At 61.0% G+C, this 56,673-nt stretch carries 49 protein-coding genes, 1 tRNA gene, 2 pseudogenes and 1 other annotated feature (1 of these 53 running past the window's edge); of the genes and pseudogenes, 19 read left to right on the forward strand and 33 right to left on the reverse strand.

All coding sequences use genetic code 11. From position 1 onward, the window contains the following. Window position 1: 1 nt before the first annotated feature. Window positions 2-76: transfer RNA gene (locus BN1124_RS05395), tRNA-Gly, on the forward strand. 148 nt (window positions 77-224) lie between these two features. Here the strand turns inward: BN1124_RS05395 and arcA are convergent. Then, window positions 225-944, reverse strand: a complete 720-nt coding sequence (arcA, locus tag BN1124_RS05400; RefSeq protein WP_033130442.1) for a two-component system response regulator ArcA — start codon at window positions 942-944, stop codon at window positions 225-227. Window positions 945-1,533: 589 nt separating this feature from the next. Here arcA and BN1124_RS05405 point away from each other — a divergent pair. Beyond that, window positions 1,534-2,013 carry a putative 4-hydroxy-4-methyl-2-oxoglutarate aldolase gene (locus tag BN1124_RS05405; protein WP_042640857.1) on the forward strand — a complete coding sequence of 160 codons (480 nt, stop codon included), beginning with the start codon at window positions 1,534-1,536 and terminating at the stop codon, window positions 2,011-2,013. Between the two features lie 4 nt (window positions 2,014-2,017). On the opposite strand, the gene BN1124_RS05410 is transcribed toward BN1124_RS05405, so the two are convergent. Then, complete coding sequence (locus BN1124_RS05410; RefSeq protein ID WP_042639868.1) at window positions 2,018-2,494, reverse strand: hypothetical protein; 477 nt, start codon at window positions 2,492-2,494, stop codon at window positions 2,018-2,020. Window positions 2,495-2,660: 166 nt separating this feature from the next. On the opposite strand from BN1124_RS05410, the gene BN1124_RS05415 reads away from it, so the two are divergent. Beyond that, on the forward strand, window positions 2,661-3,050 hold the full coding sequence (locus tag BN1124_RS05415; protein ID WP_042639870.1) for an META domain-containing protein: 390 nt from the start codon (window positions 2,661-2,663) through the stop codon (window positions 3,048-3,050). Window positions 3,051-3,150: 100 nt separating this feature from the next. On the opposite strand, the gene aceK is transcribed toward BN1124_RS05415, so the two are convergent. After that, window positions 3,151-4,878 (reverse strand): bifunctional isocitrate dehydrogenase kinase/phosphatase, encoded by a 1,728-nt coding sequence (gene aceK, locus BN1124_RS05420; protein WP_042639872.1) that lies wholly within the window; start codon window positions 4,876-4,878, stop codon window positions 3,151-3,153. 196 nt (window positions 4,879-5,074) lie between these two features. On the opposite strand from aceK, the gene BN1124_RS05425 reads away from it, so the two are divergent. The 5 genes from BN1124_RS05425 (at window position 5,075) to BN1124_RS05445 (ending at window position 11,298) form a co-directional block, all read left to right on the forward strand. Next, window positions 5,075-5,767 (forward strand): tRNA/rRNA methyltransferase, encoded by a 693-nt coding sequence (locus BN1124_RS05425; protein WP_042639874.1) that lies wholly within the window; start codon window positions 5,075-5,077, stop codon window positions 5,765-5,767. Window positions 5,768-5,835: 68 nt separating this feature from the next. Continuing rightward, window positions 5,836-5,969 (forward strand) — a sequence feature (Thr leader region). A 58-nt stretch (window positions 5,970-6,027) separates the two neighbouring features. Continuing rightward, window positions 6,028-8,487 carry a bifunctional aspartate kinase/homoserine dehydrogenase I gene (gene thrA, locus BN1124_RS05430; protein ID WP_042639876.1) on the forward strand — a complete coding sequence of 820 codons (2,460 nt, stop codon included), beginning with the start codon at window positions 6,028-6,030 and terminating at the stop codon, window positions 8,485-8,487. 2 nt (window positions 8,488-8,489) lie between these two features. Further along, window positions 8,490-9,464, forward strand: coding sequence for a homoserine kinase (gene thrB, locus BN1124_RS05435; protein ID WP_042639878.1), 975 nt, complete (start codon window positions 8,490-8,492; stop codon window positions 9,462-9,464). Further along, on the forward strand, window positions 9,461-10,735 hold the full coding sequence (gene thrC / locus BN1124_RS05440; protein ID WP_042639880.1) for a threonine synthase: 1,275 nt from the start codon (window positions 9,461-9,463) through the stop codon (window positions 10,733-10,735). Before thrB ends, thrC begins: the two co-directional genes overlap by 4 nt. Window positions 10,736-10,863: 128 nt before the next feature. Beyond that, window positions 10,864-11,298 carry a YybH family protein gene (locus BN1124_RS05445; RefSeq protein WP_042639882.1) on the forward strand — a complete coding sequence of 145 codons (435 nt, stop codon included), beginning with the start codon at window positions 10,864-10,866 and terminating at the stop codon, window positions 11,296-11,298. 168 nt (window positions 11,299-11,466) lie between these two features. Here BN1124_RS05445 and BN1124_RS20670 read toward each other — a convergent pair whose 3' ends face one another. Beyond that, a complete protein-coding gene (locus BN1124_RS20670; protein WP_082041429.1) occupies window positions 11,467-11,979 on the reverse strand; it encodes a TIR domain-containing protein in 513 nt (170 codons plus the stop codon). 38 nt (window positions 11,980-12,017) lie between these two features. Next, entirely contained in the window at window positions 12,018-12,854 is an 837-nt protein-coding gene (locus BN1124_RS20675; RefSeq protein ID WP_082041430.1) for a macro domain-containing protein, read from the reverse strand. Window positions 12,855-13,547: 693 nt separating this feature from the next. Between BN1124_RS20675 and BN1124_RS05455 the strand changes: the two genes are divergently transcribed. Then, window positions 13,548-13,934, forward strand: coding sequence for a hypothetical protein (locus BN1124_RS05455; RefSeq protein ID WP_042639885.1), 387 nt, complete (start codon window positions 13,548-13,550; stop codon window positions 13,932-13,934). A gap of 186 nt (window positions 13,935-14,120) precedes the next feature. On the opposite strand, the gene BN1124_RS05460 is transcribed toward BN1124_RS05455, so the two are convergent. Then, entirely contained in the window at window positions 14,121-14,537 is a 417-nt protein-coding gene (locus BN1124_RS05460; protein WP_042639888.1) for a DUF1398 domain-containing protein, read from the reverse strand. Window positions 14,538-14,715: 178 nt separating this feature from the next. Here BN1124_RS05460 and BN1124_RS05465 point away from each other — a divergent pair. From BN1124_RS05465 to BN1124_RS05475, 3 genes and pseudogenes are all read left to right on the forward strand, one after another. After that, window positions 14,716-15,180 (forward strand): annotated as a pseudogene (locus BN1124_RS05465) (GNAT family N-acetyltransferase). 281 nt (window positions 15,181-15,461) lie between these two features. Then, on the forward strand, window positions 15,462-16,757 hold the full coding sequence (locus tag BN1124_RS05470; RefSeq protein ID WP_042639890.1) for a methyl-accepting chemotaxis protein: 1,296 nt from the start codon (window positions 15,462-15,464) through the stop codon (window positions 16,755-16,757). Between the two features lie 159 nt (window positions 16,758-16,916). Then, a complete protein-coding gene (locus BN1124_RS05475; protein WP_042639892.1) occupies window positions 16,917-17,474 on the forward strand; it encodes a DUF3332 domain-containing protein in 558 nt (185 codons plus the stop codon). 72 nt (window positions 17,475-17,546) lie between these two features. On the opposite strand, the gene BN1124_RS05480 is transcribed toward BN1124_RS05475, so the two are convergent. From BN1124_RS05480 to mobA, 3 genes and pseudogenes are all read right to left on the reverse strand, one after another. Then, a complete protein-coding gene (locus BN1124_RS05480) occupies window positions 17,547-18,620 on the reverse strand; it encodes an FUSC family protein (RefSeq protein ID WP_042639894.1) in 1,074 nt (357 codons plus the stop codon). Between the two features lie 343 nt (window positions 18,621-18,963). Next, window positions 18,964-19,479, reverse strand: a pseudogene (gene mobB / locus BN1124_RS21790) (molybdopterin-guanine dinucleotide biosynthesis protein B); the annotation flags it as partial. Beyond that, entirely contained in the window at window positions 19,476-20,123 is a 648-nt protein-coding gene (mobA, locus tag BN1124_RS05490) for a molybdenum cofactor guanylyltransferase MobA (RefSeq protein WP_042639897.1), read from the reverse strand. The gene mobA and the pseudogene mobB, both read right to left, overlap by 4 nt. 270 nt (window positions 20,124-20,393) lie before the next feature. Here mobA and BN1124_RS05495 point away from each other — a divergent pair, with 270 nt between their 5' ends. Continuing rightward, a complete protein-coding gene (locus BN1124_RS05495; protein WP_042639898.1) occupies window positions 20,394-22,103 on the forward strand; it encodes an NAD-dependent malic enzyme in 1,710 nt (569 codons plus the stop codon). A gap of 85 nt (window positions 22,104-22,188) precedes the next feature. Here the strand turns inward: BN1124_RS05495 and BN1124_RS05500 are convergent, their stop codons facing one another. Further along, window positions 22,189-23,373 carry a hypothetical protein gene (locus tag BN1124_RS05500; RefSeq protein ID WP_231553601.1) on the reverse strand — a complete coding sequence of 395 codons (1,185 nt, stop codon included), beginning with the start codon at window positions 23,371-23,373 and terminating at the stop codon, window positions 22,189-22,191. 308 nt (window positions 23,374-23,681) lie between these two features. Between BN1124_RS05500 and BN1124_RS05505 the strand changes: the two genes are divergently transcribed. The 3 genes from BN1124_RS05505 to BN1124_RS05515 all read left to right on the forward strand — a co-directional run bounded on the left by BN1124_RS05505 (window position 23,682) and on the right by BN1124_RS05515 (window position 26,491). Beyond that, a complete protein-coding gene (locus BN1124_RS05505; RefSeq protein WP_042639900.1) occupies window positions 23,682-24,920 on the forward strand; it encodes a uracil-xanthine permease family protein in 1,239 nt (412 codons plus the stop codon). A gap of 158 nt (window positions 24,921-25,078) precedes the next feature. Next, window positions 25,079-25,816 (forward strand): dienelactone hydrolase family protein, encoded by a 738-nt coding sequence (locus BN1124_RS05510; protein ID WP_042639902.1) that lies wholly within the window; start codon window positions 25,079-25,081, stop codon window positions 25,814-25,816. A 99-nt stretch (window positions 25,817-25,915) separates the two neighbouring features. Continuing rightward, entirely contained in the window at window positions 25,916-26,491 is a 576-nt protein-coding gene (locus tag BN1124_RS05515) for a lipid-binding SYLF domain-containing protein (protein WP_042639904.1), read from the forward strand. Window positions 26,492-26,581: 90 nt separating this feature from the next. On the opposite strand, the gene pgl is transcribed toward BN1124_RS05515, so the two are convergent. The 18 genes from pgl to BN1124_RS05600 all read right to left on the reverse strand — a co-directional run bounded on the left by pgl (window position 26,582) and on the right by BN1124_RS05600 (window position 47,517). Continuing rightward, window positions 26,582-27,595 (reverse strand): 6-phosphogluconolactonase, encoded by a 1,014-nt coding sequence (gene pgl / locus BN1124_RS05520; RefSeq protein WP_042639905.1) that lies wholly within the window; start codon window positions 27,593-27,595, stop codon window positions 26,582-26,584. A gap of 150 nt (window positions 27,596-27,745) precedes the next feature. Continuing rightward, window positions 27,746-28,357: a LysE family translocator gene (locus BN1124_RS05525; RefSeq protein WP_042639907.1), complete on the reverse strand. Its 612-nt coding sequence runs from the start codon at window positions 28,355-28,357 to the stop codon at window positions 27,746-27,748. A gap of 127 nt (window positions 28,358-28,484) precedes the next feature. Then, entirely contained in the window at window positions 28,485-31,799 is a 3,315-nt protein-coding gene (gene mscK, locus BN1124_RS05530; protein ID WP_042639909.1) for a mechanosensitive channel MscK, read from the reverse strand. Window positions 31,800-31,947: 148 nt separating this feature from the next. Next, window positions 31,948-33,360 carry a pyruvate kinase PykF gene (gene pykF / locus BN1124_RS05535; RefSeq protein WP_042639912.1) on the reverse strand — a complete coding sequence of 471 codons (1,413 nt, stop codon included), beginning with the start codon at window positions 33,358-33,360 and terminating at the stop codon, window positions 31,948-31,950. 414 nt (window positions 33,361-33,774) lie between these two features. Continuing rightward, window positions 33,775-34,905 carry a ribosomal protein uL16 3-hydroxylase gene (locus BN1124_RS05540; protein WP_042639914.1) on the reverse strand — a complete coding sequence of 377 codons (1,131 nt, stop codon included), beginning with the start codon at window positions 34,903-34,905 and terminating at the stop codon, window positions 33,775-33,777. Between the two features lie 174 nt (window positions 34,906-35,079). Next, entirely contained in the window at window positions 35,080-36,450 is a 1,371-nt protein-coding gene (gene purB, locus BN1124_RS05545) for an adenylosuccinate lyase (RefSeq protein ID WP_042639916.1), read from the reverse strand. Window positions 36,451-36,486: 36 nt separating this feature from the next. Then, entirely contained in the window at window positions 36,487-37,095 is a 609-nt protein-coding gene (gene hflD / locus BN1124_RS05550; protein ID WP_033130329.1) for a high frequency lysogenization protein HflD, read from the reverse strand. A 97-nt stretch (window positions 37,096-37,192) separates the two neighbouring features. Next, complete coding sequence (gene mnmA / locus BN1124_RS05555; RefSeq protein WP_042639918.1) at window positions 37,193-38,299, reverse strand: tRNA 2-thiouridine(34) synthase MnmA; 1,107 nt, start codon at window positions 38,297-38,299, stop codon at window positions 37,193-37,195. Between the two features lie 158 nt (window positions 38,300-38,457). After that, the gene (locus tag BN1124_RS05560) at window positions 38,458-38,925 is read right to left on the reverse strand and encodes an NUDIX hydrolase (RefSeq protein WP_042639920.1); all 468 of its coding nucleotides are present in this window, start codon (window positions 38,923-38,925) and stop codon (window positions 38,458-38,460) included. Window positions 38,926-38,951: 26 nt separating this feature from the next. Further along, on the reverse strand, window positions 38,952-39,917 hold the full coding sequence (locus BN1124_RS05565) for a pseudouridine synthase (RefSeq protein ID WP_042639922.1): 966 nt from the start codon (window positions 39,915-39,917) through the stop codon (window positions 38,952-38,954). A gap of 104 nt (window positions 39,918-40,021) precedes the next feature. Beyond that, window positions 40,022-40,789: a PTS sugar transporter subunit IIA gene (locus BN1124_RS05570; RefSeq protein WP_042639923.1), complete on the reverse strand. Its 768-nt coding sequence runs from the start codon at window positions 40,787-40,789 to the stop codon at window positions 40,022-40,024. Continuing rightward, window positions 40,790-41,095: a PTS fructose transporter subunit IIB gene (locus BN1124_RS05575; protein ID WP_042639925.1), complete on the reverse strand. Its 306-nt coding sequence runs from the start codon at window positions 41,093-41,095 to the stop codon at window positions 40,790-40,792. It lies immediately after the preceding gene. A gap of 210 nt (window positions 41,096-41,305) precedes the next feature. Next, entirely contained in the window at window positions 41,306-42,712 is a 1,407-nt protein-coding gene (gene uhpT, locus BN1124_RS05580; protein ID WP_042639927.1) for a hexose-6-phosphate:phosphate antiporter, read from the reverse strand. 435 nt (window positions 42,713-43,147) lie between these two features. Then, the gene (locus tag BN1124_RS05585; RefSeq protein WP_042639930.1) at window positions 43,148-45,052 is read right to left on the reverse strand and encodes a fructose-specific PTS transporter subunit EIIC; all 1,905 of its coding nucleotides are present in this window, start codon (window positions 45,050-45,052) and stop codon (window positions 43,148-43,150) included. 623 nt (window positions 45,053-45,675) lie between these two features. Continuing rightward, window positions 45,676-45,966 (reverse strand): GNAT family N-acetyltransferase, encoded by a 291-nt coding sequence (locus BN1124_RS21640; RefSeq protein WP_231553602.1) that lies wholly within the window; start codon window positions 45,964-45,966, stop codon window positions 45,676-45,678. A gap of 90 nt (window positions 45,967-46,056) precedes the next feature. Continuing rightward, on the reverse strand, window positions 46,057-46,323 hold the full coding sequence (locus BN1124_RS20680; protein WP_082041434.1) for a hypothetical protein: 267 nt from the start codon (window positions 46,321-46,323) through the stop codon (window positions 46,057-46,059). A gap of 278 nt (window positions 46,324-46,601) precedes the next feature. Beyond that, complete coding sequence (locus BN1124_RS05595; RefSeq protein ID WP_042639932.1) at window positions 46,602-46,865, reverse strand: hypothetical protein; 264 nt, start codon at window positions 46,863-46,865, stop codon at window positions 46,602-46,604. 208 nt (window positions 46,866-47,073) lie between these two features. Continuing rightward, window positions 47,074-47,517, reverse strand: a complete 444-nt coding sequence (locus BN1124_RS05600) for a CopD family protein (RefSeq protein WP_042640861.1) — start codon at window positions 47,515-47,517, stop codon at window positions 47,074-47,076. A 522-nt stretch (window positions 47,518-48,039) separates the two neighbouring features. Between BN1124_RS05600 and BN1124_RS05605 the strand changes: the two genes are divergently transcribed. After that, the gene (locus BN1124_RS05605; RefSeq protein WP_042639934.1) at window positions 48,040-50,355 is read left to right on the forward strand and encodes an Ig-like domain-containing protein; all 2,316 of its coding nucleotides are present in this window, start codon (window positions 48,040-48,042) and stop codon (window positions 50,353-50,355) included. Window positions 50,356-50,437: 82 nt separating this feature from the next. Here BN1124_RS05605 and BN1124_RS05610 read toward each other — a convergent pair whose 3' ends face one another. The 3 genes from BN1124_RS05610 to BN1124_RS05620 form a co-directional block, all read right to left on the reverse strand. Next, a complete protein-coding gene (locus BN1124_RS05610; RefSeq protein ID WP_042639935.1) occupies window positions 50,438-51,235 on the reverse strand; it encodes a hypothetical protein in 798 nt (265 codons plus the stop codon). Between the two features lie 107 nt (window positions 51,236-51,342). Next, window positions 51,343-51,633 (reverse strand): hypothetical protein, encoded by a 291-nt coding sequence (locus BN1124_RS05615; protein ID WP_042639936.1) that lies wholly within the window; start codon window positions 51,631-51,633, stop codon window positions 51,343-51,345. Between the two features lie 291 nt (window positions 51,634-51,924). After that, a complete protein-coding gene (locus tag BN1124_RS05620) occupies window positions 51,925-53,817 on the reverse strand; it encodes a PTS fructose transporter subunit EIIC (RefSeq protein WP_042639937.1) in 1,893 nt (630 codons plus the stop codon). A 556-nt stretch (window positions 53,818-54,373) separates the two neighbouring features. Between BN1124_RS05620 and BN1124_RS21510 the strand changes: the two genes are divergently transcribed. After that, complete coding sequence (locus tag BN1124_RS21510; protein WP_197066167.1) at window positions 54,374-54,523, forward strand: hypothetical protein; 150 nt, start codon at window positions 54,374-54,376, stop codon at window positions 54,521-54,523. 134 nt (window positions 54,524-54,657) lie between these two features. On the opposite strand, the gene BN1124_RS05625 is transcribed toward BN1124_RS21510, so the two are convergent. Next, window positions 54,658-55,206, reverse strand: a complete 549-nt coding sequence (locus tag BN1124_RS05625) for a YgjV family protein (RefSeq protein WP_231553603.1) — start codon at window positions 55,204-55,206, stop codon at window positions 54,658-54,660. A 458-nt stretch (window positions 55,207-55,664) separates the two neighbouring features. On the opposite strand from BN1124_RS05625, the gene BN1124_RS05630 reads away from it, so the two are divergent. After that, a complete protein-coding gene (locus BN1124_RS05630; protein ID WP_042639938.1) occupies window positions 55,665-56,189 on the forward strand; it encodes a phospholipase D family nuclease in 525 nt (174 codons plus the stop codon). Between the two features lie 112 nt (window positions 56,190-56,301). On the opposite strand, the gene manA is transcribed toward BN1124_RS05630, so the two are convergent. Then, on the reverse strand, window positions 56,302-56,673 hold the final stretch of the coding sequence (manA, locus tag BN1124_RS05635) for a mannose-6-phosphate isomerase, class I (protein WP_042639940.1). It continues 840 nt past the right edge of the window; 372 of the gene's 1,212 nt are visible here — the last part of the coding sequence; its start codon lies beyond the right edge, outside the window; its stop codon occupies window positions 56,302-56,304.

A 56,673-nucleotide genomic window follows, 5' to 3' on the forward strand; every position in this document is an offset into this window, starting at 1 on the left:
TGCGGGCATCGTATAATGGCTATTACCTCAGCCTTCCAAGCTGATGATGCGGGTTCGATTCCCGCTGCCCGCTCCAGATTTCATGTAAAAAGCCCACTCAATCGAGTGGGTTTTTTGTTTTCCGGCTCATCGGGTGGTGCCAGCTTCGCTTGTCTCGAACGCCGGAAACAGAAGAGGCGCCAACGGCGCCTCTTCTTACCACACAGGGATCTGACGAGCAGTGATTATTCCTGCTCCAGCTCGCCGCAGAAGCGGTAGCCTTCGCCATGGATAGTGGCGATGATCTCGGGGGTGTCACCCACGCTCTCGAAGTGCTTGCGGATGCGGCGGATGGTGACATCCACGGTGCGATCGTGAGGCTTGAGCTCACGGCCGGTCATCTTCTTGAGCAGCTCGGCACGGGTCTGGATCTGGCCCGGATTTTCGCAGAAGTGCAGCATGGCACGGAACTCGGAGCGCGGCAGCTTGAACATGTCGCCTGCCGGGCTGACCAGGGCGCGGCTGTTGATGTCCAGTGCCCAGCCGTTGAACAGGTAACGTTCGACCAGCTTCTTCTCTTCGCCACCGGCCGTCACGTTCATGGTGCGGCTCAGCAGGTTGCGGGCACGGATGGTCAGCTCACGGGGGTTGAACGGCTTGGTGATGTAATCATCGGCGCCGATCTCCAGACCCAGGATCTTGTCCACTTCGTTGTCACGACCGGTCAGGAACATCAGGGCGATGTTGTCATCTTCACGCAGCTCGCGTGCCAGCAGCAGGCCATTCTTGCCCGGCAGGTTGATGTCCATGATCACCAGATTGATGGTGTGAGTGGTCAGGGCCTGGTGCATCTCGTCGCCATTGTTGGCTTCAAGCACTATGTAGCCTTCGGCCTCGAAGATACTTTTGAGCGTATTGCGAGTGACCAGTTCGTCTTCGACGATCAGAATGTGCGGTGTTTGCATTGAGTATTCCCAGATTCTTATCAGTTAATTTTCGAAATTTTAACACTCTTTGGCGTTATCCGACCGGTCCTGAAAATTTATTACGTCATCCTGGATATGAAAATCAGGTCGAATCATCGCGAATGTGGTATCAGCGTTGGCAAACATCCCTGTGCCATGCATAGGCACTCATCAAGTCTGAGCGAGCAAAGCCTGAAAAGTCATCCATTACAAAAGTTGCTGCATTTTATCAGTTAACAGGCGCATAACAACACTCTTTGCCGTCAGATAGCAACTTTTTAACTCAGGTTTGATATAAGTCAATCCCTGAGTTCACTGCATGATACTTGGGCTGGCCCGCATTTTCGCCCCTATGAAATGTAATGGGATGTAACATGTGGTTGACATGGATTTGTGGGAAAACTACAGAAAACTGTGTCTTATTGCCCCTCGGCACCATCATCCAGGCCTGCCTGTGCCGTGGTCACGACCCCAAAATGCAGCCCATGTCCGAGCTCAGGACCTCAGCTCTGCCTCTCTCTGGATTGTCAGCATGACGGCTTGATGAAAGAATGAGCGGACTCACTCATTCCATGGAAGGATGCTGAACATGCTGGATTTACTGCCCGATCTTTGCGATGAACACGGCGATGCCCTGCAGGTGGCCGAGCCCCTGTTTCACGACTATGGCGGCAAGCCGCTGTTTTATGGCCAGGCGGTCACCCTCTCCTGTTTTGAAGACAACAGCCTGGTGCGCGAGCTGGTGACCCGTCCCGGTCAGGGCAAGGTGATGGTGATCGACGGCGGTGGTTCCCTGCGTCGTGCCTTGCTCGGGGATCAGCTGGCCATCAAGGCGGCGGAGCAGGGCTGGGAGGGGATCCTCATCTACGGCGCGGTGCGGGATGTGGGCACCCTGGCGACCATGGCATTGGGGGTCAAGGCGCTGGCGGCCTGTCCGGTCAAGACCGAGAAGCTGGGGCGGGGCGAGCTGGATGCCGTGGTCTCTTTCGCCGGGGTGACCATAGCGCCGGGCGACTATGTCTACGCCGATCTCAATGGTGTGCTGGTGAGCGGGGCCCGGCTCATCTGATGGCTCAGAAGTTGAAGCCCACTCCCAGGGTGAGGAACTGCTCAGTGCTGAAGGCGCTGACGCCGTAGTTGGCGGTGAGGGCGAGCTGGGGGGTCAGCAGCAGGCTGCTGTTGAGTTCCACCAGGGTGCTGGGTTTGCTCGTTTCCAGTTGCTTGAGCTGGCTGCCGATGTTGAGGGAGGGGGAGAGCTGATAGCGCACCCCTGAGCTGATATTGAAGCCGGCGGAATCACTGTTGGGGCCTACGGCGGGCCCAGCTTCCATATAGAGGCTGACATTATCCTCGACCGGGTATTGATAGCCGGTGTTGATGAGCCAGATGTCGAAGTTGTCGTTGTGGTGGGTCTGGGTGCCGAGCAGTACGCCCGAATAGCTCTTCACGTAGAGCTGGCTCTCTGATTCGGTCTGGAGAAAGCTCCAATCAGATGCCTGGGCCGAAAACGCGAGGCTTGATGTGAGCAACATGATGAGAGATTTGACCATTCGTTTCCCCTCCCTGGGTCCGAACAGGATCACAAGCATGGCACATGCCAGTGGGGAGTAAAGGCAACCTCGATCACAATAAAAGAGTTTTAATCGGCGCCACGCTCGTGGTACACAGGCCCCTCATTCCGCGTCTTCACGCTTTTTTCCATCGGGAGATGAACGCATGAACAAGAAACTGACCCTGCTGGCCGCACTGGCCCTGGGAGGCTGCGCCATGGCAACGGGTTCCAATATGGCAGAGTTGCAGGCATCGAACTGGCAACTGCAAGGGGCGAGCGGCGACGCCTTCACCCTGCAGGTCGCCGGTGACAAGGTGGCCGGTAAGGGCGGCTGCAACCGCTACTTTGGCGCCATCACCCAGCAAGGTGAGGGTGTCTTGGTGCTGGGCCCGCTGGGGGCGACCCGCATGATGTGCATGGGGGATCTAGCCGGTAAGGAGATGAGCTATCTGCAGACTCTGGAGAAGGTCGCGACCTTCCAGATCAAGGGCCAGCAACTGGTGCTGAGCGATGCCAACAAAGCGGCGCTGCTCACCTTCGATGCCGTGAAATAATCGGCACTGCCGTCAGCGTCTGTCGCAACCGGACGCCGGCATCGAAGCGAAAAAGGGACGCCGTGGCGTCCCTTTTTGATGGGTATTTGGATGAGATGACTCAACCTCCCCGCTGATAGCGAAAGCGCTTCTTGCGCCGGTAGGGATAAACATCCTCGAACACCCCCTCCTTGATGTTGCTCTGCAGCATCTTCCAGTAGTTGGCATCGAACAACTCCCTGTGCACCTGCATCATGATTGCCCGCACCTGGGGCTTTTGCAGCAGGAAGGTGGCGAACTCCTCGGGGAAGATGTCGTTCGGGGCCACCGAATACCAGGGCTCGGCGCTCCACTCGTCTTCGGGGTAGCGCGGCGGCGGGATCTGGCGGAAGTTGCACTCCGTCATGTAGCAGATCTCGTCGTAGTCGTAGAACACCACCCGGCCGTGGCGGGTGACGCCGAAGTTCTTGAACAGCATGTCGCCGGGGAAGATGTTGGCCGCCGCCAGCTGCTTGATGGCGTTGCCGTACTCCTCCAGGGCGAGCCGGGTCTGCTGCTCGTCCGCCCTGTCCAGGTAGAGGTTGAGCGGGATCATCTTGCGCTCGGTGTAGAGGTGCTTGATCACCAGCTTGTCGGCGGTGATGGTGAGCGCCGAGGGGGCCACCGCTTTGAGCTCGGTCAGCAGCTCCGGCGAGATGCGGTCCAGAGGAAACTCGAAGTTGGTGAACTCCTGGGTATCGGCCATGCGACCCACCCTATCGTGCTGTTTCACCAGCCGGTATTTCGCCTTCACCTGCTCGTGGCTCACGTCCTTTGGCGGCGTGAACTCGTCCTTGATCACCTTGAACACCACGTCGTAAGAGGGGAGGGTGAACACGCTCATCACCATCCCCTTGATACCGGGGGCGATGACGAACTGCTCCCGGCTCGACATCAGATGCTGCTGATAGTGGCGATAGAGCTCGGTCTTGCCGTGTTTCTGGCAGCCGATGGCGTTGTAGATCTCGTAGTCGGGCTTGCGGGGCATGATCTGGCGCAGGAACAGCACATAGAGAGCCGGCACCGGGGCATAGACCATGAAGTAGGCGCGGGCGAAGCCGAATACGATGGAGGCGAGCTCGGGCTCGAAAATGACGGTGTCCACATAGATGTGCTGGCCCGTGCTCAGCAGCGGCAGTATGAAGGGGTGCACCTCCCCCTTCACCCGGATGAGCCCCACCAGATAGGCGCCCTTGTTGCGGTAGAACACCTCCTTCAGGAGCTCGATGGCGAAGGGCTCGTCGTGCAAGATACTCGGCCCGTTCTCCGCAAGATGGCGGTGGATGTCGACTATATCCCGCTGTTTGTCCTCATAGGGCAGGGTGAAGCTGTAATCCCCCAGCAGCTTGCTCAGAGTCTGGGGCAACTGGGTGAGGCTGGTGCGATAGACCCGCAACAGGCCACTCAGGTCAGGGTGTTCCCCGCGACTGCAAAAGGGGTGTATGTAGAGGTTCTCGTCGCGGATGTTGCGATGGCGGAAGATGCGGCGATAGACGGAGTTGAAGAAGGATTCCGCCACCTCGAAGTTGTCACAGCGGGGCAGCAGATCGCTGAAGGCGCCTTTCACCTGCTTGAGCAGGGCCTGACTCGGTAACTGCTCCCCCATCATCTGCTTGATGAGCGCCGTGGTGGCGCCCACATGGTGGTCGTAGAGGCGAATGCGCTCGCGCCCCGCGAGCTGCACCCCCAGCCAGTCGCTGTTCTCGAAGCGGCTCTTGCTGCCCTGGGTGATTTCGAGAAAGCGGCTGTAAAACGACTCGAAGCGCTGCAAGATCGTCTCGGCGACGGCCTGCTCTAATGGCTGCTGCATCTCTCTCTTCCTTGTGAACTGTCGGGCCGATAGCGTCTTGGTTTGTCTGCAATTTGTTCACTCTTCTGGCCACTATGGCAACATTCAAACATCCGTTCAAGTGGCAATTCATGGGCAGAAACGGTAGATTGCGCCCCTGTTTTGCCGACGGTTCCCCGCTGTTTGCGCCGTCGGCCCTGCCCAATGAGGAAACCCAATGAAACTCTATTTTGTGCTGGTGGCGCCGGCCCGGGCGGCCAACGTGGGCGCGGCCGCCCGCGCCATGAAAACCATGGGCTTCGATGCCATGCGTCTGGTGGCGAGCCGGGTACACGAAGAGGAGGAGGCGAGCTGGGTGGCTCACGGGGCGCAGGAGATCCTGGCCGAGGCACAAGCCTTCGATACCCTGGAAGAGGCCCTCGCCGACATGGATCTGGTGGTCGCCACCACGGCGCGCCAGCGCGGTCGTTATCAGCACTACCTCACCCCGGCGGAGATCCGAGATCAGATCCGCGCCAAACCGTCCCTGGGCAAGGTCGCCATCGTCTTCGGCTGCGAGGAGTCGGGCCTCTCCAACGAACAGCTCGCCCAGGTGGATCTCATCAGCTATTTGCCCCTCAAGGTGAGCTATCCCTCCCTGAACCTGGGTCAGGCGATCATGCTGTATGCCTACGAGATGAGCCCCTTGCTGGACGAGGCCGAGGTCGTAGCAGAAAATTTTGATAACACCGGACAGGTTCGGGTGCTGAAATCAAAAACAGCAGAAATTCTCGGTGAACTCGGAGTTTCGCAGGATGAAAAACTGCATCAGTGGGTGATGGACCGAGTACCCATGCTGCCGCAGCGGGATCTGAATATGCTGCATCTGCTCTGTAAAGACCTCGCTCGCAAGTTCGGCAAAGAGGTTTAGGTTGACAGCCTTGCTGTCGGCGCGGTATTGCTAAAAGCCAGCTTCGTTCAAGAGTGTTCGTCATGCAGTCATTCATCAACGTCATCACCACCACCATTATTACCGGTACCACCACAGGTGGCACTGGGGCCGGTTGATGCGCTGACGAACAAGCACAGAAATCAAAAAAGGCCCGTACCCACCCAGTACGGGCCTTTTTGTTGGATGATTTTCAGAACCATATTCGGGCAGATTTTTAAGGATCACAGGGAGAGAAAGCGATGAGAGTGTTGAAGTTTGGCGGGTCGTCACTGGCCGATGCAGAGCGTTTCTTACGGGTAGCCGATATCGCGGTGAACACCCACGGCCAATCTCAGGTAGCCCTGGTGCTGTCGGCCCCGGCCAAGGTGACCAACCATCTGGTGGCCCTGGTTGAGCAGACCAGTCGCGGCATGGATGCAAGCAGCACATTGTTCGAAATCAACGGCATCTTCTCTCGCCTGCTGGCGGGGCTGAAGGCCGCCTATCCGGCGCTGGATGACAAGGCGCTGCTGGCGCGCCTGACCAGTGAACTGGATCAGGTGGAGCGGCTGATGCAGGGCATCCGGCTGCTCGGGCTCTGCCCGGACAACGTGCAGGCCCGTATCCTGAGCCGCGGCGAGAATCTCTCCATCGCCTTCATGCACGAGCTGCTGCGGGTGCGTGGTCTCGAGCTGGATCTCATCGTGCCGGAGCAGTTGCTGGCCACCGACGGCGGCTATCTGGAAGCCCACGTCGACATCGAGGCCTCCCGCCTGCGCTTCGCCGCCAAGGGACTGCGCAGCGATTGCCTCTACCTGATGCCGGGCTTCACCGGTGGCAGCGACAAGGGTGAGACCGTGCTGCTGGGCCGCAACGGCTCCGACTACAGTGCCGCCGTGCTGGCCGCCTGCGTCGATGCCGAGTGCTGCGAGATCTGGACCGACGTGGAGGGTTGCTACAACTGCGACCCGCGCCTGGTGCCGGACGCCTACCTGCTGAAAACTCTCTCCTACAAGGAGGCGATGGAGCTTTCCTACTTCGGCGCCAAGGTGCTGCACCCGAAAACCATCGCCCCCGTGGCCCAGTTCCACATTCCCTGCCTCATCAAGAACAGCTTCAACCCGCAGGGGCCGGGGACGCTTATCGGCGTCGAGCAGGGGGACGATGACCTCAAAGTGAAGGCCATCTCGGATCTCTCCGGCATGTGCATGTTCAACGTCTCCGGCCCCGGCATGAAGGGCATGGTGGGCATGGCGGGCCGGATCTTCTCCGCTGTTTCCCGCGCCGGGGTCAGCATAGTGCTGATTACCCAGTCATCAAGCGAGTACAGCGTCAGCTTCTGTATCCACAGCTACGACAGCGACAAGACCCGCAAGGTGCTGGAGCGCGAGTTCGAGCTGGAATTCAAGAACCAGCTGCTGGATCCGCTCGAGATCATGACCGATCTCGCCATCATCTCCCTCATCGGCGACGGCATGCGCACCAGCAAGGGGATGGCGGCCCGCTTCTTCACCTCCCTGGCCCAGGCCTCCATCAACATCGTCGCCATCGCCCAAGGCTCGAGCGAGCGATCTATCTCCGCCGTGGTGCGGGATCGCAAGGTGGCCGAGGCCATCAAGGCCTGCCACCAGAACTTCTTCGGCAGCCAGCAGTTTATCGACTTGTTCGTGGTCGGTGTCGGTGGCGTCGGCGCGGCCCTGGTGGATCAGATCGCCCGCCAGCAACCCGTGCTGGCCGAGCAGGGCACAGGACTGCGGGTGGTCGGCATCGCCAACAGCCGTCAGATGGCGGTCAACAAGGATGGGCTGAACCTCGCCAACTGGCGCGAGCAGCTGGTGGAAGCCCGTGACAGCTTCAGCCTGGAGGCGGTGAAAAAAGCGGTGGAAGAGAGCCACCTCATCAACCCGGTGATCGTCGATTGCACCTCCTCCGAGGCCGTCGCCGTCCAGTATGCGGACTTCCTGGCCGCCGGTTTCCACGTGGTGACCCCGAACAAGAAGGCGAACACCGGATCGCTGGATTACTACAAGGCGCTGCGCCGCACCGCCCGCCAGACCCGTCGCAAGTTCCTGTACGAGACCAACGTCGGTGCCGGTCTGCCGGTCATCGAGAACCTGCAGAACCTCATCAAGGCCGGCGACAAGCTGCGCGCCTTCGACGGTGTGCTGTCCGGCTCGCTCTCCTTTATCTTCGGCAAGCTGGACGAGGGCATGGCCTTCTCCGAGGCCACCGGGATCGCCCGTGGCAACGGCTTCACCGAGCCGGATCCCCGCGACGATTTGAACGGCATGGACGTGGCCCGCAAGCTGCTGATCCTGGCGCGCGAGGCCGGCATGGCGCTGGAGCTGTCCGATGTGGAAGTCGAGCAGGCACTGCCGCCGGGCTTCGATGTCAGCGGCGACGTGGAAGCCTTTATGGCCCGCCTGCCCGAGGCTGACGGCTGGTTCCGCGACCAGTTCGCGCTGGCCCAGAGCGAGGGCAAGGTGCTGCGCTACGTGGGCTCCATCGAGGGGGGCAAGTGCAAGGTCGCCATCAAGGCGGTCGGTGCCGATGAACCGCTGTTCAAGGTCAAAGACGGAGAGAACGCGCTCGCCTTCTTCTCCACCTATTACCAGCCTATCCCCCTGGTGCTGCGCGGCTATGGCGCCGGTACCGAGGTGACCGCCGCCGGTGTCTTCGCCGACGTGCTGCGCACCCAGAACTGGAAGCAGGAGCTATAAGCATGAGTTCAGACATGTACGGCAGCGTAGTGGCCTATGCCCCGGCCTCCAGCGCCAACCTGAGCGTGGGATTCGATGTGTTGGGGGCGGCCCTCGCCCCCGTGGATGGCTCCCTCTTGGGGGATCGCGTCCAGGTCAAAGCGGCAGAAGTTTCCTTCGCGCTCTCTTCCGTGGGCCGCTATGCCCACAAGCTGCCGGATGATCCCAAGAAGAACATCCTCTACGACTGCTGGGTAGGCTACGGCGAGGCGCTGGAGAAGCGCGGCCTGAAGCTGAGACCGCTTGAGATGGTGTTGGAGAAGAACCTGCCGGTGGGCTCGGGTCTGGGATCCAGCGCCTGCAGCGTGGTGGCGGCACTGGAGGGGCTCAACGCCTTCCACGATAATCCGCTTAACGAACACGATATGCTGCTGCTGATGGGGGAGATGGAAGGACGAATCTCTGGCTCAGTGCACTACGACAACGTGGCCCCCTGCTATCTCGGCGGCATGCAGCTGATCGTGGAGGAGGCGGGTGTCATCAGCCAGGGCATTCCGGTGTTCGAGCAATGGTATTGGGTGGTCTGCTACCCGGGCACCGTCGTCTCCACCGCCGCCGCCCGCGCCATACTGCCGGCCCAGTATCGCCGCCAGGACTGCCTCACCTACGGCCGTCGGCTGGCGGCCTTCGTGCACGCCAGCTACAGCCAGCAGGAAGGGCTGGCGGCGAGCGTGCTCAAAGACGTGATCGCCGAGCCCTATCGCGCGGCCCTGATCGAGGGTTTCAACGAGGTGCGGGCCCAGGCGGCCCAGAACGGGGCGCTCGCCACCGGCATCTCGGGCTCTGGCCCCAGCGTATTCGTGGTGATGAAGGATCTGGCCCAGGCCGAGCGCATGAAGGATTGGATGGACGCACATTTCGTGCAGAACGAAGATGGATTTGCCCGGGTCTGTAAATTGGACATGGCCGGGGCACGGGTAACAGGAAGCGAGCTATGAATCTTTACAATATCAAGGACAAGAGTGAACAGGTCAGCTTCGCCCAGGCGGTGCGTCAGGGTCTGGGTCGCGAGCAGGGGCTCTTCTTCCCCGAGAAACTCGAGCCGCTGGCCGACGTGGACGCCCTGCTGGCGCTGCCGCTGGCCGAGCGTTCCGCTCGCATCATCAGCCACCTGCTGGGAGATGAAGTACCTGCCGCTAAAGTGAGCGAGCTGATTGACGCCGCCTTCACCTTCCCGGCGCCTCTGGTCAAATTGAAAGACGGCACCTATGCCCTGGAGCTGTTCCACGGCCCGACCCTGGCGTTCAAGGACTTCGGCGGCCGCTTTATGGCCCAGTGCCTGGCCGCGTTCAGGACCAACGACAAGATCACCATCTTGACCGCCACCTCCGGCGACACCGGCGCCGCCGTGGCCCACGCCTTCTACGGGCTGGAGGGGATCGAAGTGGTCATCCTCTATCCCAAGGGCAAGATCAGCCCCTTGCAGGAGGCGCTGTTCTGCACCCTCGGCGGCAACATCCGCACCATCGCCATCGACGGCGACTTCGATGCCTGTCAGGCGCTGGTGAAGGATGCGTTCGATGACGAGGTGCTGAAGAAAGTCATCGGCCTGAACTCCGCCAATTCCATCAACATCAGCCGCTTGCTGGCCCAGGTCTGCTACTACTTCGAGGCGCTGGCCCAGCTGCCACGATCCGAGCGCCATAAAGCGGTCATCAGCGTTCCGTCCGGCAACTTCGGCAACCTGACCGCGGGCCTCATCGCCAAGGCGCTGGGGCTGCCGGTGAAGCGCTTTATCGCCGCCACCAACGCCAACGACACTGTGCCGCGCTACCTCAAATCCGGCCAGTGGGAGCCGCACCAGACGGTCGCGACCCTCTCCAACGCCATGGACGTGAGCCGCCCCAACAACTGGCCTAGGGTAGAGGAGCTGTGCCGCCGCAATGGCTGGGCGCTGGAGACCCTGGGCTCCGGCATGCGTGACGACGCCCAGACCCGCGATGCGTTGCAGCGCCTGCACCAGCTGGATTACCTGTGCGAGCCCCACGGCGCCATCGCCTGGGATCTGCTGGGTGAGCAGCTCGCTGAGGACGAAGTAGGGGTTTTCCTCTGCACCGCCCATCCCGCCAAGTTCAAGGAGTCGGTGGACGCGATCCTGGGGCTGGACGTGCCGCTGCCGGGGCCCCTGGCCAAGCATGCCGCCCTGCCGCTCTTGTCCCACAACCTGCCGGCGGAGTTCGCCCCCCTACGGGCCTTCCTGCTCGGTTAAGCAACCTCAAACATCCCCCGACCTCGGGGGATGTTTGTTTTCAGCCTCCGGCGGGGAAACCGCCTTGGATTAAGAACCTACTCACGGCCTCGCAGTAAGAGTGTGAACCGCTTCTAAGGAGCACAGTTATGAGCCAGCATCCGCTACGCCAGCTTATCGAGACCTGCGACGCCGCCATCTCCCGGCGCGACTTCGATGGCCTGATGGCCTTCTATGCCGAGGACGCCGCCCTGGTGGTCAAACCCGGCATGGTGGTGCGCGGCATCCCCGCTATCCGCCGCGCCTTCACGGCTATATCCGATTATTTTCAGGGCCAGCTCGAGGTCACTCAGGGCGCCATGGAGGTGATCGAAGGGGCCGACAATGCATTGGTGATCATGGAGACCCGGCTGCGATATCCCGACGGTGAGGGTGGCTGGATCGACGAGAATCGGCGTGCTACCTATGTGTTTCGACAGGAAGGAAATGAACAGTGGCGTTGCACCATAGATAACTCCTATGGGACGACATTGCTGGCTCTCACCCTGGATTCCTGTTTGGTTGGAAGGGGAGCTAAGTTGTGAGCCAGCCGAGTAATGGCTGGCTCAGAAAGGTGGGTGTTCCAGATTTTCTTCCATGTTCAGGATGGGCTTGAAATTGATACCGAAGAAAGTGCAGTCTAAAGTAGCATAAATAAAGACACCGGTTTGATGCCGGTGTCTAGTGATAACTAGATTGTACTGACTTCATAATTAATCAATGGCTGATTTTACAGCCTTATAATCCCAATAGTAAGTCCCATCTTCGTAGTAACACATAGCTACATGTTTCCCAATATTTTTCACTGCGTCTGGGCACTTAGATTTATCAACTGTGGCTGCATTGTAAAGTACCACAATATTCAGTCCATCTTTGATTGCTTTATCACATTCGTACTCAATATAACTACGGTGATCTACTGAGTACCCTCTAGCACAACTGCCTGTGTAACTATTGTAACTATCACAATACTGGCAGCGACCACTTCTTGCACTCTTGGTATTTTTCCCAACAATTAACACAAATGTTTTTGATGAGTTGAATCGAGTAGCAAGAGACGATTTTATGCTGCAATTCAAACTACCATCTCTAGCTTGTGTTAATTCGTGGGCATCAGTGAAAGATAAACTCCAATATTTATTATCGTTCCAAGCGTGCAACTTTTGGATTGCATCTTGATCTCCATCCCACTCGCCAGCAATGTATGTTTTTGTTCGATAAACCATAACTTATTACTCCTTTTATTACATATTCAAGAAAACAATCACAATCCATTTCTTGCAGACTGCAGGTCAAACAAGTTAATTTTGTCAATTTTATCTTTATGAATAACTATTGTTAATTTTGCAGGGTAATTAAAGCGAGTTTCGCTAATTCTGAATGTCCATAACATGATTTTTAATAAGTCTTCGTCAGTAATGTCTCTATGCTCTTTTATTCGTGTTATACCAGAGCCGAAAATCGGGACAGATATACTTCGCTGTGCATAAACTCGATTAACTCTATCCCAAAAATTAATTAAAAAACCAAGGTATTCAGGCATTGTTAAGCGAGCTTCATTATGTTTATTGAATTTAGAGAATGCCGTTAATAAATAATCTTCATAGACACAAAGCGTTCCTAGTTCATACTTTTGCTTCTTTCCGGATAACCGTCCTTCATTCAGCTCGCCAATATCATCTTGATCGAAATGATATTGTGAAATATGGTCATCAATTTGTGCCACAGAACAAGACATATGCTGTGTTATAAAAATTCCGTTGAGGCTACGATGAGCAATTATTTTGTCATCTACCTGAGTGTCAAAGTATTCATTGAAGGCAATTATCTTGAGCCCATCTTCAGAAAAGATGTCACCAACTTTAATAGTCACAGTGCTTCCTTCGACAGATAGGTCGATCGACTGAAGTTTATTTGCCTTAATCCATATAACAATATAGACGACCAGTAAAGTCGCAATGCAGACAAGGCCTGATGGGGTTTTTATTTTTGCCGGAATATCCCAAAACAAAACTACAGCGGCAATGAAAGCAGTAATTCCAGATGCATACTTATAAAATTCTTCTTTTATCTTCCTGTCGAAAAAATTTACCTTTGACACGCCTTTTACTCCCACTCGGATAAATTATTCAAGATGTGTGAAGATGATTTAAATAGACATTCATTGTTGTTTTATAGTTGTTAGTGGGGGGAGATTATAAATAACTGTTCCGCAATTTTTACCACATGTCTTGGTAAAATGACTCTGCATTTTTTGTTCGATATAAATAATCACCTATGACGAGGTCGAAAAATTTGAAGGTCTCACCGTTATGAATCAGATGTAACACTGTCTACTCCCACGCTACCGTCCGTGGATTACAGCCTCCAATATGCTCCATTGACCAGCAAGGGCTGCAGCCCATCGCTGATGAATAGGCACCGTATGGCCATGTTAAGCCAATCGAATCTGCTCTCACCAGTCAAAAAATGATGCAGCTGTCAGTAATGACTGATTTTTTGCGCTACATCAATAAATGGCAGAGGCAGGGCACAGGATTCCCATCGCCCCTGATTTTATTGGGGTTGGTGGGTGTGGTGGGGAAGAGGGGCCGGCTTGCCGTTGAGGAAGGGCCGGCTGGGGAGAATCCCGCTTAGCCAATCGGCGCTATAGTGCGGGCTATGGTGCTCTGTGGCCCTGGCTGGCAAGGCGGGGGATCTGCGGCAACAATCAGCTGTTGCAATAACAGCTATTTGCAAACTATCACCATGCAAACAGGTCACCATGCCAACACATCACAATAAGGAACGTCATATGAAGCGTATTGCCATCCTGTTCGGCCTGCTCTGCGGCAGCGTGCTGCTGGCCAATCCGGTCTTTGCCAACGACTCAGCCCAGTTGCAGTGTGAGGCGCAGGCCGCGGTGAAGAAGCTGGCAGGCGCCGCCAAGACCAGCTTTGTGGGCAAGTGCGTCAAGGATGCTGCCGCGAGCGCACCGGTCAACCCCAAGGCAGCCCAGTGTGAGAAGGCCGCCGCCGACAAGAAGCTGGCGGGGGCTGCCAAGAACAGCTTTATCCAGAAGTGCGTGAAGACGGATGCAGCGGCCGACAAGGCGGCCCAGTGCGATAAGGCCGCGGCCGACAAGAAGCTGGCGGGCGCCGCCAAGAACAGCTTCGTGCAAAAGTGCGTCAAGACGACCTGATGCCATCGCTTGGCAGAACGTGCGTGGAAATGGGGGCCTGATGGCCCCCTTCTTTTTGGCTCGACGACCCCGTCTTGTCTCGCGAATGCTCGCCGGGCCTATGGCTAGCGTCCAACTTTGGCAACTTCGGCCACCTTGGCTTCTTTCGCCCCTTTGGTCAGGGCGACCGTCTGGAGAGCGTTCGGATCAGGGCAGAGTCACCGCCGGGTAGGCTTCCACATAACACTCGCCCAAGGCGCCGACGTAGCTCACGGTGCGGGCGTTGAAATCGACCTCATAGGTGACGACACCGGCCTGCCAGGCGGCGCTCAGGAACTGCTCGAAGCTGCTCTGGCCCGCCTGATCTGTGCGCAGGGCGCGGATCAGAGCCTCCTGGTTGAAGCTCGGCACCTCGCTGATGGTGTGTACCAGCGGCATGCCCTGCATCACCACATTGCCATGGGTGGTGAGATAGAGGCTCTGGCAGGAAGGCAGCGTCCAGCGGTTGTGGGTCACCCCGGCGGCGCGCAGCACCTCGGCGAGATGGGGGAAGCCGCCCACCTCGGGGCGGTTCTCCATGGCGTGTTGCATGGCAGCGGTCAGGTGATGGATGGCTTGGCTCATGGGGATCTTCTGTGGTTGGGCGTGCGAGGCGCACGGGAAGGATGCACGGATTGTGATAGACCCGCCGGCGCCTTGCAATGGCGGGGAAGGAGCCGGCATGGGGGGAGACCCTTGCGCGCCGGTGCGGTAATCTTCCGGGTCTGGCCATCTGCCCGGCCATGGATCCGAGGAGAGAAACATGCTGGTTCGTGAGGCCAATATCGCCGATATTCCTGCCCTGGTAGCGCTGCGCATGAGGTTATTCTGCGAGCTGGGGGAACTCGATACACCGGATGGGGATCCCGCGCTCTGGCAGGCGACCCGGGACTAATTCACCCAGGCAATGGAAGAGGGCAGTGCCCGCTCCTGGGTAGTGGAGACTGAGGGCGCCCTGGTGGCGTGCGGGACCCTGGCGCTCTTCGTGCGCCCGCCCTATCCCGGCAACCTGAGCGGACGGGAAGGCTATGTGCTCAATATCGTTACCCTGCCGGCCTGGCGCAGGCGGGGCCTGACCGGGGCCCTGCTCGATGCCATGCTGGTTTATGCCCGTGAGCAGCAACTGGGCAAACTGTGGCTGCATGCCAGCGACGAGGGCCGCGCCCTCTATGAACGGCGCGGCTTCGTGGCCAACCCTGCCTATCTGGAGTGGTCGCCCGCAGTCTGATGGCCGCCAATCGATCCCCGCCAAGCCGTGCCTGCCGAGTCACCGTCGTCTGTCGGCGCCCTTCTCACCCTCCCATCGGCTGAATTCCCGCGCCGGGTGATCCTGAATCGAACAGATTACGTACTGCCGCCCTCGGCGGCTTCGCCGCATTTTGATACCGGGCGCCAGCACACGACTGAAATGTTATCCGACCACTCTTGCCGCTCTCGCAGTGGCCGATACAGTGGCGCAATGGAAGTGGGTGGCGTAGCCCCCGGATCGTCAGAGAGGCAGGAAGTACCATGTTCAATCACAAAATCAAGGCGCAGCTGCAGGCGTGCCAGACCCGGCTGGGTGAGCAGCAAGGGCTGGTGGAGGCGCTCAAGCGGGGCGTCGCCACCCTCATCTTCTCCCCGGAGGGGAAGATCCTGGAGGCCAGCGCGGCCTTCTTGAGCCTGATGGGATATCAGGAAGCCGAGCTGCTGGGGCAGGATCATCGCCTGCTCTGCCCGCCAGGGGTTGCCCAGTCTCCCGACTATGGGCAGTTCTGGGCCAGGCTCAAGCAGGGACAGCTGCAGTCCGGCCTGTTCGAGCGCCTCGACGGGCGTGGCGAGACGCGCTGGCTGGAGGAGAGCTACAGCCCCGTCCTGCTGGAAGGGCGGGTGAGTCAGGTGGTGATGGTGGCCACCGACATGACGGCGCGGCAGGGGCGGCTGCAGCATCAGGAGGCGCTGGCCCAGGCGCTGGACAAGTCCCAGGCGATGATCGAATTCAACCCGAACGGCGACATCCTTAATGCCAACGCCAACTTCCTCGCCTGCATGGGCTACAGCCTGTCCCAGTTGCAGGGCAAGCATCACAGGATCTTCTGCGACGAGGCCTTCCTGCGCGAGCAGCCCCGCTTCTGGGAGGAGCTGGGCCGGGGCCAGTTCAAGTCCGGCCTCTTCATGCGATACAACAGCCGGGGGGAGGCTATCTGGCTGGAGGCGACCTACAACCCAGTCCGGGATCCGAGCGGCAGGGTGGTCAGGGTGGTCAAGTTCGCCAGCGACATCACGGCGCGCATCCACCGCAGCAATGCCACCCGGGAGGCGGCCCAACTGGCCCACAGCACGGCCCAGGAGACGCAGCGCAGCGCCGAGCAGGGGGCCGAGCTGCTGCGCTCCGTGGTGGAGACCTCGTCCCTCATCTCGGTGCAGGTGGATCAGGCCATCGCCCTCATCGGCCAGCTCAACGAGCAGTCCAGGCACATCGAGGCCATCGTCTCCACCATCAGCGCCATCGCGGATCAGACCAATCTGCTGGCCCTCAACGCGGCCATAGAGGCGGCGCGGGCGGGGGATCAGGGGCGCGGTTTTGCGGTGGTGGCCGACGAGGTGCGCCAGCTGGCGGCCCGCACCTCTCTGTCTACCGGCGAAATCGCCAAGGTGGTGCAGAAGAACCGCGAGCTGACCGCCAGGGTGACCGACGACATGGCCGGGGTGGCGGGCAGCGCCGAGCTCGGCAAGCAGCAGATTGGTCGGGTCGATCGGGTGATGGCCGAGATCCGGCAGGAGGCGAACCGGGTTTCCGAAACGGTCGCCAACCTCTCCAGCTGATCCGGGCGCCTGCGACGGCATCTGACCAGAATGTGTCTTGCGTGCGCGGTCAGTCGCCCAAGCTGAATGCCGACTGAATCGCCTCCGGATTGCGAATTGTCTCCCCCTGCCGCCTTGTTTAGGCTGCCGGCTCATTCTTCATTGAGCGGGTAGAAAAAGATGGCAGTTGGACAGAAAGGCAGGGCCGCGGCACTGCTGCTGGGGATGGTGGCGAGCCTGGGTCTCGGTGGTTGCATGGGGCAGATGGGGATCTCCTCCATGTTGACCAAGGGCAACCTCAGCGCGGTGGACAACCGTTACGGTCGCGCCGGCGTCTTCATGCTGCTCTCCCCCGTCTATGCCGTGGCGGCGACGGCGGACTTGTTTGTGTTCAACACCATCGAGTTCTGGTCCGGCAAGAACCCCATCACCGGCAAGGCGCCGGCGCTGGTGGATCAGAAGGCCGATACGGTGATCAAGGTCAACCAGCACCTGGACCCGGCCCTCAACAAGGTGCCGCTCGCCATGTTGCCGCAAGGGGTTCGCGAGGTGGAGATACATTATCCTGATGCCCACAGCGCCGAGATGGAGATCCACTACCTGGACGGCCGTAACAGCATGATGCGCGGTGAAAAGCGGGGCAAGCAGCTGGATATCTATCTCGACGGCAAGCTGGTCTCGACCCTGACCGAGCAGCAGCTGGCCGAGCTGAGCCGGGAGCAGCGCGGTTTCGCCTGATCCCCGACCGGTCTTGCATTGGCGGGTGATCCCCCTGTCAGCCGAAAAAGCCCCGCCCTGGCGGGGCTTTTTCTATTGGCGGGCCGAGGGTTTGCCGTAGGGCTGCAACACCAGCCCGAGCAGGCGGCTTAACTGAGTGAGCTGCTCGGTGAGCTGCACGTTGAGCCACAGATAGCCGCTGACGGTGGCATCGCCCTCGGCGCTGAGCCGCACCTGGGCGCGAACCCGGGTGGCCGCCTCGTGCAGCTCGGCGAGGGCCCGTTCGGCTTCCTGACGCGCGCCGCTCTTGAGCATGAGGGCGAGCTGGGTGATCAGTGCCTCGGTCGCCTGCTGGCAGGCCCGCAGCTCAGGGGTGCTCTGCATCAGGAAGTGGCTCTGGCGATCGTTCCAATAGGTGCTCGCCAGCATCTCCAGGGTGCAGAGGGTGTTGCGCATGGTGGTCTGGATGGCCTCGAACAGGGGGGCGTTGAGCCGGGTCTCCTTGACGGCAGGGGCCAGCAGGGGGCGCAGGCTGACCATCTTGGCGAGCAGGTGCGCGTGATTGCGGGTCAGCTTGGGGCGTTCGAGCACGTTGGGGGAGAGGTGAGTGTGATAGAGGCGATGGGCCATCATCAGGGTGTCGTGCATCTGCAGCCGCCAGTGGGTATAGGCCCGCTGGGGATAGATGCTGCAGAACATCAGCGCCAGCAGGGAGCCCAGGATGACGTCGCCGCTGCGCCACAGCGCCGTCTCTATGTCTCCCGGCGCCCCTCCCATGATGACGCCCAGGGTGATACCGATGAGCAGCCCCACATAGGGGCGCTTGCCGAGGGCCAGGTAGCCGCACAGGAACATGATGGCGCAGCTCCAGACCAGCATCAGCGGCAGGGAGTAGAGCTCAAGATAGAGCGCCACCACGCCGCAGGCCGCGCCGAAGATGGTGCCGACCACCCGTTGCAGGGCCCGTGACAGCACATTGCCCCAGAACGAGATGGGCCCCATCACCACCACCAGGGTGATGAGCGGCCAGGTGCTCTCCGGCAGCTTGAGCTCCCGGGTCAGCAGGAAGGTGAGGGTGAAGGCCAGGGCGATGCGCAGGCCATGCACCAGGCGATAGCGGCCATAGATCAGCAGATCGAATCGGGAGAGGGGAGCATTCAGGCGCAAGGGATAGTCTCATCTCGGGTGGATTGGGTATGTGCCCGCCGCAGGGGCCCTGTCAGTCCGGCAGCAGGCGGATCCAGACTCGCTCGCCTGGGGCCAGGGCACGCCCGCTGGCTGGCCGCTCGATCAGGCAGTTGGGTTGCTGCGAGGTTGAGGAGATAAGAGCATGGGTCGGGCACACCCGCAAGATGCCGTTGGCGTCCTGCTCGAGATGGCCGGGCAGCAGATCGTCCCCCTTCAGATCCGGTGTTGCCGCCGGTATGGCGACCCAGATGCGGGCGACAAGGCGCAGGGGCTGGCGCGCCGCCGAGCCGAAGGCGGGTTGCGATGCTCGCGTATCCGGGGCGGTGTTGCGCTCGGCCAGCCAGCGGCAGATGAAGTCGGCGATGGCGTCCAGCGCTTCGAAGTCGAAGCGGGGCAGGCTGCTGTGCTGGGGGCTGTCGCTTATCAGGGCCATCACGTCCGGGTCATCCGGGAACAGCAGGGGTCGGCCGATGGCGCCGCGATGCAGCTCTATCTTGGGAAAGTGCTCGTGCTTGAAGCCCTCGATCAGCAGCAGATCGAGCCGCTCCCAGTCAAAACCAGCCAGCAGATCGGCGAAGGGCGGCTCGCCGTCCGGGGTCTCGACGATGCGGGCGTGACGCAGGCTGGAGGCCGCCATCACTTGGCCGGCACCGGCCTTGCGCAGGCGATGGCTGTCCTTGCCCGGCTGATCGATATCGAACTGGTGGTGAGTGTGCTTGAGCACCCCGAGCCGCAGGCCACGTTGGTTGAGCAGGGGGATGAGCCGCTCCAGCAACGTGGTCTTGCCGGTGCCGCTCCAGGCGACGAAGCCGAGCAGGGGCAGGTGAGCGGCGATCATGCGTGTTCTCCTCCCGCTTGCTGCTCCCTCGTGCCCAGCAGCCGCGCCTCGTAGTCGGCGAGCTCGCTCGGGCTGTTGAGGTTGATGAAGGCGTCGGGCTGGTCGGCAAAGCTCACCACCGCCATCCGGTGGCGGGCAAACCAGGCGCCCGTCTTGCGCTCCCCCTCAGCCAGCGCCTGTTGCAGCGAGGGGAGCAAGGATTTGTGCAGCAGGGCGACCACGGGTTGCAGATGGCTGCCGTCATGGGCCACCACCAACTCGGCCTCTGGCTGCTCGGCCAGGGCGGCGCGAAAGCGTGCCATCAGATCCGCTGGCAAACCGGGCCCGTCGCAGGGTACGAACAGCACCCAATCCTGGTGAGCGGCGCTGAGCCCCGCCCGCATGCCGGCAAGCGGCCCTAGGAAGTCGGCGTTGTCGTCACCGACCACGGGGGCGAGCGCACCGTAGCGGGTCTGGCTGCGGTTGGCGTTGATCAGCACCTCGTCCACCTGGGGGCGCAGTCGCTCGAGCACATGCTCGATGAGGGGCCTGCCCGCCAGGGGCACCCAGCCCTTGTCGTCACCCCCCATGCGGGTGGCTCGGCCACCGGCCAGGATCACGGCACTGACGGGAAAGACGGGGGGCTGGGGATCGCGGATGCTCATGGTGCTCCATAGGGTCAAGGGGAGGGCAGTGTGCTCATCCATTCAGACAGGGCCTGGGCCTGCGGAGGCGTTCGCTGCACCGACAATCCGCCGATCTTGCGCCAAGAGTGGCGCCGGAGCAACCCGCTGTCAGCCCCCATGCCGAGGGCTTTGGCCGCAGGGTATGGCTGAGCTCACAAAACCGAATCCCTAAACGTCATATGATCCGAGCCAATCTGGGTCTTGCTCTCCTGCCTAATGGCAACTTCATGTAAATCAAAGAGAATGACTATGGCTACCGGACAATATCTGTTGTGGAAAGACGCGCAGGGAGAGGATTTTCGCCCCGTCGCACTGACTGGCACCGATCTGCTCAACGATCGCAATCTCAACAAGGGCACCGCCTTCACCGAGCAGGAGCGCGCCGACTTCGAGCTGGGCGGACTGCTGCCGCCCCAGGTGCAGACCTTCGAGGCCCAGCTTGAGCGGGTCTATCAGGGCTTCCAGAGCGCCTGCAGCGACATCGAGAAGTACCAGAACCTGCGGGCCCTGCAGGATCGCAACGAAACCCTGTTCTACGCCCTGCTGTCACGCCATGTGGAGGAGATGACCCCCATCATCTACACCCCGACCGTGGGCAAGGCGTGCCAGGAGTTCAGCCACCGCTACCAGAAGGCGCGCGGCCTCTACATCACCCAGAAGAACGTCGATGACATGGGCTCCCTGGCGCGGCACATGGACGCCAAGTCGGTGCGCATCATCGTCGTGACCGACAGCCAGGGGATCCTCGGCATCGGCGATCAGGGAGTGGGCGGCATGGGGATCCCCATCGGCAAGCTCTCCCTCTATACCCTGGCGGCCGGCATCCATCCCGCCTGCTGCCTGCCCATCGCCCTGGACGTGGGCACCGACAACCAGGCGCTGCTGGACGACCCCATGTACCTGGGTCAGCCCCACCGCCGCATTCGAGGCAAGGAATACGACGACTTCATCGACAAATTCGTGGCTGGAGTCAGGCGCCACTTCCCCAATGCGGTGCTGCAGTGGGAAGACTTCAGCAAGTCCAACGCCTTCAACAACCTGTCTCGCTACCAGCAGTCCCTGCCGTCCTTCAACGACGACATCCAGGGCACGGGGGCCGTGGTGCTGGCGGGGATCCTCGGGGCGGTCAAGTCCAAGGGCGAGACCCTGGGTCAGCAGAACTACCTGGTCTATGGCGCCGGCGCCGGCGGGGTCGGGGTGGCGGATCAGATCTGCGCCGGCATGATCCGCGAGGGGCTGGATCCCCAGGCGGCGCGGGATCGCATCTACATCATGGATACCCAGGGGCTGGTGTGTGACAACCGGGAAGGGCTCGACGAGTACAAGCGTCGCTACGCCAAGCCGGGTCTCTTGCTGGCGCAGTGGGATCTGCAGGGCAAGGCCGGGCTCACCGAGGTGCTGCGCCATGTGCCCATTACCGTGCTGCTGGGTACCAGTGGCGTGGGGGGCGCCTTCCAGGAGCAGCACATCCAGCTGATGCTGGAGCACTGCTCCAGCCCCATGGTGTTCCCGCTCTCCAACCCGACCGCCAATTGTGAGGCGTTGCCGGAAGACATCTACCGCTGGAGCCAGGGCCGCGCCATCGTCGCCACCGGCAGCCCGTTCAAGGACGTGCACCATGACGGCAAGGATCACCGCATCGGCCAGGGCAACAACGTCTTCATCTTCCCCGGCGTGGGTCTGGCCGCCATCGTCAGCCAGCTGCGGGAGATAAGTCCGGACATCTTCACCACGGCGGCCTTCGCCCTAGCGGAGTGCGTGACCGAGGCGGATCTGGCCGCTGGCACCGTCTACCCGCGCATCAGCGAGCTGCGCAATATCTCGGTACATGTGGCGACCGCCGTGCTCAAAGACATAGTGCGAAGGGATCCCTCCCACCCGCTGATCGGCCAGGATCTGCAGCAACACATCCTCAGCCACATGTGGGAGCCGGTCTACCTGCCCTATCGCCGGGTCTGACGGCTAATTGGCAAAAAAAGAGGGTGGCCCAGGCCACCCTCTTTACTTGTCAGTCTTGAGCCGCCTGCTGGCCGCTCGCAGTTTGTTACTGTTTCTTGGGCTGTAGTAGCAGACTGTCGTCAGCTGTGCCGTCGCCCCTGAGCTTGTTGCCGTTGGCATCGACCGCGTCTACGCCGTTGTCGTCGACGGTGCCGTCGCCCCTGAGTTTGTTGCCGTTGGCATCGACCGCGTCTACGCCGTTGTCGTCGACGGTGCCGTCGCCCCTGAGCTTGTTGCCGTTGGCATCGACGGCATCTACACCGTTGTCGTCGACGGTGTCGTCACCCCTGAGCTTGTTGCCGTTCGCATCGACCGCATCCACGCCGTTGTCGTCGACGGTGCCGTCGCCCCTGAGTTTGTTGCCGTTGGCATCGACCGCGTCTACACCGTTGTCGTCTACCCGGCCACCGGCGTGATGCTCTCCGCCGGCATGTTGGTCGCCGCCAGCATGTTGGTCACCACCGGCATGATGATCGCCCCCGGCGTGCTCGCCATTGCCGTTGTCATCACCGCCGTGGCCGCTGTTGTCGCCACCACCGTGATTGCTTCCACTGTTGCTTCCACCGCCGCCGCTGCCGCTATTTCCACCGCCACTGCCGCCGCCGTCACTCCCATCACCACCTTTGTTGTGAACGATCAGCGAGTTGGCGATATAGCTGTGGCTGCCATCCAGGATCAGGTTGAACAGTGCCGTGGTGGGGGGGGAAGCAATGGAGTACAGCGACTCGACCAGCAGTTCGTCTGGCTGGGGTGCCAGCGCCAGATTGCCGGCGATCGCGCCCACCGTCGATCCGCACAGGATGCGCATGCCGGTAAAGAGCGGCAGCACGGCCAGGGTCGGCTGCTCGGCGCGAGTCATGGCCGGGGAGATGGCCGCCCAGCCGCGAGACGTCAGGAAGGGGTGCTCCGCCGTGAAGAAGGGGGGCTGATGGTTGAGGCCGTAGAGCCTACGGTTTCCCAGCATGACCCGCTCGATGGCCTGGATCCGGTTGACCTGGCCGTGCTGGTCTTGCACCAGCTCCCCCACCTGCAGGCTGTCGATGGGGCGTTCGCTCCCGTCGGCCATCAGGATACGGGTGCCAGCGATGAAGCAGGACTTGGCCTGAGCCTGGTTGAACTGCCACTCGTGGTGGGCGAAGTCATAACTGAAAGGGCTGGCAAACAGGGCGAGTGCAATGGCTGATCCCAGCAGTAGTTTGCGCTGGCTGGGTTTGAAGTGGGGCTGTGACATGGGGGACTCCTTGTCCGGTCTGATTGACGTGTTCAAGTATAGAGCGATCCCCCGTCTTGACCCCCGAATGGCCATTGACAAAATGAACTCGATGGAAAAACGTTTTGCGTCTGCCACAAAAGTGCGTAAAATCGCTTCCTCGATGCTTGTAGCAACGAATCCCGCCTAAAAAGCCAGTTTCATGCCCTCCCCAAGCAGTAAAAGGTAACAAGTGACGCCATGTCGCTCATTTCATGCCTTGAAAAAGTCTTGTGATGACTGAAAAGTGTCAATTATCCCTGTCAGTTATCAAAAAATTAAGGATACCCATGTTTTCCTTGGTCAAGCAAAGTGTCGCCGGGTTGCAAATTCTGTTTGTCGCCTTCGGTGCCATGGTTCTGGTGCCCCTGCTCACCGGACTGAACCCCTCCATGGCCCTGCTTGGCGCCGGTGTAGGCACCCTGCTGTTCCAGCTCTGCACCCGTCGCCAGGTCCCGATCTTCCTCGGCTCCAGCTTCGCCTTCATCGCCCCCATCATCTATGCCACCCAGACCTGGGGCCTGCCGTCCACCATGTTTGGCCTGTTCGCCGCCGGTTTCATGTACTTCATTCTGGCGGCCATCATCCGTGTGCGTGGCATGGGCTTCGTGCACAAGCTGCTGCCGCCGGTGGTGATTGGCCCTGTGATCATGGTGATCGGTCTGTCGGTCGCTCAGGTGGCCTGCAACATGGCCATGGGCCGCGCCGGTGGTGAGCAAGTCGTACCTGCTGGCACCGCTCTGACTCTGGCGGGGATCTCGCTCGCCGTGACCCTGATTGCCGCCGTGTTCTGCAAGGGCTGGATCAAGCTCATCCCCATCCTGTGCGGCGTGATCGCCGGTTACGTGTCCGCCGTGCTGATGGGGCAGGTGAGCTTCGATGGCATGGTCAACGCCCCCTGGTTGGCGCTGCCCCACTTCGAGACTCCGGAGATCAACTGGGCTGCCGCCCTGTTCATGTTGCCGGTGGCCATCGCCCCCTGTATCGAACACATCGGCGGCGTACTCGCCATCGGTGGCGTGACCGGTCAGGACTACACCAAGAATCCGGGCCTGCACCGCACCCTGGCCGGTGACGGCATCGGCGTCTGCTTCGCCGGTTTCATCGGTGGTCCTCCCGTCACCACCTACGCCGAAGTGACCGGCGCCGTGATGATCACCCGCAACTTCAACCCGGTCACCATGACCTGGGCCGCGGTGTTCGCCGTCATTCTGGCCTTCTTCGGCAAGTTCAACGCGCTGCTCACCTCCATCCCCATGCCGGTGATGGGCGGCATCATGCTGCTGTTGTTCGGATCCATCGCCGCCATCGGTCTCAAGACCCTGGTGGAGTCCAAAGTTGATCTGGGGCTGTCCCGCAACATCGCCATCGTGGCCGTGACCCTGACCGTGGGTGTCGGCGCGCTGGAGATGAAGATCGGTGACTTCGCCCTGGCGGGCGTGGGGTTGGCCTCGGTGGCCGCCATCCTGCTGAACCTGATCCTGCCCCAGCACTCCGAAGCGGGTGCCATGGAAAGCGCCAAGGATTAAAGTGCAGCCCATCCTGCATTCGTGTTTGCCAAGAGGCCACCTTAGGGTGGCCTCTTGCTTTGTGCGGCGCGCCGGGTCGCCGTCGCCGGGGCTCTGCGTCTTCGCCCCGGCGTCCGGCGGCTACAATCAGGAGCGTCATTCACGATGAGGGAAACGAGATGAAGAAGGCATGGATCCTGGCCCTGCTCGGGCTGATATGGGGCGGCGCCGCTCAGGCCGGTGCGGTGCGCTACGAGGTCGATGGTCAGCCGTTCGAGGGCTACTACCTGGCGGCTGGCAAGCAGGCCCCGCTGGTGTTGTTGGTACACGACTGGGACGGCCTGACCGAGTACGAGGTCAAGCGCGCCGAGATGCTGGCGGCCCTCGGTTACAGCGTGTTCGCGGTGGACTTGTTCGGTGCAGGCGTGCGGCCGACCGCGATGGAAGAGAAGAAGAAGCTCACCGGCGCCCTCTATCAGGACAGGCCGAGGATGCGCAAGCTGCTCGCCGGGGCCCTGGCCGAGGCGGGCAAACTCGGTGGCCGGCTCGACAACGCGGTGGCGCTCGGTTACTGCTTCGGTGGGGCGGCCGTGCTGGAGCTGGCCCGCAGCGGCGCCAGTCTCAAAGGTGTGGTGAGCGTGCATGGCGGGCTGGAAACCCCGGCCGGGCAGGACTATCGCCAAACCAAGGCGAGCCTGCTGATCCAGCATGGCAGCGCGGATCAGGCGGTGTCGCTGGGCCAGTTCGCGGGGCTCATCTCCGAGCTGGAGAGTGCGGGCATCAAGCATGAAGCTATCAGCTACAGCGGCGCCCCCCATGCTTTTAGCGTCTTTGGCTCCGAGAATTACCGCGCCGACGCCGATGCCAAGTCCTGGCAGCGCTTCACCGAGTTCCTCGGCGAGGTGACCAAGGGCTAGCGGCATCAGGATCGGGGCCCGGGCATATACTCATCTGGTGGGGAGGTCCGCCCTGCGAGGGGTCGACATCACACTGATTAACACAGCAAGGAGTCAGATATGCGTCAGATACGGTTATGGGGCCAGATCCTGGTCGTGCTGCTGCTGATCGGTTGCGCTGCCAAAGGCGATACCCCGGCCCAGCAGCGCAATACCATCTTACAGATGCGTCAGCAGGCGCTGTCGACCCTGTATGGAAAGGCACCGGACATCAAGCGGGAGGTGACCCGATCCAAAGGCTATGCCGTCTTTAGCAATGTGAACAACAACCTGCTGGTGCTCAGCGCGGGGAGCGGCTATGGGGTGCTGAGAGACAACAGAACTGGCCGCGATACCTATATGAAGATGGCTACCGCTGGCTTCGGGGTGGGCATGGGGATCAAGAAGTTCCAGGCCCTGATCATCTTCAACGATGCCACCGCTCTGGACAGATTCATCACCACCGGCTTTGACGCCAGCGCCCAGGCCGACGTGGCGGCGAAATCCGCCGAGGATGGCAAGGTGGTGGTCAGCGAGGCGGCCAACGCGGATTTCCAGAAGGTGAAGATGTACCAGCTCACCGAACAGGGGGTGGCGGTACAGGCCACCATGCAGGGTTACAAGTATTGGCCGGATGAGGAGCTCAACGGCAAGTAGTCGCCGGATTGCCCGGCCTTGCCACAGGCGGCGTTCGATGAACGCCGCCTGTTTTTTTATGGCGCGTCAGGCTGGATTAGGTGCAGGCATTCAGGCGGGACGCCCATCCAGGTTCAATACCCTTACCCACATGGCCCCTTTCCCCACCGGCTGGCGGGACAACAGCGTCAGATGTCCCGTCTCGGGGTCTATGCGGTGCAGGGCAACATCCTGGGACTCTTGCCCTGTGACCACCAGAGCGTGGCCGCTGTGGTCGATGGCAAAGCCGCGGGGGCAGGATTCAGTGGGGAAGTGGGCGAGGGCGCTCAGCTTGCCATCGCCTTCATCGACCTCAAACAGGGTCAGCAGGCTGCTGGCTCGCTCACAGGTATAGAGATAACGGCCGTTCGGGGTGAGGTGAATGTCCGCCCCCCAGCGCTGCCCCTGGTAGCCTTCGGGCATCATGTCCAGGCTCTGGCGTTCGCTGATGCGGCCATCCGCCTCCCTGTGGTAGCGATTGAGGGTGCAGTCGAGTTCGTTGAGGCAGTAGAGATCGCCGTTGCTCGGGTGCAGCGCCAGATGACGGGGCCCGGCGCCAATGGCAGTGTGAATGTCCCCCAGAGGATGGGGCTCCAACCGGTTTTGTGCATTCAAGGCGAAGCGGCGAATGGCGTCGTCCTTGAGGCAGGCCACCAGCAGCTCCTGCTCGCCCTGCTCATTCGCCAGCAGGGTCACAGAATGGGCGGCCATCAGGCCGTCGATGCGCTGGTGCGGTGCCTGTACCCGACCCGCCTCGTCCATGGGCGAGACGCTGACGTGGTCGAAGGCGTAGGAGGCGGCGAAGAACAGCCGGCCCTGTGCATCGGTGCAGGTATGAGAGGCGCTGCCCGCAAGTGGCGCCGATATCGGCGTCCCGAGCCGGCCATCCGCCGCTATGGGGTAGCTTTGCACCGCGAACGAGGGCCGCACCCCGGCGTAGAGCCAGCGCCTGTCAGGGCTTATCACCAGGGGCTGCACCTCACCGCCGGTCTGCACCTGCTGCAGCGGCACCAGCCCTTCGTCCGTCAGTTGAAAGACATGTATAAACCCGCTCACCGGGTTGGCAACATAAACCACTTGCTGCATGGCAGGCTCCTGATAGTGACGGGGACGATCATGAGGTTGTCCCGGCGTCACAGGAAAAAGAGATAAGGTTCTGATGGGATGGTCGCATGGATAGGGCCTGGTATCCAACCGACCTTGCTCCTAACTATGGACTTTCCTCTACGGAGATGATCAGCTTAACAATCCCCAAATCTCGTGGATGACGGGCAGCACCGACAGGGCCAGCAGCGCCGCCATGGTGTGGTTGAAGTTACGGCGGGCGCGGGGGCTCGTCAGCCAGCGCTTGAGCAGGGTGCCAAACAGCAGCCAGACGCCGACGCTGGGGAAGGAGACGATGAAGAAGGTCAGGGCTATGGTCAGGTTCTGCTGGTAGAAGCCGGCGCCGGCACTGGTGAAGGCGGCGATGGCGCCGGTGGCGACCACCCAGGCCTTGGCATTGACCCATTGGAACAGGGCGCCCTTGAGGAAGCCGAGCGGTTTGTCTTGGGTCGTCCCGGCCACTTCATCGGTCGAGCGGGCGATGAGCCAGGCCAGGTAGAGCAGATAGAGGGTGCCGACACACTTGATGATGAGGTGCAAATCGGGGAAGAGGGTGAAGAGTTGGCCGAAGCCCAGGCCCACCAGCAACAGCATGATGGTGAAGCCGACGCAGATGCCGGCCAGCAGCGGCAGGCTGCGCCTGACCCCGAAGTTGGCGCCGGCGCTCATCACCATGATGTTGTTGGGCCCCGGGGTGACCGACGATGAAATGGCGAACAGTACCACGGCGTAGAGATAATCCATTGAAATCCTCATGTAATGACATTCCGTTGTCCCGTCTATATGGGGGAGCTCCGCCCGCTTTCAAGGCATCCCTTTCCCCGTAAAAAAACAGGCCCCGGATTGGGGCCTGTTTGCTTGGGTGCCTGAGTCAGGCTGATTTGTTGCCGGGGGGCAGGGCCGGGCGAGATTCCACCCTCTGCTCATCCCCTTGCCTGTTCTTGATGTGGACATCCATCTGGTTGAACGCGATATCGATGTTGTGTTCACGGAACAAGACATCTATCCGACGGTTCAGTTCATCGATGGCCGGGTTGCGATCGCCGAGCTCGCTCACGAAGAAGCGCAGCTCGTGATCCAGGGTGCTGGCGCCGAAGGTGAGGAAGTAGACGATGGGAGCCGGATCCTTCAACACCCGGCTGTTCTCCATGGCCGCCTGCATCAACAGCTTGCGGGTCAGCTCCAGATCGGAACCATAGGCCACTCCGACCCGGGCGATGACCCGGGTGACGGTGTCGGACAGCGACCAGTTGACCAACCGCTCTATCATCAGCTGCTGGTTCGGGATGATCACCTCCTTGCGGTCGAAGTCGGTGAGGGTGGTCGAGCGGATGCGGATCTTGTTGACCGTCCCCGAGATGGTGCCGATGGTGACGGTGTCGCCGATCCGCACCGGGCGCTCGAACAGAATGATGATGCCGGAGATGAAGTTGGAGACGATCTGCTGCATGCCGAAGCCGATACCGACCGAGAGACCGGCGGCCAGCCACTGCAGCTTCTCCCACTGGACTCCCAGCATGGCCAGCGCCGTCAGGCTGCCTATCCCGATCAACGCATAGTTGAGCATGGTGGTGAAGGCGTAGGCGGTGCCCTGGGCGAGGCGCAGCTTGGAGAGCACCAGCACCTCCAGCAGGCCAGGCAGGTTGCGCGCCAGGGACAAGGCCGCGCCGAACAGGAACAGGCCGGTCAACACATCGCTCAGGCTGACGGGGAAGAGCACGGCATTGGCGCCGGTGCCTTCACTCTTGTGCCACAGCACCACGCTGTCGAGGTAGGTGAAGACGGCGACCAGATCGGACCAGAGCCAGTAGAAGGCGACGCCGAACACCAGCAGTAGCATGATCCGGGTCAGGCGCAGGGACTGCTGGCTGGCATCCTCCAGATCCATGGGCTGCTCTTCGATGGCTTCACCCCCTTCCGCATCCTCCTGGGACTTGTGCTCCCGCTTGGCGACGGCGCGGCGATAGGCCAGGCGGCGGGCCGCCAGCTCAAGACCGCGCAGGGCGGTGCGATAGACCAGGCCCCAGATGATGATGAGGTAGAAGGATTCGATCAGTCGGCCGGTCAGCTTCAGAGCGGTGTAGTAGTAGCCGAGCGCCGCCAGCACCATGAGCGCCAGCGGGGCCAGCGCCAGGGCGACCGCGGTCAGGGTCTGCAGCATGCTGGCCTCGCCCTTGATGCGGGCGCGGGAGATGGGCAGCACCAGATAGGCGGTCAGACCGAGCAGCAACAGGGTCAGGGCCTGCCCGATCACGTCGTTGCCAAGAGACGAAGGTTCTACCACGGCCTTGGTAGACAGCATGATGAGCGGCAGCAGCGGCAACCAGAGGTAGCGCATGCTGTTGCGCTTGGCTTGCAGCTCGGCCCGTGGCAGGCGGAAGTGGGACTCGCCAATGCCGCCGGGTCGCATCACCGACAGGTAGACGCTGAACACCAGGTAACCCATGGCCAGGTTCAGGGTGATCTGGAAGATGAGCTTGGGGCTCAGCAGACCGCAGTAAGTCAGCCAGAGGCCGGCGGCCAGGATGAAGAGGCTGCCGGGCAGGCGTTGCAGCACGGTATAGAGCAGGGCGCGCGGGGTATGCCACTGGCTATCCTGGCGGAAGCGGCCGAGATCCTTAGCAATCTTCTTCTGGCGCTCGAGTATGGTCGGGCGCTTCCACAGCAGCAGACCGCCGACCAGCAGCAGCGGGAAGGCGAGCAGGGAGACCGGCAGCAGCATCTCGCCCCAGCCGCTCCAGTCGGGCTTGAGCACCCAGTCGGAGGCTTGCTTGTAGGCCTGAGTGGGCCAGTTGATGAACCACTTGCCATCGATGGGCTTGTTGCTGCTGACCCAGAAGATGTGCTGTTGCAGGGTGAATTCGATGGAGGCATAGACCCGGGTCAGCTGCTGCTGGGTCAGCTGCAGGCTGATGGCATTGGTCAGCTGGCTGTCGAGCTGGCGGTTGAGCTGATCGAGCAGGTTGATGCGGGTGTCGAGCAGCTTGGCGAGGCTGGCCTTGTCTTCCTCGCTGACCGGCTCGCTGCTGCCGGCGATCAGGTTGTCCAGGTACTGGGTCTTCTGGAACAGCTGATCACGCTGCTGGCTCAGTTCGAACTGGGCCAGGTGCAGGTCGGCTATCTGCTCCTCCAGATTCTTCACCAGGGTGGAGGGGGCGGCCTCCAACTGCTGGTAGAGCTGATAGAGGATGCGCGACAGCAGCAGGTTGCCCTTGAGCATCTGCACCTGTTCGTTCAGGTTGCGCTCGGTCTGGGTGCCACGCTCCAGCCAGCTCTTGGCCTGCAGGTTTTTTTGCGCGAGGGAGTTGAGGTTGGTGGTGGCGGCGATCAACTGCTGGCTGAGCTGGTAGTTGATCTCCTGCTCTTTTTGCACCAGCGGGTTGTCTGCGGTGGTCACCAGTTCGCCGGTCTGCTCAGCGGTTTTCTCGGTGTCGCCGAGGCGCTTGGCGCTGCTCTGCTCTTGCAGTGCCAGCAACTTCTGCTCTTCGCTGGCGAGGCGCGCGCTCTGGTAGTCGCGCTGCTTGACCACGAGATCCTGCATGCTGGTACGGTTGTCCAGCTCCTTTTGCAGGTTGGCCAGCTGCAAGTCCAGCAACACCAGCTCGGTATTGAGCTTCATCTTCTCGGCACTGCTGATGCTGTCACCTGAATTCAGGCGGCTGCGGATCTCCTGGCTGCGCTGGTAGGCACGGCTCATGTTGGCCTGGGCCCGCTCGGGCAGGGTCTGCAGGCTGGTGATCTGGCTGCCGATGGTGCCGAGGGCCTCCTGGGCCTCCTGCAGGTTGGCCATGATCTCGGTCTGGCGACTCTCCAGCTCCGCCAGGCTCATGCTGGCGTATTCGCTCTTGAGCTGTTCCGGGCTCTTGCCCTGGCTGAGACCATCGAGTTTGGCACCGATCTCTTTGAGCTCGGCGGGCAGGGTGCGCAGTCGCTGGGTCTGGGCCTTGGCCTTGGCCTGCTCCTTCTCGATGTTGTCGAGCAGGCTCAGGGTGTCGGTCAGCAGCTTCTGATCGGCCTGCTGATTGACGGTGAGGGTCTCCGACTTGCCGAGCGCATCGAGCGCCCGCTGAACGGCAGCCCGTTGCGGTACGTCTTGTGCCATGGCCTGGGGGGCACAGAGGCTGATGAGTAAACAGAGCAGCGGCAGCAGGGTGGCCGAGGCTCTTCTGAACTGTAGTGAGGGCATAAAACGTCCGGGTTATTACGCGAAATTCGGGGGCTTTCCCACTGGGGGGGAAATTCGCGTGGATTCTAACACCGGCTGTAAAAGCGAAGCAGGGGGGCGGATAAAAAAAACGGCGCCCGCAGGCGCCGTTTCATCGGTTCAGGACTGATTACAGTACGTGAACGGAGGCGGTGTTGGTCGTGCCGCTCGGTACCAGGGCACCGGATACCATGACAACGACATCACCCTTCAGACCCATGCCGCTGGCCAGTGCCGCTTCTTTACCGATGCGATAGAAATCGTCGGTAGAGGCGATGCTGTCAACCACGTGAGCCATCACACCCTTGGTCAGAACCAGCTGGGCAGCGGTCTTCTTGTTGGTGGTCACGGCCAGGATCCAGGCTTTCGGGAAGTACTTGCGAATGGCCTTGGCAGACTTGCCGCCTTCGGTGGCAACCACGATCAGCGGGGCATCCAGCTTCTCGGAGGTCTCTACCGCGCCTTTGCAGACGGCTTCGGTGATGCGCAGCTTGTTGCTGTCGTTGGCAGCAGACAGGTTGGACGGCATCACGGCGTCGGTGCGCTCGCAGATGGTCGCCATGATGGTCACGGCTTCCAGCGGGTATTTACCCTTGGCGGACTCACCGGACAGCATGACTGCATCGGTACCATCCAGCACGGCGTTCGCCACGTCGCCAGCTTCGGCGCGGGTCGGACGCGGGTTCTTGATCATGGAATCCAGCATCTGGGTGGCGGTGATGACCACTTTACGTGCCTTGTTGCACTTGGAGATGATCATCTTCTGGGCGAAGATCACTTCTTCAACCGGGATTTCCACACCCATGTCGCCACGGGCGACCATGATGCCGTCGGAAACAGCCAGGATCTCGTCGAAGTTGTCCAGGCCTTCCTGGTTTTCGATCTTGGAGATGATCTGGATGGCTTCGCCACCGTTGGCTTTCAGGTGCTCACGGATTTCCAGAACGTCTTCTTTCTTACGGATGAAGGAAGCAGCGACGAAATCAACGCCTTGCTCGCAACCGAAGACGAGGTCACGCTTGTCTTTCTCGGCCAGGGCCGGCAGCTTGATGGAGACGCCCGGCAGGTTGACGCCCTTGTTCTCGCCCAGATCACCATTGTTCAGCACCTTGCAGATGACTTCACGTTCGGTGATTTCGATGACGTCCAGACCGATCAGGCCGTCATCTACCAGGATGCGGTTGCCGACGCGCAGGTCGCTGGCGAAGCCGGCGTAGGTCACGGCGACGGTGTCTTTGTTGCCAACCACGGTCTGGTCGGTGGTGAAGGTGAAGGTCTGGCCAGCGACCAGAGAGACATCGTTGCCACCTTCCAGCTTCATGGTACGGATTTCCGGACCCTTGGTATCCAGCAGAATGGCTGCGCGGGTGCCGGTTTCGGCCATGACTTCACGCAGGTTGCTGATACGGGTGCCGTGCTCGGCGTAATCACCGTGGGAGAAGTTCAGACGCATGACGTTCATGCCGGCATCCAGCATCTTGGTCAGCATTTCTTTGGATTCGGTCTTGGGACCGATGGTGCAGACGATTTTGGTCTTTTTCATGGGAGTCTTCATGGTTAAGGAGTTTCCGCCGAGCAATATACACCAGTTTTTGGATACTTTTTATGATCCAGAAACAACGTTTTGAGCTAAAACCGCCTCAATTTACAAGATAACGTTTTCGCTCACTGTTGATTTTAGGGGCTAAAATAATTGGTTTCCCAGATCTCAGCCCATTTGGTTCCCATCTCTCGAGCACCTTGGCTTCGAACGGATGTTGTTAAATAACCAACAACGACGTCAGGGTTGAAGGGGGCCAGACGGTTTATGGCCGAGCCGCACCAAGTGTAGTGAGGGGACCGTCGGTTGCCAGCGGGAGGGGCATAAAGGGCATTCGTCGAGGGAAAAAAGGCGCCGCTGTCACCAGCGGCGCCTCTCATTTAAATGACCGGAAGTGGATGATACGGCGGCTTGGGATCAGCCGAAGAACCAGTAGCCGCGGTTGACCAGTCGGGTCAGCAGTTGCAGGAAACCGGCCTGATCGGCGAGCTCCACCATGTCGACCTGGGTGATGATGTCCTTGTCACACAGAAGCGAAATGGCGGCCGCATCTTCACTCTGCAGGGTCCAGGCTTCGCCGTCGATGTAGCACTGTTGGGCGTCGCCGCTGAACCAGACGGAGCGCAGGCCCGGCACCTTGATGGCGGGCTCGCCCTGGGTCAGCAGGTCGGCGATCTCCTCGGCGCTGTAGTCAGGCTCGACCGGGTTCACGTCCAGATCGTGCTTGGCCTCGGAGATCATGGTGCCGAACCACTCCTTGAACAGGGTCTCATCGTCTAGGGCCTGCTGCATCAGCTCCCGCAGGCGGTGCATCTCGTGGGGCAGGATCTCGCCGTGACGGGCGCGGGGCTTGAGGTCAGGATCGCCATAACGCTCGGTGCGCACCTCGTTGTCGATCAGGTGATCGGCAAAGGAGGAGATGAGCGCCTTGGCGTCCGGTGCGCGGAAGCCCACCGAGAAGTTCAGGGACGGCTCGATGGCGTAGCCCTCGTGGGGGAATCCAGGCGGGATGTAGAGGATATCGCCCGGCTCCATGATGACGTCGATGATCGCCTCGAACGGCTCGCAGTGCAGCAGGGCCGCGTGGGCGGCGAACTCGCTGCGCGGCGTCGCATCGCCGACCCGCCAGTGGCGCTTGCCCTGACCCTGGCTGATGAAGACGTCGTAGTTGTCGATGTGGGGGCCGACACCGCCGTGGGGAGTGGAGAAGCTCACCATCACGTCGTCAAAGCGCCAGCCCGGGATGAACTGGAACGGCAGCGCCAGCTCGTTGACCTCGGGGGCCCAGTGGTTGCACGCCTGCACCAGCACTGTCCAGTTCTCTTCCCCCAGGTGATCGTAGGATTCGAAGGGGCCGTGGGTAGCCTCCCACTTGCCGTCGAAACGGGTCACCAGGCGGGATTCCACCACCTCTTCCATGGCCAGACCCGCCAGTTCGTCCGGGCTGATGGGATCCTGAAAGTCGGTGAAGCCACCCTTGATGAGGAGCGGGCGCTTCTGCCAGTAATGTTCGAGGAAGTGAGCGATATCCAGATTCAGTTCGTACATGGTTCTTCTCGTCAAAAGGTCAGACAAAGTTAAGAGAGGTCTTGCCCAAGGGAGCTGCCGGCCTTGGGCAAGGCCTCTTTATGTATGGCAAAAAGCTTGGCAAACGGTGTGGCAGTCAAAAATAACAGGGGCCCTGCGCGTATCACAGGGCCCCTGTTGTATCAGGCTATCGGCTTACTTCAGCAGATCCACCAGACGCTGGGCCTGACCGATATAGTTGGCCGGGGTCAGTTTCTTCAGCTCGACCTTCACCTCCTCGGGCAATTCGAGGGTGTCGATGAAGGTACGCATGCCTTCGGCATCGACGCGGCGACCACGGGTCAGCTCCTTGAGCTTCTCGTAGGGCTTCTCGATGCCGTAGCGGCGCATCACTGTCTGGATGGGCTCGGCCAGCACTTCCCAGTTGGCATCCAGATCGGCGGCCATGGCGCCGGCGTTGGCTTCCAGCTTGGAGATCCCCTTCAGGGTCGCCTGATAGGCGATCAGGGAGTAGCCCACCGCCACCCCCAGGTTGCGCAGCACGGTCGAGTCGGTGAGGTCACGCTGCCAGCGGGAGATGGGCAGCTTGCTCGCCAGATGCTGGAACACGGCGTTGGCCAGACCCAGATTGCCTTCGGAGTTCTCGAAGTCGATGGGGTTGACCTTGTGCGGCATGGTGGAGGAGCCGATCTCGCCCGCCACTGTGCGCTGCTTGAAGTGACCCAGGGAGATGTAACCCCACACGTCCCGGTCGAAGTCGATCAGTATGGTGTTGAAGCGGGCCATGGCATCGAACAGCTCGGCGATGTAGTCGTGCGGCTCGATCTGGGTGGTGTAGGGGTTCCAGGACAAGCCGAGGGAAGTCACGAACTGTTCGGAGAACTGGTGCCAGTCCACTTCCGGGTAGGCGCTGACGTGGGCGTTGTAGTTGCCGACTGCGCCGTTGATCTTGCCGAGGATCTCCACCGCCATGATCTGCTTGTACTGGCGCTCAAGGCGGTAGGCGACGTTGGCCATCTCCTTGCCCATGGTGCTCGGGGTGGCGGGCTGGCCGTGGGTGCGTGACAGCAGCGGCATGTCGCGGTACTCATGGGCCAGGCGCTTGAGTTCGCTAATCAGCTGCTCGCAATAGGGCTTGATCACCTGGTCGCGGGCGGTCTTCAGCATCAGGCCGTGGGAGTTGTTGTTGATGTCTTCCGAGGTGCAGGCGAAGTGGATGAATTCGGAGATGGCGGCCAGCTCCGGGTCCACTTCCACCTTCTCTTTGAGGAAGTACTCCACCGCTTTCACATCATGGTTGGTGGTGCGCTCGATCTGTTTGATGCGGGCGGCGTCACTCTCGTTGAAGTTGCTGACGATGCCGTCGAGCAGGGCGCTCGCGGCCGCGCTCAGGGCAGGGACTTCCGGGATCCCGGCGTGGCTTGCCAGTTTTTGCAACCAGCGTACCTCGACTTCGACGCGAAAACGCAGCAGGCCGAATTCGGAGAAGATAGGGCGCAGGGCATCGGCCTTGTCGCCATAACGACCGTCAATCGGGGAAACAGCAGTCAGCGCGGACAGCTCCATGGGGTGAACTCCTGATGTGTGTGGGGGGTTAGAAACTTAGAAACGTTTGGCCAATTCCACCATCTTCTTGCGAGCGAAGATGATCTGGGTGCGGCTGCCGCCAAGCTGGCGCCACAGCACGCAGGCACGGATGCCCGCCAGCAACAGGGCGCGCACCTTGTGCTGCACCAGCGGCTGTTGCAGGAACAGCGGGGTGCCCGCGATCTGGATGCGCGGCCCTATGGGGCTGATGAGATCGCTGTAGATGCTCGCCATGTTGGCCAGGATCTGCTCGTCGAGCAGATCGAAATGCTGTTGCTGACGGCCGATCTGCCCGATCCGCTCCCCCAGCATGTTGAGGATGTCCTTGCGCTTGGCGAGCTTGCGCTCCAGCGCAATCAGGCTGACCACGTAGCGGGTCAGCTCGGCGTTCTTCTGGTTGCTGGTGCCGAGTTGCTCCACCAGGGCGCGGTAGCCGTCGCGGATGGCGAGGTGGCTGCCGAACACTTCCAGCGGCTGCTTGGGATTGGTCACCAGCACGCTTTGCAGGCTCTCGCGCAGGGAGGCCTCGTCGCAGCTGCCGTCGCGGGCTACTTTTTGCACCAGATAGGCCGCCTGGCAGATGCCGGCAAAGGCCATGGTTCTGTCTTGAAATTTATCGCTCATAAATTCATGGCCCTGTCTTGTTCACTCACCGGCTGGCTGCAGCCCGGTGCTGGATTACTGACGAAGGCCGCGCATAGGGGCGGCCTTCGTTATTCATTTACACCGGGTGGCTGAAGCGCTGCTCTATGATGCCGCCGCCCAGGCACTCTTCCCCGTCGTAGAAGACGGCGGACTGGCCCGGGGTCACCGCGGCCTGCTTCTCGTCGAAGATGACCCGAATGGTCTCATCGTCGATGGGCTGGATGAGGCAGGGAATGTCTTCCTGGCGGTAGCGAGTCTTGACGGTGCAGCGGCGCGGCGCGCGGATCGGGGTGCGATCCACCCAGTGCAGCTGGCTCGCGATCAGGCCGTCGGAGTAGAGGCGCGGATGCTCGCCCTGTGCCACTACCAGCACGTTGCGCTCCACTTCCTTGTCCACCACGTACCAGGCCTCTTCGGTAGCGTCTTTGCGACCGCCGATGCCAAGGCCCTTGCGCTGGCCCAGGGTGTGATACATCAGGCCCTGGTGCTCGCCGATCACCTTGCCATCCACGGTTTCGATGGGGCCGGGCTGGGCGGGCAGGAATTTCGCGAGGAAGTCCTTGAACTTGCGCTCACCGATGAAGCAGATGCCGGTGGAGTCTTTCTTCTTGGCGGTGATGAGATCGAGCTGCTCGGCGATGCGGCGCACCTCCGGCTTCTCCAGATCCCCGACCGGGAACAGGCTCTGACCGACCTGAGTTTCGCTCAGGGTGTAGAGGAAGTAGCTCTGATCCTTGTTGCCATCGAGACCGCGCAGCAGGCGCGGGCGGCCGGTGCTGTCGTCACGGCGCACATAGTGGCCGGTGGCGATGTAGGTGGCACCCAGCTCCTCGGCGGCAAATTCCAGGAACGCCTTGAACTTGATCTCCTTGTTGCACAGGATATCCGGGTTCGGGGTGCGCCCCGCCTTGTACTCGGCCAGGAAGTGCTCGAACACGTTGTCCCAGTACTCGGCGGCGAAGTTGATGGTGTGCAGCTTCATGCCCAGCTTGTCGCAGACGGCCTGAGCGTCAGCCAAATCCTGGGAGGCAGAGCAGTACTCGTCCGTGTCGTCTTCTTCCCAGTTCTTCATGAACAAGCCTTCGACCTGATAACCCTGCTGCTGGAGCAAGTAGGCCGAGACGGAAGAATCCACGCCGCCGGACATGCCGACGATCACCTTGATTTGGCTGTTGTCTGTCATTAGTCGAAGTTACCAGTTCGTTTAAACGGGGCGTATTCTACCAGAATTTCGCGCCCTCGGTCACATATCCCTGCGCAGCTTCCCTTGCGGGGAAGGACGGCAGGAAATCGTTTTTCTTGTCTCGGCCCCATCACCTGCAAAAGAGCGTCCAATGGCTCTTAAATGAAGGCTTTGAGCGCCGACAGCGGCAGGCGAGTGCCCCCCAGATAATCCTGGATGCACTGCCACACCAGCGGGCTGCGCAGGGCCGGTTTGCACTCGGCTATCTCGTCCAGGGTGAGCCAGTGGCAGGCCAGGACGTCGCCGTCGGGATCCTCTGGATGGTGCTGACCCGGCGCCTTTTCAAGGTCGAAGATGACGGCGGTGCGCACGAAAGTGGCCTCGCTGTCCGCCGGCTTGAACAGATAGACCCCTAGCCAGGCGCTGGGGGCGGCGCTCAGCCCCGTCTCCTCATTCAGCTCGCGGCAGGCGGCCTCAAGCAGGTTCTCGCCAGGCTCCACATGACCGGCGGGCTGGTTAAAGCGGCGCTGGCCCGCGATCTCCTCTTCCACCAGCAGGAAGCGGCCCTGCCAGTGCACCAGGGCGGCCACCGTCAGGCGGCTCTGCAGGGGTGGGTGATCTGTCATAAGGACTCCTTGTCTCTTGCTGTTATTCAGGACTGGTCATTGCCGTTGCGAGCCGGACGACGGGCCGTGCCACGGCCGGCGCTGCGGGGCTTGCCGTCCGCCGGTTTGGCGGTATGGGATGAGGCGAGACCGCGCTCGGCGCCATGGGGCCTGCTATGTGGCGTTGCGCCAGCAGCATCTCGTGTTGCTTTTGGCCTGTTTTGATTGCGTAACTTGTCGTCAATCTTATTGTTTGCAGTCGATTTCACCGTCCGATCCGGCGTTCCTTGGCCGTCCCGGCGCGATGCATTGGCGCGCGATGTATTGGCACGGGAGAGCGCGGCCAGCTCGGGGACGGGCAGGGCACGGCTCTGGCCTGGGGTCAGGTCATCGAGATTCCAGTCACCGATGGCGTAGCGGATGAGGCGCAGGGTCGGGTGACCGATGTGGGCCGTCATGCGCCGCACCTGGCGGTTGCGCCCCTCCACTATCTTGATCTCCAGCCAGCAGGTGGGGATCTCCTTGCGCTCGCGGATGGGGGGATTGCGCGGCCAGACATCCGGCTCTGCCATGATCCGCGCCCCGGCGGGCAGGGTCATGCCGTCGTTGAGCTCGACCCCCGCGCGCAGGCTGGCCAGCGCCGCCTCGCTCGGCACGCCCTCTACCTGCACCCAGTAGGTTTTGGGGGTCTTCTCCCCCGGCTGGGTGAGGCGGGCCTGCAGCTTGCCGTCGTTGGTGAGCAGCAAGAGCCCCTCGCTGTCGCGGTCGAGCCGGCCAGCGGCATAGATGCCGGGCTCAGAAATGTAATCCTTGAGGGTCTCGCGGCCGGCCTCGTCGGTGAACTGGCACAGCACCATGTAGGGCTTGTTCAGCAGCAACAGCTTGCGATCCGCCGGCGCCAGATCCGGCTTGCGCTCCGTGCCGCTGGCCGGACGGGCCTGCTGGATGCGCGGCTTGGCTGCCCCCTTGTCAGGATGCTGGGAGAGGGAGATACGGGGACGGGCAGATTTCATCGCATGCACACCAAAAGCAGAGGATGCGCGATTGTATCACAGGGGGATCGGCTGGCGGATGAACGAACCCGGCTCACGGGAGCGCAAAATGTCGATGAGCCTGCTCAGCTCAGCAGGCCTTCGATGACGATGGCCTGTCGGGCGGGGGAGGAGCTGGCGTGCAAGAGCGCCATGCTGACCGTCTCGTCCATCAGGGCGCGGGCCAGCCGGGTGAGGGGGCGCAGTTGCTCGGGGGCGAGCCCGCCTGGGATCGCCAGCAAGATGATGGTCTCCACCGGCCCCATGGGAGAGCCCCACTCGATGGGCTCGGCACTGCTCAGAAGCGAGAGAGAGGGCTGGCGGATGGCGGGGCAGATCACATGGGGCATGGCGAGCCCCGGCCGGATGATGGTGGCGGCGAGCTGCTCCCGTGCACCAATGGCCTGCTCCAGCGCGGGCCTGTCGCGCACCAGCTCCCCCGGCAGCAAGTCCACCAGCACCCTCAGCGCCAGGGCCTTGTCGAGGGGGGCGTTGGCGTGGCCGAGTTGGGCGAGGGAGAAGCAGTAATCGGGCAGGGCGAGGCCAAGGCGCTGCTCGGCCTGGGCGGCGGTGGCGGGTCGACCGAGGGGCTGGCCCAACTCCCCGCACCAGCAGGTGAAGGCCATGTGGGCGAGCTCCGCATCCAGCCCCTCGATCAGCAGCTGGCAGAGATCCCCGGGCTGGGTGGCCAGGGTGAGCAGGGCGAGCTGGTTGGCCGCTCCGACGCTCTGGCGGCGGGTCACGTTGACGAACTGGATGTGGGCCTTGAACAGCCCGGCCAGTCGGCAGAGCTGCTTGGCCTGGGTGATGGTCAGGCCCTGGCGGCAGCAGAAGGTGAGCTCGCGGCGCAGCATTTAGGCGCCGCTGATGGACGCTTTGAGCACGGCGACTGCGTCGATCAGCACGGCTTCCAGCGGGACCTGGCGCAGGGGGCAGCCGAGGAAGCGCTCCTTCTGCTCTATCTCGATATCCGAGGCGATGAGCACCAGATCGGCGGCGGCGATGTCCCGGGCGGTCAGCACGTTCTCCAGCCCCATGGCGCCCTGGGTCTCGACCTTGATCTTCAGTCCCAGCTTGTCGGCGGCTTTTTGCAGCGCCTCGGCGGCCATGTAGGTGTGGGCGATGCCGGTGGGGCAGGCGGTGACGGCGAGGATCTTCATGGGCTCTCGAAGCAAATTGAAGTGGGGCAACAAGATAGCGCCAAGGGCCTGATTTTGCCAAAGGTGCGGGCGAAAAGTGGGATCTTGGTGGCGCACTGGTGCCGCCTTATCCAAGGCTCGGCCCCGTTTGTGGATGATGGCGTCAAGATAAAAAAACGGCCCGCCACAGGGCGAGCCGAATGCACACTACGGAGTGAAACTCTTTGTCTATCAGGCGGGCTGGGTCGCCAGCTCGGCGGCTTTCAGCTCGCGCTTGATACGGCGGATCTTGCGCTCCTCGGCCACGGCCACGCAGGCCATCAACACCAGGCAGGCGGCGGCGGCCATGTCCAGCGCCGCGAAGGTGCCGTCCCAGCCGGTCAGGCCGAAGATGGGGGTGCCGTCGGCGATCATGCCCAGACCCAGCTTGGCGAAGCTGTCACCGATGAGGTAGGCGAAGGTGCCCTTGACCCCGTCGGCCACGCTGATGCCCTGTTTCGGCACGAAGCCCACGGCGGCGACGCCGATCAGCAGCTGAGGGCCGAACACCAGGAAGCCCAGGGTGAACAGGGAGCCCAGGAACATGAACTGGGTGGTGGCGTGCTGATAGAGACCCAAGGTGGCGATGATCAGCGCCAGTGCCACGCAGGCCACCAGACCGCGGCGACCGTTCGCCAGATCGGAGAGGTAACCCCACATCAGGGTACCGACCAGGGCGCCCACTTCGAAGAAGGTAAAGCCCTGGATGGCAATCTCCTTGGAGAAACCGAGCTCCTGGTGGGCGTAGACGGTGGACCACTGATCGATGCCGATACGCACCACATAGAGGAAGATGTTGGCGAAGCAGAGCAGCCAGATCACCTTGTTCATCAGCACGTACTTGACGAAGATCTGGCCCTTGGTGAGCTTCTGCTCCTCGGTGGCGATGTCCTCTTCGCTGGCGACCTCGTCAAACAGCTCCTCCACCTTGCCAAGGCCATAGGCCTCCGGCGAATCGTTGCCAAAGCGCAGGCCGATAAAGCCGACGATGAGGGCGATGATGGACGGGAAGATGAACATGCCGAGCACGTTGCCATCGAACAGGTAGTTGGCACCGAACAGCGCCACCCCGGCCGCACCGGCGCCGCCCACGTTGTGGGAGAGGTTCCACATGCCGAGGTAGGTTCCGCGCTTGTTGCGGGGGGTCCACTTGGTGATGGTGGAGTAGCTGCAGGAGCCGCCACAGCTCTGGAAGAAGCCGCTCAGGGCATAGAAGAAGATCATGAAGTAGAGGCTAAATCCGGTGCCGCCCATGCTGGCGCTGAAGCCCAGCATGCAGAGGGCGGAGAGGATCAGCATCAGCGGCAGGAACTGCTTGGTGTTCTTGCCGTCGGCATAGTAGGAGACGATGGTCTTGCCCACCCCGTAGGTGATGGAGAAGCCAAGGCCTATCATGCCGAGCTCGGTCATGGAGAGACCGTACTCCTGGATCATGTCGTTCTGCGCAATGTTGAAGTTCTTGCGGATCAGATACATGGTCAGATAGCCAATAAATACAACCAGATAAGATTGCATAAAGGGCTTGAACCAGAGCTTGCGCCGGGCTTCGACCGGCAGGTCCAGGGTGGGGACCCGGACCTGTTGGAGCAATTTCAACATCTTCGTTCATCCTCTGCGAGATAGACGGAATTTCCGCCGCGCCCCTCGTTTATTCAGTGGTTGATGCTTCAACCGGTTATAAGAGGTCACGCCACGGAAAGGCCAACGGGGAAGCAGGGCTGCCCAGTCGATTGAACCTGTGCCCGGCACCTTGCGTCTGCGAAGGGGCGGGTCACTACATCAGGTGGGACGACTGTAATGAGGTGCCGCCGGGAGGGCGTGAGAGCCATCCCTAGGGGAGATAGGAAAATTTCCTAGTTTGGCGGGATCTGGCCGCGAAGTGTGAAGGGGATCACGGGATGGCTGGTCGATAAGCGGGTCTGTGTGTTGTGGGAGGGAAGCTGCACGCCTCGGCGAACAGGCACTAGAGGCAATAAAAAAGAGGCCACCCTGGGGTGGCCTCTGGCGATCTGTGAGAAGCGATAGGTGAGAACCTCAGGCGGCCTTGGCCAGCGCGGTTTCGTCCGTCTTCTTCACCCGCAGTTTTTTCAGGGCAACCGCCACCACGCCGGTGACGATGGCGCCACAGATCATGCAGAGCAGGGCCAGCAGCGGCTTGTTGACGGCACCCAGCAGGGCCACGATGGGGCCACCGTGGGCCACGCTGTTGGTGATGCCAAACAGGAAGGCCATCACGGCGGCTGTCATGCTGCCCAGCACGTTGGCCGGAATGACGGCGAGCGGGTCACGGGCGGCGAACGGAATGGCCCCCTCGGAGATCCCCACCAGGCCCATGGCACCGGCGGCCTTGCCTGCCTCGATCTCGGAGGCATCGAAGATCCCCATCTTGCGACCGAGCACGGTGGCGAGCGACATGCCGAGCGGCGCGGCCGGGATGGCGCAGGCCATGGCCCCCATGAACTGGGTCTGGCCGGAGGCTATCATGCCCACCGAGAACAGGAAGGCCACCTTGTTGACCGGGCCACCCATGTCAAAGCCCGCCATGCCCCCCAGCACTATGCCCAGCAGCACCAGGCTGCCGCCGCTCATGGAGAGCAGCATGGCGTTCAGGCCTGTCATCATGTCGGCTATGGGGGCACCGATGATGAAGATGAAGACGGCGGCGATAAACAGCGACCCGACGATGGGGGCGATCAGGATGGGCACCAGCGGCTGCACCATCTTGTGGTACTGGCGGGTGGCAATCCAGCGCACCAGATAACCGACCAAGAGGCCCGCGATGATGGCACCGATGAAGCCGGTACCGGCGTCGGCACCGTAGAAGCTGCCGTTGTTGGCAATCCAGCCGCCGATAAAGCCCGGGGCCAGGGCGGGGCGATCACCGATGGCGTAGGCGATGTAACCGGCCAGGATGGGGATCATCAGGGTGAAGGCGGCCACGCCCACGTTGAGGATCTGGTTCCACATGCTCCCTGCCGGGATCTGCATGCCGCTCGGGGTCGGATCCCCGCCGATGGCAAGCGCCAGGGCAATCAGCAAGCCCCCCGTGACCACGAAGGGGATCATATGGGAGACGCCGTTCATCAGATAGCGGTAGAGATCGGAGCTGCCGCCCGCGCTCTTCTCCTCGCTCTTGCGCTCATCCTTGTCCGCCACGTAGGCGGGGGCCTTGAGCGCCTGCTCGATCAGTCCCTTGCCATCCTTGATGGGGGCCTTGACCCCGGTCTTGATCAGCGGCTTGCCGTTGAAGCGGGCCATGTCCACCTGCTTGTCGCAGGCGACGACGATGGCGCTGGCGCGGGCAATTTCGGCCGCGGTCGGGCTGTTCTTGACGCCGATGGAGCCGTTGGTCTCCACCTTCACCTCGTAACCCAGCTCCTTGGCGGCGCGTTCAAGTGACTCGGCGGCGAGATAGGTGTGGGCTATGCCGGCGGGGCAGCCGGTGACGCCGATGATGAAGCCCTTGTCGGCAGCCGGGGCGGCTTGCTCCTCTTTCTTCTCGAGCAGCAAGGCCAGCGCGGCGGCCGGGGTCTTGGCGGCCAGCAGTTTGGCGATAAAGCCCTCTTCGATCAGCTTGGCGGAGAGCTCGGCCAACACCTCGATATGGTGGTTGGCGCCACCGGCCGGGGAGGCAATCATGAAGAACAACTTGGAGGGCTTGCCATCCTCGGCGCCGTAGTCGATGCCGGCGCGGCTGATGCCGATGGCCACCGCCGGGGTGCTCACCGCGGCGCTCTTGGCGTGGGGCAGGGCAACGCCCTCCTCGAAGCCGGTGTTGTCCAGCGCTTCCCGGGCCCACAGATCCTGGATGAACTGCTGCTCATCGCTGACCTTGCCCTGGGAGACCAGCAGGCGAGCCATCTCGCTGAAGACCTCCTCCTTACGGGTGGCCTTTAAATCGAGCGCGATCAGCTGCTCGTTGATAAGGGTGGTGATCATGGTGTTCTCCCCGCTCCTTGCTGGAGCCTGTTGGCATCGCTTCCCGGGTCGAATCCCGGGACATGCAGACAAATTTGACCCTCTTATTATGGTGGGAGCATGGTCATCGCCCTATCGGACAAAACTGCGAAATACTGGATATTTGTGCGCTTTAACCCTGAGTGTGATCCGGATCTCAACGCAGGATGGTCAGTGAAATGGGTGAAGCCTGAGTTACAGGCTACTTTATTATTCATATAAATCAGTTTGTTGTGTTTTATGATGAGAGCCTTACCCCACCATTTCCTGATCTTCAGTTGAGCAAATGGAATACAGGTTTCTGTAAATTTGTGAGGTCGATATGTACGCTGGGATGTGAGCCGGCGCACATAAATGGCCGTCATGGGGGGAGAAGAGGGGAGAGCGAGGTGGAGAAAAGTCCTGGGCCATCGGAGGAATGGCCATATGGATGGCGGGTTAGAAATAGGTTGGCGGCACAGCTGAATAGTGCGGGAGCCCAAGAGAGGAGAACATGCAATCACCACTCTGGATGCGCCTGTACCCCAGCTTCTCGTAGTAGTGATGGTCGATATCCGCATGCAGAAAAGTCGCGACTGTATTGGGAGCACTCAGGAGCATGTCTGTCACACCGCGCAGCAGATGGGAGCCAAACCCTTTCCCCTCATCGCCGGGTCCGTTGCCAGGGAGCCGATACCAACGCAGCCTTGGCCGAGGCCAAATTGGTTGCGGTAGACGATAAGGGACGAGACGGGCCGCTTATCGACAACCAGCAGAAACCAAACACCCGACTGGTATTTTTTACTGCGTTGGCAGCTTGCGAGATATTCAGTTGGCGCAAGCGCACCACCCCAGGCATCAAACCCCATCCAGTAGATGGCATCCAGCTCATGGTGGCCGGCTTTTCTTATTTGCATCAGCTATTCACTCCGTCGTGAGAATGGCAGCGTAATATGCTGTATTTGTGCTCCCTACGATGCTCGATGCTGCTATGGTGTTCTTTCTCTTTATTCGCCGCCAACCCTGTTATTTTCCCCTGATTTCTTTCGAATGTTCATCAAGTGATGGAAAAGCCATGTTATCCCCGCATAAACAGCGGCAGAGAAAACAATGACCAGATAGAGGCGACCGGCCGCTGGCGAGAACAAGTCCATATGAAAATCTTGCCGGATAAATTCAGGGATCAAGCCGACAGGTACCGTAATGGCTAGACCGGATTTAAAGGCAGAAAGAAACACCCTTTGAGGTGCTTGAGCCGGCTCATTTTTACCCATAACAATCTGTTACCGTTTTTGACAAGGAAGGATGGTGACTCGAAAAAGTAGGGGCCATCCGTTTTGAGATTTTTTGGTCAACCTTGGGGCCATTTCTTTCAGATCCAGTCTGCACAAACGCCAGGGGAAGGTTGAACCTGAGAAGCCCTGCATATTGAATCCCTCTCCAAAAATGCTTTGTGAGGACCATGGGTTCGATTTGCGCAGCGTAATTTGCTTTCTTCTGACTCAACTCAGGCGAGCCAGTCGTTCAGTGGTGCGCTGCTTTGGTTCCCGACTCAATACTCGAGAAACTTCTCGCCGCAACGCTCGCAGATAAGATGCCGTACATTAGTAGTCTGATAGGCCAGGGTCTCGCCAAATGCCCAGTTGGTGATGATGCTGGCACGAAAGGCTTGCCAGAAGGCCTTGCGCGGCTCCTTGGGCATGATGTCCTGGCTGTGGTCGCGGGGGACCAGCACCACCAGATGGTGGGTTTTGACCCCGCACAGGTTGCAGAGGTGGATCTCACTCTTTTCGCTCGGTTCACTCTGGGCTGTCATGGCCGTATTCGCTCTCGATGTGGATGGCGAGCCCATCATAATCTTTTCCACTTGGCTCTCAACTCCCCGTTCAGGGGCTGTGTCACGGCCTAGCCGGCTTGGGCGGTGTCGGGCTCAACGATTCAGCCCACCCGGCAGAACTGGGTGGGCTGAAGCCGGGATGCTTATGCCTGGGAGCGGGTATCTCAGTCCTACTCATGCTCGCGCATCAATAAAACCATCCAGTTCTAAATGAAACGCCTGTGATGACAAACAGGATGGAGATAATGGTCACCGGGACAATATGCCACGCCATGGTGGTGAGGTTTTTCTCGGACAGATTTGGAATGACGCGAAACCTCGCACTCAGTGCGAAGCAGAGCGTCAAGGTCAGCAGCAACAGCTTCAACAGGATCGGGTGGGTGAGGGGATTGGAGAAGTCCAGCCACAGGCTGAGATCCGGCAGCATTCGGTAAGCCAAAAACAGACCCGTTATCACCTGAATGATGAGCGCCGGCATGCCGATCTTTTCGTAAACAGACTCGAACTCCAATAACCTGGTGGGGGAGCGCTCTCTCAATACTTTTGGCAGTACGACCACCGACAGCACTATGTGGCCACCGGTCCAGATCGTGGCCGCCAATATATGTAACAACAGTGCCAATCCGTACATCATTCCCTCCGGTGATCTCTGTCTAGCTGTCTTTCATGAACCACCGCATCAGTCACCGGGGCATCCCATCTCATGGGGGAGCGCAGAGGTTGCAATGGGCTGGCATCCTGTTGGGATGACCCCATGGGCATTAGCGACCCTGTTTGGCCATCGGCTAAAGATGTTAACCAATGGCATGATTTCGCAAAACCGAATGCTGACTAAAAGCTGTTCAAGATCAATAAATAACTTCTGGGTGGGCGAGCTTGGTCGTTGCGGGCGGGCCATGGGATCGGAGGGCTAGGCCCCCGCCACCGCACTCATGGTCGCCGGGCCGATCTGGTTGAGAGGGGTCGGCTGCCCAGGATCCCCGGACTGGTCTGTCCTTATCTCCTTTCTTAACCCGCTCTGAATGCGCCGCGACTTTCGATGGACGGCGGCAGGGCCCATTGCTCTACTCCGCGAAAGAGTCAAATTGCTGCCGCGACAGGCAGCCCCGGTTCATGAGTTGTGAGCCGGATCAGGGAATGAGTGGGAGTAGTGATGAGTTTGCGCAAGTACATGATGATAGGGCTGGCGGCGCTGGCGCTGTGGGGTTGTGGTGATGACGACGAGGAGAGCGGTGCATCCGGTGACGGGCATCCCCTCTCTTCCCTGCACGTCAGCCCGGGGAGTGCCAGGGTGCCCGTCGGCTTCGAGCAGCAGTTTCAGGTCATGGCCGTTTGGGATGACGGCATGGTGCAGGATGTGACGCCGCACCCCAACATCGCCTGGAGCAGCAGCGACAGCGCCGTGGTCACCATAGATGACGATGGGCTCGCCAAGGGCATCAGCCCGGGGACGGCGCTCATCACCACGACCGGCACCGCCAACGGCGAGCCCTATAGCGCCACCGCCACCGTGGAGGTGATCGACGTTCAGGTGACCGAACTGCAGGTCACGCCGCCCGAGGCGGTGGTGCCCCTGGGGCTGAATCAGGGGTTCGTGGCCGTTGCCACCTTCTCCGACGGGGTGTCGCGGGAGGTGACTCAGGCCTCGGCGCTGAGCTGGCGCAGTCAGCACGAGGAGATAGCCACCATCAGCAACGCCGCCGATCAGAAGGGGGTTGCCACCGGGGTGGCGGCGGGCAGCACCACCATAGAGGCCATCGGCAGCGCCAACGGCGTTGAGTTTGGATCCTCGGCGCAGTTGGAGGTGACCGACACCAAGATCACCGGGCTGGACATTCAGGCGCCGACGGGCCCGCTGCCAGTCGGGCTGAGCGCGCAGCTGCACACCTTTGCCAGCCTGTCGGACGGCAGTGCTCCCATCGAAGTGACCGGGCACGAGGCCCTGAGCTGGAGCAGCACGGCCCCCACGGTGGCCAGCGTCGACCCCACAGGGGTGGTGACGGGGCTCACGGCAGGCAGCGCCGATATCATGGCGAGCGGCACCCTCAATGGGGCGCCGCTCGATGCGACCGAGCGGGTCGAGGTGAGCCAGGCGACCATCACTCGGCTCAGCCTGCAACCGACGGATGGGATCGTTCCCGTCGGCCTGCAGACCCAGTTCACCGCCATCGCCCATCTCTCCGATGGCGGCACCCTCGAGGTGACCCAGAACCCGCTTCTCCACTGGGTTAGTAGCCACCCCGACATAGCCAGCGTCAGCAACGCGGAAGGCAGCAAGGGGATGGTGACGGGCCAATTGGCGGGGGTGGCCAACATCACGGCCAGCGGGGCCGTCTCCGGCGTGCTCTTCACGGCCACGGCCGCGGTGACCGTCTCCTCGGCCGTGGTGACCGGCCTGGCTATCTCGCCGGAGAGCGCCTCGGTGCCCGTGGGGGCCAAGCGCCCCTTCCAGGCCATGGCGACGCTGTCGGATGGCGGCACGCGGGAGGTGACCCAGGATGCGGCGCTCTGGTGGCACTCCGACGATCCCGCCATCGCGGCCATCAGCAATGCCGAGGGCAGTCGCGGTGAGGCCACGGGACTGGCCGAGGGGACGGCGATGATCTCGGCCGAGATGGCCGGAGTGAGTGCCAACCCGGCCAGCCTGTCGGTGGTGACGGCGGCGGATCCCATCCTGGTCGAGCCGCTGCACAAGCAGATCGCCTCGCTGCAGCTGAGTCCGGAGGAGTTCGCGTTCTGGAACCGCACCGGTATCAACTCGCCCGAGGGGCAGGCGGCGCTCAAAGATCTGACCGGCCTGGTCTATGCCCAGTTCCAGGACGAGTTCGACTTCATCACCGTGGTGATGAACAACGATGAGGTGCCTTCTGGGATGCCGACCGGCGAGTACACCCATATCAAGAACGATGTTGGGGGTATCGGCCTTAATATGTTCGATGGCACGGCCAATTTCGGCTCTGACGGCAAGTTGCAGGGCATCTACTTCCTCTACAAGAAGAAGTACCTCTCCACCTCCACGTACGGCCCTATCTTGCACGAGATGGCCCACCGCTGGGCGAACTGGGTGGTGCCGAGCAGCTATCCCGGTCACTGGGGCAACGAGCTGGGTATCGTCGGACAGCTAAACGACGTGGCCGCCAATTTTGCCGAGATCGAGCTCTATCTGATGGGGCTGATGGATGCATCCGAGATGACCGATCCGGCCAGCATCAATGCCTACGACCTGATCCCGGAGGATCAGAAAATCAGAACACCGAGCGCCGCGACCTCGCAAAAAGAGTTCCGGACGCTGCTGCTGGTTCTGTCGGAGGCACCGCTCACCACCACCGAGATCAAAAACTATAACGACGGCGCCACCCTGCTGGTACGCACCGACAACCCGACCCAGCAGGGCACCAACTTCCACAAGATGACGAAAGGTCGGGGTACGCTGCTGGTCGGCGACCTCGATACCCTGACCAAGCCATAAGCTCCTGGCTGCTGCCCGGCGCGGGCAGCGCATATATGGCGGGTCTATCCTGAGCCGCCGGATCCCCCCTTAGCGGGCCGCCTTAATGGTGGCTCGCGTCGTTTGGGGTGGCCTGTTCTGGCCGATAACGAGTCTGTTCAATTTGATCGTGGCGCAGCAGCAGGGTATCCCCCTCCTTGAGGCGATAGGCGCAGTGAGTCGCGTTGCAGGCGATGCGAATATGGGGCTCATCCCCCAGCAGGGGTGACTGGCTATGGGCCTCGCTCTCTGGCCAGTTGCCTTGCTCGAGGAGGGTGATCTGGCTGCGGGCCAGCTCTTCGCCCACGGGCTTGGTGTATTCGGATGCCCAAACAACCAGCAGGGGAGGAAGAATAAAAAGTGCAAATTTTAAGTAAGTGCTTTTTAGCCAAATCAAGCAATTAAAGGTAAAGGGGGCCGGATAGTTGTGAGCGATTTTTCCTCCCTGCAGCACTATGGGGAGCAGAACAAAAAAGCGAATAACCCACCAAGAGATCGCCAGTCGCCACTTCACTTTGAAAAAGAAAAATGTGAGTACAGCGAACAGCCCTCCAACTGTCATCACCAGAGGAAATACATAAGGTAAGAACAGTTTGAGCAGCAGATAAAACCCGTAAAACAGAGTGACGTCCGCTGGCTGAGAGAATTCGGTATCTTCGAGTCCGAACTTGCTCAGATAACCGTGGTAGTAACGCATCCCCACAAAGTACACAGCCGCCGTCAACAGTGGGATGAGTGCGCACAGGACGCCGACGAAACTCAGCATTCCTCCTTTTTCCTCATCCTCACTTTTGGTTGCCCGTAACTCTTGCAGATGCTTTTTAAGCCATTTTCGCTTCAGGGCTGTTAAATCTTGCGCCATTGCTCCCGTCCCTATTAGCCCGAGTTCACCGGGTCATGTCCATATTGTCGCGGATTCGAGTTCCAGCCTCAGCCATATCGATATGACTAGCGGATGTGTACGGTTGTTTACCTGGGCTCTTGGGTGCGAAACAGCACCTTGCCGCAGGCGAGACAGGTGTGACGATAGCGATGATCGGGCCAGCCAGTTTGAGGATGGCCGACCACCTTGTCCGAGCCACAGGCGCAGCAGTGGGCACCCAGCTCATCATCGGTGGCACATTCGGGATGGGCGCAGAGGTACTCGGTGCGAGTGGGCAGGCGCAACCAGTCAGGATTGGCGTGGCGCCTGTCCCAGAACCGCACGGCATAGAGGGTCCCTCCTATGGCGAACAGGCCAAACAGTAGTAAGAGATCCATCGATGACTCCGGTTGGGTGAAAAGGGGATTGGCACTTAGGTGGCGATACGCCGCTTTCTTGCATCTTATAGAGTCGGCTGCTAGTTCTACCATCCCCGCTTGGGTCGCCAAAGCCGTTGACAGCCGAGTCGGCCTCTGCGGGATTGCCGAGCGAGTAACCATGGCAACTGTATGAAAGGAAAGATAATGATTAGATCCCCTGGCACAAGGGTGAAGCGTCCGCCAGCAAAGCAAAAGGGGCCCTGAGGCCCCTTTCAATCTCAACGAGTTATCGCGATCTCATACAGTTTATCAAGCCACCTTGCTGCTTGCCTGGGTGCGGGCCAGTAATCCATCTGGATTATGGATAGCATCCTTCGTTTTAACATCGATAATCTCGATATTAGCGAAGCGCTCCTTGTTCTTGATGGCCACGTCGTGGGCCAGGATGACGCAGCGGGCGTTCGCCACGTCCTTTGCCGTGATGCGGTTGATGATGCCGTTGGCGCCCTGGGTCTCCACTTTGAGCTTGATGCCCGCCTTGGCGGCCGCCTTTTGCAGGCTCTTGGCGGCGAGGAAGGTGTGGGCCACGCCGGAGGGGCAGGCGGTGATGGCGAGCACCTCAGCTTCCCCTTCCGCCTCGATGGCCTGGTAGTCGGTATCGGCGGTGGTGACCTCTTCATCCTCGGTCACCGGCTTTTTCAGCGCGTTGACGATAAGGGCCGTGGTCAGGGCGCCGAGCACTGTGCCGAGGATGTAGCCCATCTTGCCTTCCACTACCGGCAGCACTATCCAGCCACCCCAGGGGGCGTGGTTGATGCTGTGCATCATGAAGCCGGTGATGTTGCCGACGATGCCGCCCGCGACGATGGCCGGGATGACCCGCACCGGATCGGCGGCGGCGAACGGGATGGCCCCCTCGCTGATGCCGATCATGCCCATGATGGCGGCCGCCTTGCCCGCTTCACGCTCTTCCTTCTTGTAGCGTTTGGGGGAAAGCAGGGTCGCGAGCGCCATGCCGAGCGGCGGCACGCAGATGGCGATGCCGACGCCCCCCATCAGCCAGGGCTGGGTGTTGACCTGGGTCTGGGCGAACAGGGTGGCGACCTTGTTGACCGGGCCGCCCATGTCGAAGGCGGTCATGCCACCCAGGATGGCGCCCAGCATCACCTTGCCGGAGCCCGCCATGCTGGAGAGCCAGTGGTTCATCCCCTCCATCATGGCGGCGATGGGCGCACCGATGACCCACATGACGATGCCGCACACCAGGAAGGTGCCGATCAGCGGATAGATGAAGATGGAGCCGAGCGAACTCATGGAGTCCGGTAGTTTGATGCGCTTGAGCTGGTTGACGATAAGCCCGGCGATAAAGCCCACCAGGATGGCGCCGAGAAAACCGGTGTGGAACTGCTGCACCGCAATCCAGGAGCCGATCATGCCGGGCGCCAGGCCCGGTTTGTCCGCCATGGAATAGGCGATGTAGCCACCGAGCACGGCGGTAAACAGGGTCAGCCCCGCGATGCCCATGTCGGCCATGTCCTTGAGCACGCCGGCCTCGGGCACGGCGCCCTTGCCGCTCATCATCACCGACAGCGACAGCAGCACGCCCCCCGCGACGATGAAGGGGATCATGTGGGAGGTGCCAAACAGCAGGTGCTGCTTGAGGGTATTGATCTGGGCCTTGATGCTGCGATCCTGTGGCTCGGGGGCACTGGCCTGAGACGCTCGGCTCGCTTGCGAGGGTGCCGCTTTGGTGCCGGCCGTGGCCGAGAGCAGGGCCAGCACCTCGGCCTTGCTGCGGGCCGCTTGCATGCGGGGGATGAAGTCGGGTTCCAGCAGCTTGGTGGAGAGTTCGGCCAGCACCTCGATATGGTGGTTGGCGGCGCCGGTGGGGGAGGCAATCATGAAGAACAGGCGGGAGGGCAGACCGTCCTCGGCGCCGTAGTCTATCCCCTGGCGGCTGATGCCGACGACGATGGCGGGGGTCGTCACCGCCTCGCTCTTGGCGTGGGGCAGGGCGACACCCTGTTCGAAACCGGTGTTGCCGAGATTCTCCCGTGCCCAGAGATCGCGCATGAAACTATCCTGATCGGCTATCTTGCCGCTTTTTTTCAGCTGGGCGGCCAGCTCGACGAAGAGCCCCTGCTTGTCGTGGGCGGCAAGGTCGAGGCAGATCAGTCCTTCATCTATCAACGAGGTGAGCATTGGTGTCTCCTGGCTCCTGCGAGCCCTGGTGAAGTGATGTTTGGATGGAGCAAACGATTGACCTTGCTATTGTTTCGTCCAACCCCTCTCGCCGAAATCGGAGATATGTGCCCTTTACTGGAGTTTTGTGTCAATACCACCGGCCTGTGACCCTGCTCGCATTTTCCCGTGTGGGTTAAAATTTGATTAATTCAAGATAAATTCAATTTAAAACAGATGGTTATGTTCGGCCTGTTCACAGGGAGAGAACGCGATAGGGACCATCGCCACTTTGGGCGGTACAGTCTGAATGGAGATTTGTGCGCCCCGCACTGGCCTTGAAATGTGAGCCATTTGGCAAAAGCCGACTCCATGATCCATGGGGATGACGGTTGGCGACGAGAGGCAGCAGCCACCCCGCCGGAATGTGTTAATCCAACTTTCAGATTAGGTATGGTTTAATCAATCGCTTATTTCGTTGGGCACTTGGGGAGATCCGCTTGTCCAACGGAGGGAGCAGGTTGGCCAAACAGTGCCGTCAGCCAGTGTGTAACCCGAGATGTAAGGAGACATCCTGATGGAAAAACTTGACCAAGAGATCGACACCATGCGCCAGGAGTTTGAGTCACAGGGGCAAAAACAGGCCCACGACAAATGGCAAGCCAGGGTCGATGAACTGCAGCGGGAGCGCACCGAGACGCCCCAGCCGGAAGCGGCAGATAACTAGTCAGGGGGTGGCCACAGCAAAGTGACCATCGTCGGCTTGATAATAAGAAACCACCGCCCGGACAGGGCGGTGGTTTTTTTTCAGGCCGGGTGGGATGCGCGACTCAATCCGATGTCATGGGCGCGGGCCTCACCTTAGGTGGGGGTCGTCAGCGGTTGGCGCCACATGCGGTACATGGTGTGGCAGTTGACGAACAAGAAACTCAACTCGATCAGGCTGCCACCGATGGAGCCTATCAAGATGTTGTGGCTGGTCCAGCAAAACCCTCCCGCCAGCATGCAGAGGCGCAGCGCTATGCCCTGGGTCCGGAACAGGCCCCAGGTGCCGACTGTGGTGCCTATGATGGGCAGCCACTGCACCGGGCTGGTGATCCCGGGGATGCCGAGCCCCCACACCAGCACCAGGAAGAACAGCATCACCCAGGGGCTACGGGTGCGCCCCGAGATGAGGGTACGTGCGCAGCTGAGGCCCGCGCTGAGGCCCGCCGTGCTGGCCCCCATCAGCAGGAAGTGAAGGGCGATGGCTCCCTGATAGAGGCACAGCCGCAGTCGAAAACGCCCATCATCCCGCTGCCGGAAGGCGCTGATGCCGACCAGCATGGCGGCGAGGCCGATGCCCTGGGCCAGGGGTTGTTGCTGGAACAGGGTCCAGACAGGTGCCAGCCAGCTCAGTGCCGTGTCCACAGGGCGACCTCCCCTGTGAAGAGCGCCGATGCTTCGGCGTGATAAGGGGCGCTACCGAGTGTGGCAGTGAGAGCGACGTAGGGTGTCAGCGGGTCAGTCATGAAAAACCTTGGATCCTGGTGCCGCATTGGAATGGATCCCATGCGGCGCGCGTCTGGCCCGCTCGCAATGGATGGCGGGTTTGACAAGGGGGGCAGGGCCGTCGGGAGGGCCTGTCCGGTGCAAAATCGTACCATGTAACCGGTTCCAGTCAATGTGTCTGTCATCCCTACCTCGTGGCCTGGGGGGCGCCTTGTAACCAACCCGAGTCCATGGGATGGCTCTGATCGGTGTATGCCGGGCCTGACCGCTTGCCACGGAAGAAAAGGGGGCGCACATTGGCAGGCCCACAGGGTGGCCGTGCCGGTGATCGAAGATCCCGGGAGGCAGCCCCAGTTCCCCTCATCGAGGTAGAAACGATGAAGATCCTTGGATACGCCATGGCGGCGGCGCTGCTTATCTTGCCGGCTATCTCTCAGGCCACCCCCGGCGTTCAGGTCGGCTTCTCGCCGGAAGGCTCGGCCCGGGCGCTGGTGCTGGCGACCATAGGGAGTGCCAGGCACCACATCCGCATGCTCGCCTACGCCTTCCAGGCTCCCGATATAGTGCAGGCGCTGGTGGCGGCGCAAAAACGCGGGGTCGAGGTGCAGGTGGTGATCGACAAGAAGCGCAATCAGGGCAAGGCGAGCAGGACGGCCATGGAGGCGGCGATCCGCGGCGGGGTGAAGCTTCGCACCAACGATCGCTTCCACATCCATCACGACAAGACGATCATCGTCGATGACGACACGGTCGAGACCGGCTCCTTCAACTTCGCCCCCTCCGCCGAGACGCTCAACTCGGAGAACGTGATAGTCCTGCGCGACATGCCGGAGGTCGCTCGCCAATACCTGGCGCACTGGCAGTCCAGATGGGCACAAGGCGTGCCTTATCCTGCGCCTTGAGAGGCGCTCCGGCGCGGTTCCCCGAGTCGGGGCCAAGCTTCCAGATTAGTGCTGTAAAAAAGAGGGCCATCGACGATGGCCCTCGTTGTTTATCCGTCCGGCAGGTCACGGCTTAGCTGCGGTTGCCCGCACGGGCGACCCGGCCCTCGGCCAGCAGTTGATAGCGACCGGTGGCGGCGGGGACGAAGGCGGATTGTCCCTTCTCGAGACGCAGCGTCTCATCACCCTGTTTGAGCAGGACGTCGCCGTCGATGGCGAACAGGATCTCGGCGCTGGCGGTGGTGAGGGCGTGTTCACCGGCTGGATAGACGCTGAAGGTAAAGTCCGGCACCGGCACGTCGAAGTGCTGTACGGTGCCTTCCAGGCGGGGGCTGAGCAGGATCTGATCATCCGGTTTGGCCACGCAGCGGGTGCAGTCCAAGAGCTCTGCCACGTCTATGTACTTGGGGGTCAGGCCCGCGCGCAGCACGTTGTCGGAGTTCGC

Origin of the sequence: Aeromonas eucrenophila (assembly GCF_000819865.1) — a bacterium.
Classification (GTDB): Bacteria; Pseudomonadota; Gammaproteobacteria; order Enterobacterales; family Aeromonadaceae; genus Aeromonas; species Aeromonas eucrenophila.

Excerpts from the sequence above, each read along its gene's own strand:
- BN1124_RS05540 (WP_042639914.1), bottom strand. The coding sequence starts at position 34,905 with ATGTACGAACTGAATCTGGATATCGCTCACTTCCTCGAACATTACTGG.
- BN1124_RS05560 (WP_042639920.1), bottom strand. The coding sequence starts at position 38,925 with ATGACAGATCACCCACCCCTGCAGAGCCGCCTGACGGTGGCCGCCCTG.
- BN1124_RS21510 (WP_197066167.1), top strand. The coding sequence starts at position 54,374 with ATGGAAAAACTTGACCAAGAGATCGACACCATGCGCCAGGAGTTTGAG.
- BN1124_RS05415 (WP_042639870.1), top strand. The coding sequence starts at position 2,661 with ATGAACAAGAAACTGACCCTGCTGGCCGCACTGGCCCTGGGAGGCTGC.
- BN1124_RS21640 (WP_231553602.1), bottom strand. The coding sequence starts at position 45,966 with ATGCAAATAAGAAAAGCCGGCCACCATGAGCTGGATGCCATCTACTGG.
- BN1124_RS05525 (WP_042639907.1), bottom strand. The coding sequence starts at position 28,357 with ATGGATTATCTCTACGCCGTGGTACTGTTCGCCATTTCATCGTCGGTC.
- thrB (WP_042639878.1), top strand. The coding sequence starts at position 8,490 with ATGAGTTCAGACATGTACGGCAGCGTAGTGGCCTATGCCCCGGCCTCC.
- pykF (WP_042639912.1), bottom strand. The coding sequence starts at position 33,360 with ATGAAAAAGACCAAAATCGTCTGCACCATCGGTCCCAAGACCGAATCC.
- BN1124_RS05470 (WP_042639890.1), top strand. The coding sequence starts at position 15,462 with ATGTTCAATCACAAAATCAAGGCGCAGCTGCAGGCGTGCCAGACCCGG.
- hflD (WP_033130329.1), bottom strand. The coding sequence starts at position 37,095 with ATGAGCGATAAATTTCAAGACAGAACCATGGCCTTTGCCGGCATCTGC.
- BN1124_RS20670 (WP_082041429.1), bottom strand. The coding sequence starts at position 11,979 with ATGGTTTATCGAACAAAAACATACATTGCTGGCGAGTGGGATGGAGAT.
- BN1124_RS05585 (WP_042639930.1), bottom strand. The coding sequence starts at position 45,052 with ATGATCACCACCCTTATCAACGAGCAGCTGATCGCGCTCGATTTAAAG.
- BN1124_RS05630 (WP_042639938.1), top strand. The coding sequence starts at position 55,665 with ATGAAGATCCTTGGATACGCCATGGCGGCGGCGCTGCTTATCTTGCCG.
- BN1124_RS05620 (WP_042639937.1), bottom strand. The coding sequence starts at position 53,817 with ATGCTCACCTCGTTGATAGATGAAGGACTGATCTGCCTCGACCTTGCC.
- pgl (WP_042639905.1), bottom strand. The coding sequence starts at position 27,595 with ATGCAGCAAGTGGTTTATGTTGCCAACCCGGTGAGCGGGTTTATACAT.
- mscK (WP_042639909.1), bottom strand. The coding sequence starts at position 31,799 with ATGCCCTCACTACAGTTCAGAAGAGCCTCGGCCACCCTGCTGCCGCTG.
- BN1124_RS05495 (WP_042639898.1), top strand. The coding sequence starts at position 20,394 with ATGGCTACCGGACAATATCTGTTGTGGAAAGACGCGCAGGGAGAGGAT.
- mnmA (WP_042639918.1), bottom strand. The coding sequence starts at position 38,299 with ATGACAGACAACAGCCAAATCAAGGTGATCGTCGGCATGTCCGGCGGC.
- aceK (WP_042639872.1), bottom strand. The coding sequence starts at position 4,878 with ATGCAGCAGCCATTAGAGCAGGCCGTCGCCGAGACGATCTTGCAGCGC.
- uhpT (WP_042639927.1), bottom strand. The coding sequence starts at position 42,712 with ATGTTGAAATTGCTCCAACAGGTCCGGGTCCCCACCCTGGACCTGCCG.
- BN1124_RS05455 (WP_042639885.1), top strand. The coding sequence starts at position 13,548 with ATGAAGCGTATTGCCATCCTGTTCGGCCTGCTCTGCGGCAGCGTGCTG.
- BN1124_RS05515 (WP_042639904.1), top strand. The coding sequence starts at position 25,916 with ATGCGTCAGATACGGTTATGGGGCCAGATCCTGGTCGTGCTGCTGCTG.
- BN1124_RS05445 (WP_042639882.1), top strand. The coding sequence starts at position 10,864 with ATGAGCCAGCATCCGCTACGCCAGCTTATCGAGACCTGCGACGCCGCC.
- BN1124_RS05405 (WP_042640857.1), top strand. The coding sequence starts at position 1,534 with ATGCTGGATTTACTGCCCGATCTTTGCGATGAACACGGCGATGCCCTG.
- mobA (WP_042639897.1), bottom strand. The coding sequence starts at position 20,123 with ATGAGCATCCGCGATCCCCAGCCCCCCGTCTTTCCCGTCAGTGCCGTG.
- BN1124_RS05410 (WP_042639868.1), bottom strand. The coding sequence starts at position 2,494 with ATGGTCAAATCTCTCATCATGTTGCTCACATCAAGCCTCGCGTTTTCG.
- thrC (WP_042639880.1), top strand. The coding sequence starts at position 9,461 with ATGAATCTTTACAATATCAAGGACAAGAGTGAACAGGTCAGCTTCGCC.
- thrA (WP_042639876.1), top strand. The coding sequence starts at position 6,028 with ATGAGAGTGTTGAAGTTTGGCGGGTCGTCACTGGCCGATGCAGAGCGT.
- BN1124_RS05575 (WP_042639925.1), bottom strand. The coding sequence starts at position 41,095 with ATGAAGATCCTCGCCGTCACCGCCTGCCCCACCGGCATCGCCCACACC.
- BN1124_RS05510 (WP_042639902.1), top strand. The coding sequence starts at position 25,079 with ATGAAGAAGGCATGGATCCTGGCCCTGCTCGGGCTGATATGGGGCGGC.
- BN1124_RS05505 (WP_042639900.1), top strand. The coding sequence starts at position 23,682 with ATGTTTTCCTTGGTCAAGCAAAGTGTCGCCGGGTTGCAAATTCTGTTT.
- purB (WP_042639916.1), bottom strand. The coding sequence starts at position 36,450 with ATGGAGCTGTCCGCGCTGACTGCTGTTTCCCCGATTGACGGTCGTTAT.
- BN1124_RS05610 (WP_042639935.1), bottom strand. The coding sequence starts at position 51,235 with ATGGCGCAAGATTTAACAGCCCTGAAGCGAAAATGGCTTAAAAAGCAT.
- BN1124_RS05460 (WP_042639888.1), bottom strand. The coding sequence starts at position 14,537 with ATGAGCCAAGCCATCCATCACCTGACCGCTGCCATGCAACACGCCATG.
- arcA (WP_033130442.1), bottom strand. The coding sequence starts at position 944 with ATGCAAACACCGCACATTCTGATCGTCGAAGACGAACTGGTCACTCGC.
- BN1124_RS05425 (WP_042639874.1), top strand. The coding sequence starts at position 5,075 with ATGAAACTCTATTTTGTGCTGGTGGCGCCGGCCCGGGCGGCCAACGTG.
- BN1124_RS05570 (WP_042639923.1), bottom strand. The coding sequence starts at position 40,789 with ATGCTGCGCCGCGAGCTCACCTTCTGCTGCCGCCAGGGCCTGACCATC.
- BN1124_RS05600 (WP_042640861.1), bottom strand. The coding sequence starts at position 47,517 with ATGTACGGATTGGCACTGTTGTTACATATATTGGCGGCCACGATCTGG.
- BN1124_RS05500 (WP_231553601.1), bottom strand. The coding sequence starts at position 23,373 with ATGTCACAGCCCCACTTCAAACCCAGCCAGCGCAAACTACTGCTGGGA.
- BN1124_RS05605 (WP_042639934.1), top strand. The coding sequence starts at position 48,040 with ATGAGTTTGCGCAAGTACATGATGATAGGGCTGGCGGCGCTGGCGCTG.
- BN1124_RS05615 (WP_042639936.1), bottom strand. The coding sequence starts at position 51,633 with ATGGATCTCTTACTACTGTTTGGCCTGTTCGCCATAGGAGGGACCCTC.
- BN1124_RS05565 (WP_042639922.1), bottom strand. The coding sequence starts at position 39,917 with ATGAAATCTGCCCGTCCCCGTATCTCCCTCTCCCAGCATCCTGACAAG.
- BN1124_RS20680 (WP_082041434.1), bottom strand. The coding sequence starts at position 46,323 with ATGGGTAAAAATGAGCCGGCTCAAGCACCTCAAAGGGTGTTTCTTTCT.
- BN1124_RS05595 (WP_042639932.1), bottom strand. The coding sequence starts at position 46,865 with ATGACAGCCCAGAGTGAACCGAGCGAAAAGAGTGAGATCCACCTCTGC.
- BN1124_RS05475 (WP_042639892.1), top strand. The coding sequence starts at position 16,917 with ATGGCAGTTGGACAGAAAGGCAGGGCCGCGGCACTGCTGCTGGGGATG.